Origin of the sequence: Phenylobacterium sp. Root1290 (assembly GCF_001425305.1) — a bacterium.
Lineage (GTDB): Bacteria > Pseudomonadota > Alphaproteobacteria > Caulobacterales > Caulobacteraceae > Phenylobacterium.
In genome coordinates, this window is record NZ_LMEE01000001.1 from 279283 (window position 1) to 335479 (window position 56197).

General features: G+C 65.4%; 58 protein-coding genes and 2 tRNA genes (2 of these 60 running past the window's edge). 53 read left to right on the forward strand and 7 right to left on the reverse strand.

Annotated elements, in window-relative coordinates:
• From ASC79_RS01350 to ASC79_RS01385, 8 genes are all read left to right on the forward strand, one after another.
• Window positions 1-1383, forward strand: the 3' portion of a protein-coding gene (locus ASC79_RS01350) for an amidohydrolase family protein (RefSeq protein WP_056018572.1). 60 nt of this gene lie to the left of the window's left edge; 1383 of the gene's 1443 nt are visible here — the last part of the coding sequence; its start codon lies off the left edge, out of view; it ends in the stop codon at window positions 1381-1383.
• A gap of 207 nt (window positions 1384-1590) precedes the next feature.
• Window positions 1591-3990, forward strand: a complete 2400-nt coding sequence (gene lon / locus ASC79_RS01355) for an endopeptidase La (protein WP_056018574.1) — start codon at window positions 1591-1593, stop codon at window positions 3988-3990.
• 159 nt (window positions 3991-4149) lie between these two features.
• The gene (locus ASC79_RS01360; protein ID WP_056018577.1) at window positions 4150-4422 is read left to right on the forward strand and encodes an HU family DNA-binding protein; all 273 of its coding nucleotides are present in this window, start codon (window positions 4150-4152) and stop codon (window positions 4420-4422) included.
• 69 nt (window positions 4423-4491) lie between these two features.
• Window positions 4492-4568 (forward strand) — tRNA-Val (locus tag ASC79_RS01365).
• Between the two features lie 136 nt (window positions 4569-4704).
• The gene (locus ASC79_RS01370) at window positions 4705-5271 is read left to right on the forward strand and encodes a hypothetical protein (RefSeq protein ID WP_056018579.1); all 567 of its coding nucleotides are present in this window, start codon (window positions 4705-4707) and stop codon (window positions 5269-5271) included.
• A gap of 130 nt (window positions 5272-5401) precedes the next feature.
• A complete protein-coding gene (locus ASC79_RS01375) occupies window positions 5402-5755 on the forward strand; it encodes a hypothetical protein (RefSeq protein WP_056018582.1) in 354 nt (117 codons plus the stop codon).
• Window positions 5756-5766: 11 nt separating this feature from the next.
• Window positions 5767-6486 (forward strand): C39 family peptidase, encoded by a 720-nt coding sequence (locus tag ASC79_RS01380; RefSeq protein WP_056018585.1) that lies wholly within the window; start codon window positions 5767-5769, stop codon window positions 6484-6486.
• Between the two features lie 4 nt (window positions 6487-6490).
• Window positions 6491-7072 (forward strand): hypothetical protein, encoded by a 582-nt coding sequence (locus ASC79_RS01385; RefSeq protein ID WP_056018588.1) that lies wholly within the window; start codon window positions 6491-6493, stop codon window positions 7070-7072.
• A 4-nt stretch (window positions 7073-7076) separates the two neighbouring features.
• Here ASC79_RS01385 and ASC79_RS01390 read toward each other — a convergent pair whose 3' ends face one another.
• Both ASC79_RS01390 and ASC79_RS01395 read right to left on the reverse strand, forming a co-directional pair.
• Window positions 7077-8399 (reverse strand): hypothetical protein, encoded by a 1323-nt coding sequence (locus tag ASC79_RS01390; RefSeq protein ID WP_056018591.1) that lies wholly within the window; start codon window positions 8397-8399, stop codon window positions 7077-7079.
• Window positions 8400-8472: 73 nt separating this feature from the next.
• Window positions 8473-9009 carry a sigma-70 family RNA polymerase sigma factor gene (locus ASC79_RS01395; RefSeq protein ID WP_056018594.1) on the reverse strand — a complete coding sequence of 179 codons (537 nt, stop codon included), beginning with the start codon at window positions 9007-9009 and terminating at the stop codon, window positions 8473-8475.
• Window positions 9010-9479: 470 nt separating this feature from the next.
• On the opposite strand from ASC79_RS01395, the gene ASC79_RS01400 reads away from it, so the two are divergent.
• The 6 genes from ASC79_RS01400 to ASC79_RS01425 all read left to right on the forward strand — a co-directional run bounded on the left by ASC79_RS01400 (window position 9480) and on the right by ASC79_RS01425 (window position 15328).
• Window positions 9480-10394, forward strand: coding sequence for an aldo/keto reductase (locus tag ASC79_RS01400; RefSeq protein ID WP_056018596.1), 915 nt, complete (start codon window positions 9480-9482; stop codon window positions 10392-10394).
• Window positions 10395-10398: 4 nt separating this feature from the next.
• The gene (locus ASC79_RS01405) at window positions 10399-10866 is read left to right on the forward strand and encodes a nucleoside deaminase (protein WP_056018600.1); all 468 of its coding nucleotides are present in this window, start codon (window positions 10399-10401) and stop codon (window positions 10864-10866) included.
• A 120-nt stretch (window positions 10867-10986) separates the two neighbouring features.
• Complete coding sequence (locus ASC79_RS01410) at window positions 10987-12246, forward strand: cytochrome P450 (protein WP_056018603.1); 1260 nt, start codon at window positions 10987-10989, stop codon at window positions 12244-12246.
• Window positions 12247-12330: 84 nt separating this feature from the next.
• On the forward strand, window positions 12331-14250 hold the full coding sequence (locus ASC79_RS01415; protein WP_056018606.1) for an NAD(P)/FAD-dependent oxidoreductase: 1920 nt from the start codon (window positions 12331-12333) through the stop codon (window positions 14248-14250).
• An 11-nt stretch (window positions 14251-14261) separates the two neighbouring features.
• Window positions 14262-14672: a GFA family protein gene (locus tag ASC79_RS01420; RefSeq protein WP_056018609.1), complete on the forward strand. Its 411-nt coding sequence runs from the start codon at window positions 14262-14264 to the stop codon at window positions 14670-14672.
• Between the two features lie 86 nt (window positions 14673-14758).
• On the forward strand, window positions 14759-15328 hold the full coding sequence (locus ASC79_RS01425) for an NADPH-dependent FMN reductase (RefSeq protein ID WP_056018612.1): 570 nt from the start codon (window positions 14759-14761) through the stop codon (window positions 15326-15328).
• On the opposite strand, the gene ASC79_RS01430 is transcribed toward ASC79_RS01425, so the two are convergent.
• The 3 genes from ASC79_RS01430 to ASC79_RS01440 form a co-directional block, all read right to left on the reverse strand.
• Entirely contained in the window at window positions 15325-15942 is a 618-nt protein-coding gene (locus tag ASC79_RS01430; RefSeq protein WP_056018614.1) for a Pr6Pr family membrane protein, read from the reverse strand. The two genes, ASC79_RS01425 and ASC79_RS01430, sit on opposite strands and share 4 nt — an antisense overlap.
• A 100-nt stretch (window positions 15943-16042) precedes the next feature.
• Window positions 16043-16714 carry a PEPxxWA-CTERM sorting domain-containing protein gene (locus ASC79_RS21315; RefSeq protein ID WP_056826571.1) on the reverse strand — a complete coding sequence of 224 codons (672 nt, stop codon included), beginning with the start codon at window positions 16712-16714 and terminating at the stop codon, window positions 16043-16045.
• 186 nt (window positions 16715-16900) lie between these two features.
• Window positions 16901-16977 (reverse strand) — tRNA-Asp (locus ASC79_RS01440).
• Between the two features lie 322 nt (window positions 16978-17299).
• On the opposite strand from ASC79_RS01440, the gene ASC79_RS01445 reads away from it, so the two are divergent.
• The 23 genes from ASC79_RS01445 to ASC79_RS01555 all read left to right on the forward strand — a co-directional run bounded on the left by ASC79_RS01445 (window position 17300) and on the right by ASC79_RS01555 (window position 38616).
• Window positions 17300-17677 carry an NADH-quinone oxidoreductase subunit A gene (locus ASC79_RS01445; protein WP_056018620.1) on the forward strand — a complete coding sequence of 126 codons (378 nt, stop codon included), beginning with the start codon at window positions 17300-17302 and terminating at the stop codon, window positions 17675-17677.
• Complete coding sequence (locus ASC79_RS01450) at window positions 17647-18228, forward strand: NADH-quinone oxidoreductase subunit B family protein (RefSeq protein ID WP_156378300.1); 582 nt, start codon at window positions 17647-17649, stop codon at window positions 18226-18228. Before ASC79_RS01445 ends, ASC79_RS01450 begins: the two co-directional genes overlap by 31 nt.
• Entirely contained in the window at window positions 18225-18836 is a 612-nt protein-coding gene (locus tag ASC79_RS01455; RefSeq protein WP_056018625.1) for an NADH-quinone oxidoreductase subunit C, read from the forward strand. The genes ASC79_RS01450 and ASC79_RS01455 overlap by 4 nt, the downstream gene beginning before the upstream one ends.
• Window positions 18836-20050: an NADH-quinone oxidoreductase subunit D gene (locus ASC79_RS01460; protein ID WP_056018628.1), complete on the forward strand. Its 1215-nt coding sequence runs from the start codon at window positions 18836-18838 to the stop codon at window positions 20048-20050. Before ASC79_RS01455 ends, ASC79_RS01460 begins: the two co-directional genes overlap by 1 nt.
• Window positions 20047-20397: a nuclear transport factor 2 family protein gene (locus ASC79_RS01465; RefSeq protein WP_235528707.1), complete on the forward strand. Its 351-nt coding sequence runs from the start codon at window positions 20047-20049 to the stop codon at window positions 20395-20397. Before ASC79_RS01460 ends, ASC79_RS01465 begins: the two co-directional genes overlap by 4 nt.
• A 7-nt stretch (window positions 20398-20404) precedes the next feature.
• On the forward strand, window positions 20405-21088 hold the full coding sequence (gene nuoE / locus ASC79_RS01470; RefSeq protein WP_056018631.1) for an NADH-quinone oxidoreductase subunit NuoE: 684 nt from the start codon (window positions 20405-20407) through the stop codon (window positions 21086-21088).
• Window positions 21089-21143: 55 nt separating this feature from the next.
• On the forward strand, window positions 21144-22460 hold the full coding sequence (nuoF, locus tag ASC79_RS01475) for an NADH-quinone oxidoreductase subunit NuoF (protein ID WP_056018634.1): 1317 nt from the start codon (window positions 21144-21146) through the stop codon (window positions 22458-22460).
• 6 nt (window positions 22461-22466) lie between these two features.
• A complete protein-coding gene (nuoG, locus tag ASC79_RS01480; protein ID WP_056018637.1) occupies window positions 22467-24509 on the forward strand; it encodes an NADH-quinone oxidoreductase subunit NuoG in 2043 nt (680 codons plus the stop codon).
• A gap of 4 nt (window positions 24510-24513) precedes the next feature.
• Window positions 24514-25599 carry an NADH-quinone oxidoreductase subunit NuoH gene (gene nuoH / locus ASC79_RS01485; RefSeq protein WP_056018641.1) on the forward strand — a complete coding sequence of 362 codons (1086 nt, stop codon included), beginning with the start codon at window positions 24514-24516 and terminating at the stop codon, window positions 25597-25599.
• 8 nt (window positions 25600-25607) lie between these two features.
• Complete coding sequence (locus tag ASC79_RS01490; protein WP_056018643.1) at window positions 25608-25802, forward strand: hypothetical protein; 195 nt, start codon at window positions 25608-25610, stop codon at window positions 25800-25802.
• A 7-nt stretch (window positions 25803-25809) separates the two neighbouring features.
• Window positions 25810-26301, forward strand: a complete 492-nt coding sequence (gene nuoI, locus ASC79_RS01495; RefSeq protein WP_056018646.1) for an NADH-quinone oxidoreductase subunit NuoI — start codon at window positions 25810-25812, stop codon at window positions 26299-26301.
• Between the two features lie 93 nt (window positions 26302-26394).
• On the forward strand, window positions 26395-27003 hold the full coding sequence (locus ASC79_RS01500; protein ID WP_056018649.1) for an NADH-quinone oxidoreductase subunit J: 609 nt from the start codon (window positions 26395-26397) through the stop codon (window positions 27001-27003).
• Window positions 27000-27305, forward strand: a complete 306-nt coding sequence (gene nuoK / locus ASC79_RS01505) for an NADH-quinone oxidoreductase subunit NuoK (RefSeq protein ID WP_056018653.1) — start codon at window positions 27000-27002, stop codon at window positions 27303-27305. The genes ASC79_RS01500 and nuoK overlap by 4 nt, the downstream gene beginning before the upstream one ends.
• An 11-nt stretch (window positions 27306-27316) precedes the next feature.
• The gene (gene nuoL, locus ASC79_RS01510; RefSeq protein ID WP_056018656.1) at window positions 27317-29395 is read left to right on the forward strand and encodes an NADH-quinone oxidoreductase subunit L; all 2079 of its coding nucleotides are present in this window, start codon (window positions 27317-27319) and stop codon (window positions 29393-29395) included.
• A 16-nt stretch (window positions 29396-29411) separates the two neighbouring features.
• On the forward strand, window positions 29412-30899 hold the full coding sequence (locus ASC79_RS01515) for an NADH-quinone oxidoreductase subunit M (protein WP_056018659.1): 1488 nt from the start codon (window positions 29412-29414) through the stop codon (window positions 30897-30899).
• 14 nt (window positions 30900-30913) lie between these two features.
• A complete protein-coding gene (nuoN, locus tag ASC79_RS01520; protein ID WP_056018662.1) occupies window positions 30914-32356 on the forward strand; it encodes an NADH-quinone oxidoreductase subunit NuoN in 1443 nt (480 codons plus the stop codon).
• Window positions 32357-33097, forward strand: coding sequence for a biotin--[acetyl-CoA-carboxylase] ligase (locus ASC79_RS01525; protein ID WP_056018665.1), 741 nt, complete (start codon window positions 32357-32359; stop codon window positions 33095-33097). It begins immediately after the preceding gene.
• Between the two features lie 5 nt (window positions 33098-33102).
• Entirely contained in the window at window positions 33103-33879 is a 777-nt protein-coding gene (locus ASC79_RS01530; protein ID WP_056018669.1) for a type III pantothenate kinase, read from the forward strand.
• A complete protein-coding gene (locus tag ASC79_RS01535; protein WP_056018672.1) occupies window positions 33879-35558 on the forward strand; it encodes a ribonuclease J in 1680 nt (559 codons plus the stop codon). Before ASC79_RS01530 ends, ASC79_RS01535 begins: the two co-directional genes overlap by 1 nt.
• Window positions 35559-35613: 55 nt before the next feature.
• The gene (gene mce / locus ASC79_RS01540) at window positions 35614-36036 is read left to right on the forward strand and encodes a methylmalonyl-CoA epimerase (RefSeq protein WP_056018675.1); all 423 of its coding nucleotides are present in this window, start codon (window positions 35614-35616) and stop codon (window positions 36034-36036) included.
• The gene (locus ASC79_RS01545; protein WP_056018678.1) at window positions 36036-36299 is read left to right on the forward strand and encodes a DUF1467 family protein; all 264 of its coding nucleotides are present in this window, start codon (window positions 36036-36038) and stop codon (window positions 36297-36299) included. The genes mce and ASC79_RS01545 overlap by 1 nt, the downstream gene beginning before the upstream one ends.
• 327 nt (window positions 36300-36626) lie before the next feature.
• Entirely contained in the window at window positions 36627-37928 is a 1302-nt protein-coding gene (locus ASC79_RS01550; RefSeq protein WP_235528708.1) for a lipoprotein-releasing ABC transporter permease subunit, read from the forward strand.
• Window positions 37921-38616 carry an ABC transporter ATP-binding protein gene (locus tag ASC79_RS01555; RefSeq protein ID WP_056018681.1) on the forward strand — a complete coding sequence of 232 codons (696 nt, stop codon included), beginning with the start codon at window positions 37921-37923 and terminating at the stop codon, window positions 38614-38616. Before ASC79_RS01550 ends, ASC79_RS01555 begins: the two co-directional genes overlap by 8 nt.
• Before the next feature lie 3 nt (window positions 38617-38619).
• Here the strand turns inward: ASC79_RS01555 and ASC79_RS01560 are convergent, their stop codons facing one another.
• Window positions 38620-39036, reverse strand: a complete 417-nt coding sequence (locus ASC79_RS01560) for a VOC family protein (protein WP_056018683.1) — start codon at window positions 39034-39036, stop codon at window positions 38620-38622.
• A 99-nt stretch (window positions 39037-39135) separates the two neighbouring features.
• On the opposite strand from ASC79_RS01560, the gene sidA reads away from it, so the two are divergent.
• Complete coding sequence (gene sidA / locus ASC79_RS20635; protein WP_082531887.1) at window positions 39136-39225, forward strand: cell division inhibitor SidA; 90 nt, start codon at window positions 39136-39138, stop codon at window positions 39223-39225.
• 15 nt (window positions 39226-39240) lie between these two features.
• Window positions 39241-42690, forward strand: a complete 3450-nt coding sequence (dnaE, locus tag ASC79_RS01565; RefSeq protein ID WP_056018686.1) for a DNA polymerase III subunit alpha — start codon at window positions 39241-39243, stop codon at window positions 42688-42690.
• A 6-nt stretch (window positions 42691-42696) separates the two neighbouring features.
• On the opposite strand, the gene ASC79_RS20975 is transcribed toward dnaE, so the two are convergent.
• The gene (locus tag ASC79_RS20975; RefSeq protein ID WP_156378301.1) at window positions 42697-43041 is read right to left on the reverse strand and encodes a hypothetical protein; all 345 of its coding nucleotides are present in this window, start codon (window positions 43039-43041) and stop codon (window positions 42697-42699) included.
• A 229-nt stretch (window positions 43042-43270) separates the two neighbouring features.
• Between ASC79_RS20975 and rpsB the strand changes: the two genes are divergently transcribed.
• From rpsB to ASC79_RS01635, 14 genes are all read left to right on the forward strand, one after another.
• Window positions 43271-44098: a 30S ribosomal protein S2 gene (gene rpsB, locus ASC79_RS01570; protein WP_056018688.1), complete on the forward strand. Its 828-nt coding sequence runs from the start codon at window positions 43271-43273 to the stop codon at window positions 44096-44098.
• 98 nt (window positions 44099-44196) lie between these two features.
• Entirely contained in the window at window positions 44197-45132 is a 936-nt protein-coding gene (tsf, locus tag ASC79_RS01575; RefSeq protein WP_056020884.1) for a translation elongation factor Ts, read from the forward strand.
• A gap of 98 nt (window positions 45133-45230) precedes the next feature.
• Window positions 45231-45950 (forward strand): UMP kinase, encoded by a 720-nt coding sequence (gene pyrH / locus ASC79_RS01580; RefSeq protein ID WP_056018690.1) that lies wholly within the window; start codon window positions 45231-45233, stop codon window positions 45948-45950.
• Between the two features lie 40 nt (window positions 45951-45990).
• A complete protein-coding gene (frr, locus tag ASC79_RS01585; RefSeq protein ID WP_056018692.1) occupies window positions 45991-46554 on the forward strand; it encodes a ribosome recycling factor in 564 nt (187 codons plus the stop codon).
• Between the two features lie 33 nt (window positions 46555-46587).
• Window positions 46588-47343 carry an isoprenyl transferase gene (locus ASC79_RS01590; RefSeq protein WP_056018695.1) on the forward strand — a complete coding sequence of 252 codons (756 nt, stop codon included), beginning with the start codon at window positions 46588-46590 and terminating at the stop codon, window positions 47341-47343.
• Window positions 47324-48163, forward strand: coding sequence for a phosphatidate cytidylyltransferase (locus ASC79_RS01595; RefSeq protein ID WP_056018698.1), 840 nt, complete (start codon window positions 47324-47326; stop codon window positions 48161-48163). The genes ASC79_RS01590 and ASC79_RS01595 overlap by 20 nt, the downstream gene beginning before the upstream one ends.
• On the forward strand, window positions 48151-49347 hold the full coding sequence (dxr, locus tag ASC79_RS01600; RefSeq protein WP_056018701.1) for a 1-deoxy-D-xylulose-5-phosphate reductoisomerase: 1197 nt from the start codon (window positions 48151-48153) through the stop codon (window positions 49345-49347). The genes ASC79_RS01595 and dxr overlap by 13 nt, the downstream gene beginning before the upstream one ends.
• A gap of 20 nt (window positions 49348-49367) precedes the next feature.
• Window positions 49368-50585, forward strand: coding sequence for an RIP metalloprotease RseP (gene rseP, locus ASC79_RS01605; protein WP_056018704.1), 1218 nt, complete (start codon window positions 49368-49370; stop codon window positions 50583-50585).
• Window positions 50586-50616: 31 nt separating this feature from the next.
• Window positions 50617-53022 (forward strand): outer membrane protein assembly factor BamA, encoded by a 2406-nt coding sequence (gene bamA, locus ASC79_RS01610; protein WP_056018707.1) that lies wholly within the window; start codon window positions 50617-50619, stop codon window positions 53020-53022.
• Between the two features lie 9 nt (window positions 53023-53031).
• Window positions 53032-53676 carry an OmpH family outer membrane protein gene (locus ASC79_RS01615; RefSeq protein ID WP_056018708.1) on the forward strand — a complete coding sequence of 215 codons (645 nt, stop codon included), beginning with the start codon at window positions 53032-53034 and terminating at the stop codon, window positions 53674-53676.
• A gap of 41 nt (window positions 53677-53717) precedes the next feature.
• A complete protein-coding gene (gene lpxD / locus ASC79_RS01620) occupies window positions 53718-54734 on the forward strand; it encodes a UDP-3-O-(3-hydroxymyristoyl)glucosamine N-acyltransferase (RefSeq protein WP_056018711.1) in 1017 nt (338 codons plus the stop codon).
• Entirely contained in the window at window positions 54731-55198 is a 468-nt protein-coding gene (gene fabZ / locus ASC79_RS01625) for a 3-hydroxyacyl-ACP dehydratase FabZ (protein ID WP_056018714.1), read from the forward strand. Before lpxD ends, fabZ begins: the two co-directional genes overlap by 4 nt.
• A gap of 2 nt (window positions 55199-55200) precedes the next feature.
• A complete protein-coding gene (gene lpxA / locus ASC79_RS01630) occupies window positions 55201-55992 on the forward strand; it encodes an acyl-ACP--UDP-N-acetylglucosamine O-acyltransferase (RefSeq protein ID WP_056020887.1) in 792 nt (263 codons plus the stop codon).
• Window positions 55993-55995: 3 nt separating this feature from the next.
• Window positions 55996-56197: the beginning of an LpxI family protein gene (locus tag ASC79_RS01635; RefSeq protein ID WP_056018716.1), read on the forward strand. It continues 641 nt past the right edge of the window; the window shows 202 of its 843 coding nt (coding positions 1-202); it begins with the start codon at window positions 55996-55998; its stop codon lies off the right edge, out of view.

Here is a 56197-nt window from a genome sequence, read left to right on the forward strand (position 1 = left end):
CACGCGACCGAGGCGGTGGACCTGCTGATCCTCGACGCCACGGTCATCGACGTGGCCACTGGCAAGCTGGACAAGGGCGCGGCCGTAGCAGTCAAGGGCGACACGATCGTCGCTGTCCAGCCCACCGCCAAGGCCAAAGCCGCGTTCACCGCCACGCGGACAGTCGACGCAAAAGGCAAGTTCGTGATGCCCGGGCTCTGGGACAATCACGTCCACTTTGGCGGCGGACCTGAGTTGATCGATGAGAACAAGGCTTTGCTGCCGCTCTACGTGGCGCACGGCGTCACCACCGTCCGAGACGCTTCAGGCGACTTGCCCGAACATGTGCTGGCCTGGAGAGGGGAGGTCGCTTCGGGCGCCCTGATGGGGCCGACGATCTTCTCGTCCGGTCCGAAGATCGAAGGGCTGAAGCCGATCTGGAAGGGGACGCTGGAAGTCGGATCGGAGGCCGAGGCCGACGCCGCGCTGGACAAGCTCCAGGGGCTGAAGGTCGATTTCGTCAAGATCACCGAAAACACCCTGACGCCGCAGCTCTTCGTCTACACCGTGAAGCGGGCCAAGGCGCGGGGGCTGATCACCTCGGCCCACATTCCGGCGGCGATCACCGTGGACACCGCCAGTGAGGCGGGGCTGAGCTCGATCGAGCACATGGGCTATGCGCTGCGCCTGGGTTCGCCGCAGGAGGCGCAGATCGCGGCCGAGGTGGCGGACGGAAAGATCACCGGCGCGCAGGCGACGGCGCAAACGCTGGCCTCCTTCGACGAGGCGACCGCCATGGCCGGCTTCCGACGGCTGGCCGCGCGCGGGACCTATGTCTCGCCGACCTTGAACGGCAGCCGTGCGACCGCCTATCTCGACCAGGACGACCACAAGAACGATCCGTACCTCGCCTATATCGGGAAGGGCCTGCAGGCGACCTACGCCTGGCGAGTGGAGCGGGCGGCCAAGGACGATGCGGCGGCGATCGTGCGTCGCCATGCCGTGTATGAGAAGAACGCCTCGCTAGTTCCCATGCTGCAGAACGCCGGGGTCTCGATCCTGGCGGGGACCGATGCGGGCTTCCTCAACTCGTTCAACTATCCGGGGATCGGGCTGCATGATGAACTGCAGATCTATGTGGATGCAGGCTTGTCGCCGCTGCACGCGCTGCAGGCCTCGGTGATCAATGGGCCGCGTTTCCTGGGCCATGGGGACCGCTATGGCGCCTTGGCCGCTGGGAAGGCGGCCGACATCCTCATACTGGACCGCAACCCTCTGAGCGATATCGCCGCAACGCGATCAATCGGCGGCGTGGTGCTGAAGGGCCAATATTTCGACCGCCAGGCCTTGGATGAAATGCTGAAAAGCGTCGCAAAGTCCGCCGAGCGGTCTGGTGGCGCTTGAGTATCGATCATCACCTTTCCTAGATGGATCGGTGCGCACAATTGCGGCTGCGCTTGAATGATGGGCGGAAGCGTCCACATAAATGAACCAAGAAGCCGCCTTCAAAGGCGGACGGGCCGTCCGACTCAGACGCATCGTCTGAAGTGACCGCGGTCCGGGGGCCGAGCCTGATCCCCCAACAGGCCGGCAGGAGTTTAAGAACGCATCATGTCCGAGATTAAGACCCTTCCCATTCTACCGCTGCGGGACATCGTTGTTTTCCCGCATCAACCGGTGCCGCTCTTCGTGGGCCGGGAGAAATCCGTACGCGCGCTCGAAGAGGCGATGCGGGGCGAAGGCAAGCAGATCCTTCTGGCGACCCAAAAGGACAAGGACGACGACGATCCGTCGCCCGAGGCCATCTATGACGTCGGGGTCGTCGCCACGGTTCTGCAGCTGCTGAAGCTTCCCGACGGCACCGTGAAGGTGCTGGTCGAAGGCAAGGCGCGCGCCGGCATTTCCCGTTTCACCGCGCAAGAAGAGTTCTACGAAGCCGAGATCGCCTTCATCTCTGAAGACGGCGCCGCCTCGCCCGAGGCGGAGGCGCTGTCGCGCGCGGTCGTCGAGCAGTTCGAGAACTACGTCAAACTGAACAAGAAGGTCCCGCCGGAGGCTCTGGCCTCAATGCCGCAGGTCGACGCGCCCGGCGAACTGGCCGACCGCATCGCCTCGCATCTCTCGGTGAAGATCGCCGAGAAGCAGAGCCTGCTTGAGATCTTCAACGTCGTGAAGCGTCTGGAGAAGGTCTACGCCCTGATGGAGGGCGAGATTTCGGTCATGCAGACCGAGAAGAAGATCCGGAACCGCGTGAAGCGGCAGATGGAGAAGACCCAGCGCGAGTACTATCTCAACGAGCAGATGAAGGCGATCCAGCGCGAGCTGGGCGAGCAGGACGATCAGCGCGATGAGCTGCTCGAGCTCGAAAAGCGCATCAAGAAGACCAAGCTCTCCAAGGAGGCCCGCACCAAGGCTGAGGGCGAGCTGAAGAAGCTGCGCAACATGAGTCCGATGTCGGCGGAATCGACCGTCGTGCGGAACTATCTCGACTGGCTGCTCTCGATTCCGTGGGGCAAGTCCAAGGCCAAGACCATCGACCTGGCCAAGGCAGAGGAAGTCCTGAACCGCGATCACTTCGGCCTGGAGAAGGTCAAGGAGCGGATCTTGGAGTACCTGGCCGTGCAGGCGCGCGTCGGTTCGCTGAAGGGGCCGATCCTCTGCCTCGTCGGTCCTCCGGGCGTGGGTAAGACCTCGCTGGGCAAGTCGATCGCGGAGGCGACCGGGCGTGAGTTCGTGCGCGTGTCTCTGGGCGGCGTGCGCGACGAGGCCGAGATCCGCGGTCATCGGCGGACCTATATCGGTTCGATGCCTGGCAAGATCATCCAGTCGATGAAGAAGGCGAAGTCCACCAACGCGTTCTTCCTGCTCGACGAGATCGACAAGATGGGCTCGGACTACCGTGGCGATCCGGCCTCGGCCCTGCTTGAAGTGCTGGATCCGGCGCAGAACTCGACCTTCGGCGACCACTACCTGGAGGTCGACTACGATCTGTCGCCGGTGATGTTCGTCACCACGGCCAACAGCCTGAACATGCCCCAGCCGCTGCTGGACCGCATGGAGATCATCCGCATCCCCGGCTACACCGAGGACGAGAAGGTGGAGATCGCCAAGCGGCACGTCCTGCCCAAGCAGACCAAGGACCATGGCCTGAAGCCGGAAGAGTTCATCGTTCCGGACGAGACCATCCGCGATCTGATCCGCTACTACACCCGGGAAGCCGGCGTCCGTTCGCTGGAGCGGGAACTGGGCAACCTGGCGCGTAAGACGGTTCGGGATCTGGGCCGTGAAGACACCAAGTCGATCACGATCGACGAGGAGCGGCTGGCCAAGTACGCGGGCGTTCGCAAGTACCGCTATGGCGAGACCGACGCGGAAGATCAGGTCGGGATCATCACTGGCCTGGCCTACACCGAGTTCGGCGGCGACATCCTGACCATCGAAGCGGTCAAGATGCCGGGTAAGGGCCGCATGTCCATCACGGGCAACCTGAAGGACGTGATGAAGGAGTCCATCGCGGCGGCGAACTCCTATGTCCGCAGCCGGGCCACCCACTTCGGCATCGAGCCGCCGGTTTTCGAGAAGACCGACGTGCACATCCACGTGCCGGATGGGGCCACGCCCAAGGACGGTCCGTCCGCCGGCGCGGCGATGGCTACGGCGATCGTCTCGGTGCTGACCGGCATTCCGATCCGCAAGGACATCGCCATGACCGGCGAGGTCACATTGCGGGGTCGGGTGACGGCCATCGGCGGCCTGAAGGAGAAGCTGCTTGCGGCCCTGCGCTCCGGCGTCAAGACCGTGCTGATCCCGCAGGAAAACGTGAAGGATCTGGCCGATATCCCCGACAACGTGAAGTCGGCCCTGGAGATCGTACCGGTGTCCAACGTCGATGAAGTCCTGGCCCGGGCGCTGATTCAGCCCCTTGCGCCGATCGAATGGAACCCCGCCGACCAACCGGCGGTATCGGTTGCAGCTGATGACGGCGCTGACGAGGCCATGATCACCCACTAAACGGTGGAAAAAGGCGATGAATCCAGGCGGCGCGGGGGTTTCCCGCGCCGCCTTTGTTTGACGGGCGAGAATCGACCGCCATAATCGCGCAACGCGAAGCAGCCTCGCGCTTCCGCGAGGGGTTCGCGGTTTGAGATAACGGGCTGGGAGAGACAAGAAATGACCAAGGCCGAACTCGTCACGGCGATCGCCGACAAGGCGGGCCTCAACAAGGCGCAGGCGAAGGACGCTCTGGAAGCGTTCATCGACAGCGTCACCGCGTCGCTGAAGGCGGGCCAAGAAGTCCGACTCGTTGGTTTCGGCAGCTTCGTGCCGGTCACCCGTGCGGCCGGTACCGCGCGCAATCCGCGCACTGGCGAGACGGTCAGCCGCCCTGCCTCGAAGACGGCGCGTTTCCGCGTCGGCGAAGGCCTCAAGGGCTCGCTGAACTAAGAACCGTCACAACGGTTACGCTTTAGGGCGGCCCCCTGATGTGGGGGTCGCCCTTTTTCGATTCTATGAGGGCGGCTAGCTCAGCTGGTCAGAGCACCTGGTTTACACCCAGGGGGTCGGGGGTTCGAACCCCTCGCCGCCCACCACCTCAATGCGACCGACAACGGGTCCACCCAATTCGGTCTCACGGTCATGTGATCCGAACTCTCCGACACCCCGACGGTTCTGGGGGCCGGAGGACAAGGCGCCTCCAGTTTCTAGCGACCCTGGGAGGGTGACCTAATGAAGACCAAGCTCCTTACATCGGCTGCGGCGCTCGTGATCGGCCTTGGCATGAGCTCCATGGCTCTCGCGCAAGTCGACAACACAACGACAGACAACGCTTCGACCGCGACGGTGACGCAAAACACGACCGACGCCTCGAACAACTCCACCACCGACGCTTCGAATAACTCCACGACGGACAATTCGAACAATTCGGATAACTCAAACAACTCCGATAATTCGGACAACTCCGACAACTCGAATAACTCGGACAATTCGAACAGCTCGACGACCGACAATTCGAACAACTCGGACAACTCCGACAATTCGGACAATTCGGACAATTCCACCACCTCGACCTACAGCGCAGTGTCCACTCAGACGCTCGCCGGGACGGTCACGGGCGCCCCGGTTTCGACCGGCGCGACGGCTGGTAACGGCGATATCGTGACCGGCAACGCGTCGTTTGACGGCGCGGCGTTCGGCGGCATCCAAACCGCTAACGCCAACACCGGCGTGAACTCGCTGGGCCAAGCGGCCACGTCGCTTTCGGCGAACGCCAACATCAGCTTCGGCGCTCCGTAAGTTTGATCGTTCCAGGGCCGGCGGCTCCGGGCGCCGGCCCTGTTCGCTTCAGGTGAGCAGCGTTGGGGATTAGGAGGGAGCGATGTCCACGAGGAATGCCAGCCGGCTTCTAGGAGCCGCAATCGCTTCGATGGCACTGGCTTCGGCGAGCCTCGCTGCAGCCGAGGACACGCGCGCCGCACAGCCGGCGCCGGCGATCACAACGCCCCATGCGACGCTTGGCGAAGAGGCGGCCGCTCCGATCGACGAGGCTGAACTTGGCGCGATCAGCGCCGGCGAGGGCGTGGTCGTCGAGGCCCTTTCGAACCAGCAGCTCACGGCGAGCAATTCGGGCTCGGTCGACGCCAATCAGGTCGTCAACGGCAACGTGGAATTCTCAGCTGGAGCCTACTCCGGCATCGGGAATTTCGTCGTCAACACCGGCAACAACAACAATCTGCAGGGCGTGATCAGCGTCAACATTGCCACCTTGGGCGGGCCGTAAGGCGCTTTGCCATGCGGTATCGGGAGCGTTACATCCTGCCGACATTGATCGGCGCCTTCCTTGCCGCGACGCCGGCGGCCGGGCAAATCGCTTTCAGCGACGGCGGCGCCCTCTATGCCCTCGATCGCGTCACGACTTTCCGCGACATGCCGTTCCAGACCGTGGTTCGTCAGCAGTACGACTACAGCTGCGGTTCGGCCGCCTTGGCGACGCTGTTACGCTACCACTACGGGGTCGATGTCACCGAGGCCGACATCTTCAAGGCCATGTACGCGGGCGGCGACCAGACCAAGATCCAGAAGGTTGGCTTCTCGCTCCTCGACATGAAGCGTTATCTCGAGGCGAAGGGCTACAAGGCCGACGGCTACCGGATCAACGCAGACGCCCTGACGAGGCGCACATCGCCGTCGATCGCCGTGATCACGGTCGGCGACTACAAGCACTTCGTCGTCATCAAGGGGGCGGGCGCAGGACGGGTCTTGGTCGGCGACCCAGCTCTTGGACTGAAGTCCTATCGCAAGACGGACTTCGAGAAGATCTGGAACGGCATCGTATTTGGCATCAACGATGGTCCGGGCCGCGGGCTCTACAACACCGAACACGAGTGGGCTAGCACCACCACCGCGCCATTGGGACAGCCGCTGACCGATGAATCGCTGGCAGCCTTCACGCTGCAACTGCCGCCGCTCTATCAGGTGGTTTGGGAGAACCGGCCCGCGGCCGGCTTCTAGGACAATGTCCTACGCTTCTTTCTTCGCCGCGCTGTTCCTGAGCTTCGCCGTAACCATTCCAGGCGTTGCGGCCGCCAGTGAAGCGCTGGCCGGCGAATTCGGTGCGGTCGTCGCCGTGCCGCTGACCGATGAGGAACTGGCGGCCGAGCGGGGGGGGCTGCAACTGCCCACCGGGCTGGAGGTCGGCTTTGGCGCCTCGGTTCGCACCTATATCGACGGCGCCCTGGTGCTTGAGACGCAGCTCGTCTGGACCGATCAGGGTGCGATGCAGACCCAGTCGCTCCCCTCCGCGGCGGCGCAGGCCGGCGGGGGAGGGATTGCGTTGCAGGACGGCGCGGCCGTGCTGCCGGGCCTCATCGTGCCGGGTGATGGAGGATCCACTGCCGTGCTGCACGACCTGTCGTCAGGCCGCCTGGCGAATATCGTGGTCAACACAGCAAACAACCGGGACATCCGGCAGGAGATGCGTGTCGATCTGGCGATCCCCGAACTCTCGCAGTTCCAGCAGGCTGCCATTCAGGACCGCGCGAACCTGCGCATGCTCGACGCTGCGAACGTGGCCCTGCGGGACGCCGCGCTCCGATGAGGCGCTAGAATGTGTAGGGCACGCGGACGGTGAGCCGCATGTCCGGGGCGTCGCTGGTGACCCCGAACTCGAAGCTGTTGATCAAGGTGAAGCGCTGGTTGAGGCGGTAGGACAGACTCATCTGCAGCGCGCCGATCGACAGGCTGTTCGAACTCTGCGTCACGCCGTTCAGCTCGGTATCGGTCGGGAAGATGTAGTGATGCGAGTAGCCGAATGAGACTGAGAACTTGGGGTTCAGCGCCAGGCCAAAGCCGATGCTGGCGCTCAGGCCATCGCCTGGGTCCACATTGCCGACGATAAGGTTCTCGCTGATCTGCTTGTTGATGCCCCGCCCAAAGCTGTGCAGGTAGCTGAGCCCGCCGTAGATCACGGCCGGGTCGCTTGGGTAGAGCATGGTTACGCCCAATTCCGTCGCCCAGAACCCGGAGCCGGTCGCCAGGCCCTGGGCCACCGCGAACTTGTCGAACTCGACGTCATAGGGGCCGACGCCGGTGTCTGACTTGACCCTCAGGCCGGCGACGAAGATCGGCCAACCGTCATTCCCGCTGTTCAGTTGGTAGCGGCCCGATACTTCGACATCGCCGATGTCGTTGGCGTCGAGCTCAAGCGTGCGGGTGAGCGCCTGGTCGGCCGCGGCGACGGTGGTAATGCGGTCGTGGCGGTAGACGTAGGGGATGCGGGCCTCGATCTCGAGGCGGTCGGTCAGGCCATACCGCGCAGCGAGGGACCCGATCACGGAGTCGCGGTCGGCATCGCCCGCCTCGATGAGCCCAAGGTTGATCCCCGGCACGATCTCGACGCCGCGGAACGTCAGGCGGTTGGAGCCTGTGCGCACGTATTCGATGGTCGGATCGAACACGAATCGGCCCTCAGGCGTCAGTACGCCCAGCCGTTCGGGGATTGCAGCGACCTCCCGGGCCTTTTGCTCGGTAGTGGTGGGGGAGGGCGCCTCGCCGACCGGCTGTTGCGGTAGTTGGCTCGCGGCCGTGGTGGTGGTCGCCGGCCCAAGCGGCGGATTGAGCCCTCCGGGCTGCTGTTGCGCCAGGGCGCGTCCGGCACGGATGTCGGCCAAGCCGTCGTCCCGGGACGCCCGAAGCGTTTTCAGCTCCGTCTCCTGTCGTTGAATGAGCGCGGACTGTTCCGCCAGCTTGCGTTCCTGCGCGCTCAGCCGGGCGGATTGATCGGCGAGCATCGCCTCGATGCGTTGCAGCTTGTCCGAAATGTCTTCCTGGGCGAAGGCGGGCGTCGCCCCCATGAAGGCGATCACGACGGCCCCAACCAGGGTCAGGCGACAGAGCGGGCGGGTCAGGCCGTTTGTTCTGGTCATCTGCACGGATCCGAACGGTTAGGGCCCCAATAGCCGCGACAGTAACGCCAGGCTGGGCTCGGGAGTTCACGCCCTAGGCGTAGGTCATCTGCGAGTCATCGCGTGTGGAATGCCGTCGGGGCGGGACCAGGTCATAGTCCAGGAGCTCGGCGAGGCGACCGCGAGCGCGGCTGACACGGCTTTTCAATGTGCCGACGGCGCAGCCGCAAACTTCGGCGGCCTCCTCGTAACTTAGGCCGGCGATTACGACGAGCAGCAGCGCGTCGCGGGTATTGGGGGTCAGCCTGTCGAGCGATCGTAGCAGGTCTCCAAACTGGACCTGCCACTCCTGGGACGGCGTGCACGCCAGTTGGGCGGTGAGGCGACCATCGACATCCTGCACGACCAGCTGGCGGCGGGCATGTCCAGAATAGAAGACGTTGCGGAGAATCTTGTAGAGCCAGGCTTTGAGGTTGGTCCCGGGCTGATAGGCGTCGCGAAACCGCCAAGCCCTGACCAAGGTGTCCTGAACGAGGTCATCGGCCTCTGAGCGGGACCGAGTGAGACTCATCGCGTAAGCGCGCATCAGCGGTATCAAAGCCACGACATCGTTTGGGAATCCGTCCGCCATAGGCGCAGCCCTCCTGTGCAGGGGTTCTTGCCCCTGTCTGCCCGTTCCTCCCCCTGTCCGAAGATTGAGCGCCAGCAGCCGTGTCGGCCGGTGCGCCCTGCGTCAGATAACGGCGTTACTACTCGCCTATCGGAGCGTATTCAAGACGTGTGATGGTGTTGTGGGGTTTCGACCTGAGGTAAGCCTTTCGTTTTGTCCAGATCCCGGCGCCAAGTGAGGTTTGTATAGTTCCGCTTGTTAAGGCGAATTAAAGTCGCGTTACATGTCGTGTGCTTAAGCTGTTGTGGAGTATTGCGTATATGTGGTCGATATTTCCGTTCAATTTGATTTTGATGTCTTGTCCATGAGGCGAGCGTTTTCCGGGGGTTAGGGGCGAGGGTTGCGCACATCGCCTGGAAGCAGCTAACCCCAGGGTGGATGCGCCGTATGGCGCGGCGCGGAGTCGTGACCCTTGGATAATCGGCACTGACATGCGCTACCGTGCCCTTGGCGAGACCGGGCTTACCGTTTCGGAGATCGGCTTCGGGTGCGCCAGCTGGTGGGGAAAGAAGGCTTTTGACGAGGCGCAGGCGCTATCGCTCGTTCATGCGGCCCTCGATCACGGCGTGACCTTCTTCGACACCGGAGCAGCCTACTCGGGCGGCGAGGCCGAGCCGCGACTTGGCCGCGCCTTGAGGGGCCGGGCGTTGCACGACGTGATCGTCGCGACGAAGGCGGGGACCTTTCATGACGGTCGCCGAGTCGCGCGTGACTTTCGGCCGTCCGCCATCGTCGCCAGCGTCGAGCGCAGCCTGCGAAATCTCGGGATGGAGGCGCTGCCGCTGCTTCAGCTGCACGGGCCTGCGGTCCCTGAACTGAACGACGAGATGCTGGGCGCCCTGGAGGGCTTGAAGCAGCGCGGGCTGGTTCGGGCGATCGGGGCCAACAGCTTCGATCCGGCCGTGATCGAGCACATCATCGGCCTGCCCAGCTTCGACGTCGTCATGGTCGACTACAACGTCCTGCGTCCTGAGCGCGCTGGGCTGATCGACAGGGCGTCCAGCAGGGGTAAGGGCGTTCTGGCGGGCATGGCGCTGGCCATGGGACATGCGAACGGCCAGGTGCTGCGCCTGCGCGCGCCTAGGGACGTCTGGTACGCGCTGCGGGCGCTGAAGAACCACCGGTCGGACATCGCCAAGGGCGCACTGTTCGGGTTCCTTGGCGATTTGCCTGACATGACCGCGGCCCAGGCTGCGCTCGCCTATGTCCTGGCCGACGAAAACGTATCTTGCGCGGTGGTGGGTACCACGAGGATGGCCCACCTCATCGAGAACCTGGCCGCCTCCGGCAGCACGCTGACGCCTACGGTCCTCGCCCAGATCCGCCAGGCGCAAGGATTGGAGTGACCCCATGTCGACGGACGCGGAGTTTCTGAACCAGGCCGTGAATCTGGCCATGGCCAATGTGATCGAGCAAGGCGGGCGGCCGTTCGGCGCCGTCTTGGTCAAGGATGGCGAGGTCATTGCTTCGGGCGTCAATGAGATCGGCGTCACCGGAGACCCGACCGCCCATGCCGAGTTGTCGGCGATGCGCAAGGCGGCCCAAGTGCTCGGGACGCCGCGGCTGGATGGCTGCGTCGTCTACGCCAGCGGCCAGCCTTGCCCGATGTGCCTGGCGGCCATGCACATGACCGGCGTGAGGGCGGTCCGATACTGCTACTCCAACGCCGACGGCGAGCCCTTCGGTCTCTCCACCGCGCCGGTCTATGCGCAGATGGCCAAACCGCTGGCCGAGCAGGCGATAGATATTCGCCACGACCCCGTCGGCGCGGCGGGCGCACCGCTCTATGCGGCTTGGAAGGCGCGGCAGATCACCTGACAATCGAACTTAGTTTGGATTCAAAGGGTTGTTGTGACGGCCGTCGGATTGGGCTTCCATCCCTCCAACGGCGCCGGCGGTAGCTGCGACCAGGCGTCGATCGCATAGGGAGATCGCGCGATGGCTGACGGCGCCATGAAACTGGCCGACGAGGCGAGGGCCAGGGCCTATTCGCTTCCTCTGGACGAATTTCACCCGGGGGATCCCGACCTCTTCCGCACAGATACGCATTGGCCGTTCTTCGAACGGTTGCGCCGTGAGGACCCGGTCCACTGGTGCAAGGACAGCGAGTTCGGCCCGTATTGGTCGATCACCAAGTTCAACGACATCATGGCCGTCGACACCAACCATGGCGTCTTCTCCTCCGAGGCGGCGCTGGGAGGCATCACCATCCGGGATGCGCGCCCCGATCTGCGCCGACCCAGCTTCATCGCGATGGATCCGCCCAAGCACGACGTCCAGCGCAAGACCGTCAGCCCCGTGGTGTCGCCGGCTAACCTGCAGGTCCTGGAATCCATCATCCGCGAGCGGGCGGGGCGCATCCTCGACAAGCTGCCGGTCGGTGAGACCTTCGACTGGGTCGACCGCGTGTCCATCGAGTTGACGACACAGATGCTGGCGACCCTCTTCGACTATCCGTTCGAGCACCGTCGGCGCCTGACCCGCTGGTCGGACGTGGCGACCACCATCCCGATGCCCGGCGCTCTTTGCGAGACGGAGGAGGCGCGCCAAGCCGAACTGATGGAGTGCCTGGCGAGCTTCACCGAGCTGTGGAACCAGCGGGTCAATGCTCCGCCCACCGGCGACCTGATCTCGATGCTCGCGCATGGCGAGGCGACGCGGAACATGAGCCCCGACGAGTATCTCGGGAACATCATCCTGCTGATCGTCGGCGGCAACGACACCACTCGCAACTCGATCAGCGGCGGACTGCTAGCGCTGAACCAGAACCCCGACGAGTACGCCAAGCTGCGCGCTAACCCCGCGCTGATCCCATCGATGGTGTCGGAGATCATTCGCTGGCAGACGCCGCTTGCGCACATGCGTCGGACGGCGCTGCAGGACATCGAGCTGGGCGGCAAGCAGATCCGCAAGGGCGACAAGGTCGTGATGTGGTACGTCTCTGGCAATCGCGACGACGAGGTCATCGAGAACCCCAACGCCTTCATCATCGACCGCGATCGGGCCCGCCAGCACTTGTCGTTCGGCTTCGGCATCCATCGCTGCGTCGGCAATCGCCTCGCCGAGATGCAGCTGCGCATTGTCTGGGAGGAAATCCTCAAGCGGTTCAAGCATGTGGAGGTCGTCGCAGAACCCACACGCGTGCGCTCCAGCTTCGTGAAGGGCTACGAGACGCTGCCCGTGCGCATTCACGCCTAGCCTGACGCGACGGCGCCCTTTCCCTGGGCCGCGAGAGGCGTAGTCTTCTCGCATAACAACGATAATCCAGGGCGGAGACGTGTCATGGCGGTGGACCTCGGGCCTCTCGACCAGGCGTTGGAAACGGCGCATTTGCCGGCGCTTTCGGCCGCGCTCGTTCACTTGACCGGTGATCCAGGCTGGCTGCGGGATGAGTGGCGTCCAGCCTACACGCCGCTGTCACGTGGCGAGACGGGGGTGCCCGAGGGAGAGCAGGCGAAGATGCGCCAGCTCGCCAAGACAGCGATCACCGACTTCCTGACCGGCAAAAAACCCATGGCGGCGACGCCGTCGCCGGAGATGGTGCGTCGGATGATGAGCTTCGTCGCGGGCGCCGACATTCCCGACGGCTATGGCGAGTTCCTGACTGACGAACTGGCGCTGGACGGTCACTCCTCGAAGGATCCGGTCTGGTCGCCTGAAGTGAAGACCGTGGCCCGGCGGCTGCATGTGCTGGTCGTCGGCGCTGGGATGTCCGGTCTGCTGACCGCCCTGCGGCTCGATCAGGCCGGGGTGCCGTTCCAGGTCGTCGACAAGAACGCCGATGTCGGCGGGACCTGGCTGGAAAACACCTATCCGGGCTGTCGCGTCGACTCTTCCAACCACATGTACTCCTACAGCTTCGAGCCGAACCACTCCTGGCCGCAGCACTTTTCGACCCAGCCGGTGCTGCTGGACTACTTCCGCGGTGTCGCGGCCAAGCACGACCTGAAGAAGCACATCCGGTTCTCGACCACCGTCGAGGAGATGGTCTGGGATGACCGGCGCGGAGTGTGGAAGGTGCGCCTGAACACGCCAGCCGGCGTCGAGCATGTCGAGGCGAACGCCGTTGTGACCGCGGTCGGGCAGCTCAATCGCCCGCGTTATCCGGAGATCACGGGGCGCGAACGCTTTGCCGGCCCGGCGTTCCACTCGGCCGAATGGCGTCAGGACGTAGATCTGACCGGCAAGCGCGTGGCGGTGATCGGGACGGGAGCCAGCGCCTATCAATTCGTGCCCGAGATCGCCGACAAGGTCGGCAGCCTGACTGTCTTTCAGCGCACGCCGCCGTGGGGCTTTCCCGTGCCGCACTATCACGAGGACGTCCCCGAGGGGATGAACTGGCTGATGGAGCACGTGCCGTTCTACGACAAATGGTACCGCTTCTGGATGTTCTGGATGGTGACCGACGGCCTCTTGCCGATGGTCACGGCCGATCCGGGCTGGAACGGTCCGCCGACGGCGGTGAGCGAACTGAACCAGGGCTTCCGCGACATGATCGCCATGGCGATCGCCGCCCAGGCGCCTGACCGGCCTGACTTGGTTGAGAAGGTCATTCCGACCTATCCGGTCGGCGGCAAGCGTTCGCTGCTGGACAACGGCGTCTGGATGGCCGCGCTGCAGCGGCCGAACGTCGAACTGGTAAGCGACGGCATCACCGAGATCACCGAGACGGGCATCGTCACCGCGGACGGGACGTCGCGCGACTTCGACGTCATCATCTATGGCACCGGGTTCTACGCCTCGAAGTTCCTTTGGCCGATGAAGATCAAGGGCCGTGGGGGCGCGGACCTGCATGAGACCTGGGGCGGCGACGCGCGCGCCTATCTGGGCATGACCACGCCCGGCTTCCCCAACCTGTTTATGATCTATGGTCCGAACACGAACATCGTCGTCAACGGCTCGATCATCTTCTTCTCCGAGTGCAGCGTGCGCTACATCGTCGGCTGCCTAAAGCTTCTGGCGGAGACCGGCGCGGTGGCCATGGAGCCGCGGCGCGACGTGCACGACGCCTTCAACGATCGGGTCGATGCGGGCAACAGCCTGATGGCCTGGGGCGCCCCACAGGTGAGCAGCTGGTACAAGAGCGAGAGCGGGCGCGTCAGCCAGAACTGGCCGTTCGCCTTGATCGACTACTGGCGCGCGACTCTCGCGCCTGACCCGAACGATTTCGTGCTGACCAAGAACGCCGAGTTGGTCAGCTAGGGGAGGCGGCGATGAGCGAACTTCAGGGAGGCTGCGCCTGCGGCAAGGTCCGCTACCGGATCAGCCAGCCGCCGATGGGCGTCGGCGTCTGTCACTGCCGGCAATGCCAGTACAGTTCTGGCGGCGGACCCAACTATGTCGCGCTGGTGATGCGCGACGGCTTCGAACTTACGAGTGGTGAGGCGAAGACGTTCGCCAGTCCGGGCGGCAGCGGCCAGGACGTGCTGCGTGCCTTCTGCCCCGATTGCGGCACGCCGCTCTATTCCGACCCGGTGTCCATTCCGTTCCTGGCGGTGAAGCTGGGCGGTCTGGATGATCCGTCCATTCTGTCGCCGGGCATGCACATTTGGACCGTAGAGGCGCCCTCCTGGCACCAGATGACGCCTGGGCTGCCGGCGTTCGAGCGCGGCCCGCCTGGTTAGCTGGCAGCTGTGGGATCGTACCCGGGGACTTTGGTCACGTCGCACGAGTATGCTGCCGGTAGATCGTTGCTCCGGAGATTCCTCGAATGCCCCTGAAGCTCAATGTCATCGTCTGCTCGACCCGTCCGGGGCGCGTGGGCATCTCCATCGGCCGTTGGTTCGAGGAGTACGCCAAGGCTCATGGCGGCTTTGACGTGAGCCTTGAGGACCTGGCGGACTATAACCTTCCGGTCTTCGACGAGCCTCACCACCCGCGCATGCGGAAATATGAGCACGACCACACCAAGGCCTGGAGCGCGAGCGTGGAGAGCGCCGACGCCTTCGTGTTCGTGACGCCCGAGTACAATTTCGGGCCGCCGCCCTCGCTGGTGAACGCGATGAACTACCTGGTGCTGGAGTGGCAGAACAAGGTCGCCGGCTTTGTGAGCTATGGCGGCGCGTCGGGCGGGCTCCGGGCCACGCAGGCCGAGAAGCTGATGATGACCAGCTTCAAGATCATGCCCCTGCCCGAGCAGGTCATGATCCCGATGTTTCCCCAGCATATCGACGACGAAAAGCGCTTCACGCCGAACGACCTTCATCTGGCGTCGGCCAAGACCATGCTCGACGAGTTGGCCCGCTGGGCGGGTGCGCTGAAGACGATGCGGGGAAACTAGGCGCGGCGGCGCAGCAGGCGGTCGAGCAGAACGAAGCCCAGCCCGACCGCCAGGAAGAAGGCGCTCATCACCGCCATGTTCACCACGACCTTGCCCAGGCCGAGGTCCGTCACGTTGAGGAACGGGTAGGGGTAGAAGCCCGTCAGCGGCCCGCGCGCCAGGCTGTAGAGGCCGAACGCCAGGGGGAACAGGAGCCAGGGAGCCGCCGAGCTCGCGCGCAGCGTCCCCTTCGGGGTGAAGATCAGCCAATCCAGCAGGAACAGGGTGGGCGTCACGTAGTGCAGGGTCACGTCGGCGACCCATTGCAGTCCCTCGGGCTTCCAGAGGCCCTGCAGGATGACGATGTAGGTGGCGGCCGTGACGCTCGTATAGAGAACGACCGCCGTGCGTACGGTTGGCGCGCTGAAGAAGCGGCCCAGCGGACTGGCGGGCGCGACCGTGGGCGCCGAGAGCGCCGCCCCCGCCAGCAGATTGCTGAGGATCGTGAAGTAGCTGAAGAAGTTGACCGTGCGTGTCGCGAAGGCCGGGCCTGTCTGGCCCTGGACGATGAGATAATACTGAAGCAGCAGCCCGAACCAGACCACCAGCGCAGCCAGACTGCGGTAGGTTCTCATCTGTCTTCTCCCATCGACAGCGCAGGTGACCGCGTGTCGTGGGGAATGGTCAAGCCTGTGGAGGGCGCGAGGCCGTCTCGGTGACCGCCTCGCCTTGGCGCTAAACCCTGACGGCGGCCCGCGCGGCGCGTCGTGCGGATCGGATCGCCGCGCCGGTCATGCCAAAGCCTATGATCATGATCGCCCACGTGGTGGGTTCGGGAACCCCGGTCAGAGTCGCTGACGAGTTCGCGTAGTCCCAGGTCCCCTTGAAGCCCTGCGTGCCGTAGGTGTTGCCATAGAGGCCTTCGCCCGGCTCGATGCGGAAGTCGGACAGTCGGAACACCGGAACCGTATCGGTCCAGGTCGGCACCATCACGCCGGACACGCCGGTCACCTTGCCGCCGGCGAAGGTGATGGAGGGATCGGCGTAGAAGTTCTCGTCGTCCACGTAGATCGGAAAGCCATCGTACATCTCGTGGCCGGAGTTCCACGTCAGCCCGCCCACGTCGAGCCGCCAGAATTCGTCGCCGCCGGTCGGCAGGCCATAGAGCCCGGCCAGGAAGCCGCCGCCCTGGGCGAAGGCTCGGTCAGCGTTGAAGCGTGCGGTCAGGGTGACGGTGTTTCCGGTGGCGAGATTCGGATCGACGCCGGTGTTGAGGTCCGACGGGCCGTAGCCCAGTTCGCTGACCAGTTCTCCCGTGAGGGTGACATCGTAAAAACGGGCCGCCTCAGCGGACCCGGACCAAAGAAACGCCGCCGCGGCGAGGACCGGCACATGGACTTTAAGCATGGCAATACTCCCTAAGGTGGAGAAAGCGGACGTTAACCACCACCTCAAGTCAAGCTGAGCCGTTCCACATTTCGGTCATATTTGCGGGCGCGTGGCCTGCACGCCTCAAGCATCCGCCGGAGACGAAAGCGGGTCGCGAGCGCGTAGTCGCACTAGCGATTAAGTTTTTGAGATTTCAGGAAGAAGTGGCGCGAATGACGGGACTCGAACCCGCGACCTCCGGCGTGACAGGCCGGCGCTCTAACCAACTGAGCTACATCCGCGTGACGGCGACGTCGCCGCGAGGGGCGTCTGATATGACCCCACATGAATCGTGTCAACGACCAATCTCGCGCAGCTGTGGATAAGCCGCCTCGACCTGCATTTTTCGTCCGAACGGGGCGGGGAGGGACTTAAGTCCTGCGAGTGATTATCAATCGTAATTTCTCCGCAACCGAAGAACTGTGAGCCTGGATCACAGGCGCGCGGCGCGGATTTAACAGACGATGCAGGTTGCGCGCGTTTGCGATACCACCGGTCGCACCACGCCGTTTGAACCCTGAGCGATGCTGGTCTAGAAGGGCGCGCGACTCCTTCGAGGATTCCATGAACGCCTTTCTTTTGCAGTATCTGCCCATCGTGATCTTCCTTGGGATCGCGACCGCCCTGGGCCTCGCTTTCATCGTGGCTTCGGCCACGCTGTCTCCGCAGGCTCCGGATCCCGAGAAGCTGTCCACCTACGAGTGCGGCTTCAACGCCTTCGACGATGCGCGAATGAAATTCGACGTCCGGTTCTACCTGGTCTCGATCCTCTTCATCATCTTCGACCTGGAAGTGGCGTTCCTGTTCCCATGGGCGGTGTCGCTCATGAAGCTGCCGCAGGAGCTCGGACAGTTCGCCTTCTGGTCGATGATGACCTTCCTGGGCGTGCTGACCGTCGGCTTCATCTACGAGTGGAAGAAAGGCGCCCTGGAATGGGAGTGATCGTTCCCGCGGGTTCGGCTGGCCGTTCGACGGTCGAAGGCTACGACCCCAAGCTCCACGACCCGTTCTTCGACGGCGTGTCGAGCGAACTGGCCGACAAGGGCTTCATCACGGCGGCCGCCGACGACCTCATCACCTGGGCGCGCACCGGCTCGCTCATGTGGATGACGTTCGGCCTGGCGTGCTGCGCCGTGGAAATGATGCAGGCGTCGATGCCGCGCTACGACCTGGAGCGCTACGGCTTCGCGCCGCGGGCCTCACCGCGTCAGTCGGACGTGATGATCGTCGCAGGCACGCTCTGCAACAAGATGGCCCCGGCTCTGCGCAAGGTCTACGACCAGATGCCGGAGCCGCGCTACGTCATCTCGATGGGCTCGTGCGCCAACGGCGGCGGCTACTATTACTTCTCCTATTCGGTGGTGCGCGGCTGCGATCGGATCGTTCCGGTCGACATCTATGTGCCCGGCTGCCCGCCTACGGCTGAGGCGCTGGTCTACGGCGTCCTGCAGCTGCAGAAGAAGATCCGCCGGACGGGGACCATCGAGCGATGAGCTGGCCCGTCACCGAAGACGCCCTGCAGGCGCTGGGCAACGAGGTCGTCACCTCAGGGACCGGCGCCATCGCCGGCTTCCATCTGGCCTATGGCGAGCTGACCCTCACCGCGCCGGCGAACCGTATCGTCGAGGCGCTGACCCAGCTGCGCGACCAGTTCGGCTTCCACCAGCTGATCGACCTCTGCGGCGTCGACTATCCGGAGCGCGCCCAGCGTTTCGACGTGGTCTATCATCTGCTGTCGATGACCAAGAACCGTCGCATCCGGATCAAGGTGCAGACGGACGAGGACACCCCGGTTCCGACCGTGACCGGCGTCTATCCGTGCGCCGACTGGTTCGAGCGCGAGGCGTTCGACATGTACGGGATCTTCTTTGAAGGTCACCCGGACCTGCGCCGCATCCTCACGGACTACGGCTTCCACGGCCATCCGCTGCGCAAGGACTTCCCGATGACCGGCTACGTCGAGCTTCGCTACGACGATGAGCTGAAGCGGGTCGTCTACGAGCCGGTGAAGTCGGTCGAATATCGCAACTGGGACTTCCTATCGCCCTGGGAAGGCGCCGAGTACGTGCTGCCGGGCGATGAAAAGGCGGAGGCGAAGTAATGGCCGACGACGCTTCGAACCCGGTCGCGATCCCGGAAACCCCGGTCCGCAAATTCAACATCAACTTCGGCCCGCAGCACCCCGCGGCCCACGGCGTTCTGCGCCTGGTCCTGGAGCTGGACGGTGAAGTCGTCGAGCGGGTCGATCCGCACGTCGGCCTGCTGCATCGCGGCACCGAAAAGCTGATGGAATACCGGACCTACCTCCAGAACATCCCGTACTTCGACCGCCTCGACTACGTGGCGCCGATGAACCAGGAACATGCGTTCTGCCTGGCTATCGAGAAGCTGCTGGGCGTCGACGTGCCGATCCGCGGCTCGATCATCCGCGTGATGTTCTCGGAAATCGGCCGGATCCTGAACCACCTGCTCAACGTCACGACCCAGGCGATGGACGTCGGCGCTCTGACCCCGCCGCTGTGGGGCTTCGAAGAGCGCGAGAAGCTGATGGTGTTCTATGAGCGCGCTTGCGGCGCTCGCCTGCACGCCAACTATTTCCGGCCGGGCGGCGTCCACCAGGACCTGCCCGACGCGCTCGTGCAGGACATCGGCGATTGGGCGGTCGCGTTCGAGCGCCCGCTCAGCGACATCGACAAGCTGATCACTGGCAACCGCATCTTCAAGCAGCGCAACGTCGACATCGGCGTGGTGTCGAGGGAAGAAGCGATCAACTGGGGCTTCTCGGGCGTGATGGTGCGGGGGTCCGGCATCGCCTGGGACCTGCGCCGCAGCCAGCCGTACGAGTGCTACGACGACTTCGAGTTCGACATCCCGCTGGGCGTCAACGGCGACTGCTACGACCGCTATCTCTGCCGTATGGAAGAGATGCGACAGAGCGCGAAGATCATCATCCAGTGCGCTGAACGACTTAAGAAAACGCCCGGCCCCGTCCTCACTGAGGACAACAAGTACGCGCCGCCGCGGCGTGGCGAGATGAAGCGCTCGATGGAAGCGCTGATCCACCACTTCAAGCTCTATACCGAGGGCTTCCGCACGCCTCCGGGCGAGGTCTACGCCTGCGTGGAAGCGCCCAAGGGCGAGTTCGGCGTGTTCGTCGTCTCCGACGGCACCAACAAGCCGTATCGCTGCAAGATCCGCGCTCCTGGCTATCCGCACCTGATGGCTATGGACTGGCTGAACCGCGGCCACATGCTGGCCGACGTCTCCGCCATCCTCGGCTCGCTGGACATCGTGTTCGGGGAGATCGACCGGTGAGCGCGCCCGCCTGTATCAGCCCGTTCGACGTGGCCGAGGCCCAGCTCGAGGCCTACAACGCCCACGACCTGGATGGACATGTCGCCTGCTTCGCCGACGACGTGATCGTCGCTGACCTGAACGGGGCGGTGACGATCTCCGGAATCGCCGCTTACCGCGCGAAGTATCAGCAGGTTTTCGCCGACTTCCCCCAAAATCATGCCGAACTGCTGAACCGCATCGTGGTCGGCAATCGTGTCATCGATCATGAGCGGGTGAAGCGTTCGCAGGACGCCGACCCGTTCGAGGTCGCCGCCATCTACACCGTCTCGGACGCCAAGATCGTCCGCGTCGACTTCGTGAAGTGAGGATCGCTTGAGCGTTCGCCGCCTCTCTCCGAACCAGCCCGCCAGCTTCGAGTTCTCCGCGGAGACCAAGAAGCAGGCGGATTGGTGGATCTCCAAGTTCCCGGCCGGCCGCCAGCAATCGGCGGTCATTCCGATTCTGTGGCTCGTGCAGAAGCAGGAAGGCTGGGTTTCCGAGCCCGCCATCCGGCTGATCGCTGAACTCCTCGGCATGGCCCAGATCAGGGTGCTGGAGGTCGCGACCTTCTACACCATGTTCATGCTTGAGCCGGTCGGCAGCCACGCGCTGGTCCAGGTCTGCGGCACGACGCCCTGCGCGCTGCGCGGCGCCAACGAACTGATGGCTCACTGCAAGAAGCGGCTCGGGCCGAAGGATCACCTGTCGGCCGACGGCAAGTTCTACTGGCAGGAAGTCGAGTGCCTGGGCGCGTGCTCGAACGCGCCGATGGCCGCCATCAACGACTATTACTATGAAGACCTCACGGTCGAGACGCTCGACCAGGTGCTGGATGAGTTCGCGGCCGGCAAGCCGCGTGCGCCGGGTTCGGTGATCGGCCGCAGCGGTTCGGCCCCCGAGGGCGGCGCGCTGACGCTGAGCGACGCCTCGCTTTACGACGGCACCCGCGCCAAGCCGATCAAGTCGCTTCCCAACGCGCCCAAGCCTTCGAAGGGCGCCAAGGAGCCGGCCCAGTGAGCGGAATGATTTTGATCGCGCGGGTCGCCCGCGCGGATAAGGGAGTTTAGGGGCCGTGGTCGGCATACTCCAAGACAAGGACCGCATCTTCACGAACCTCTACGGGCTCCACGATTGGGGTCTGGAAGGGGCGAAGCAGCGCGGCGCCTGGAACGGCACCCGTGAGATGCTGAAGCAGACGCCGGAATGGCTCTGCGACCAGATCAAGGCTTCGGGTCTGCGCGGACGCGGCGGGGCGGGCTTCGGCACCGGCCTCAAGTGGACCTTCATGCCCAAGCAGGAGAGCGAGCGGCCCCACTATCTCGTGGTGAACGCCGACGAGTCCGAGCCGGGCACCTGCAAGGACCGCGAGATCATGCGCAATGATCCGCACCTGCTGATCGAAGGCTGTCTGATCGCCAGCTACGCGATCCGTGCGCACACTTGCTACATCTACATCCGCGGCGAATACGTGCACGAGCGCGAGCGCTTGGAAGCGGCGATCAAGCAGGCCTATGCGGCCAAGCTGATTGGCAAGGGCAACGTCCACGGCTGGGACTTCGACCTGCACGTCACCCACGGGGGCGGCGCCTATATCTGCGGCGACGAGACCGCGCTGATGGAAAGCCTGGAAGGCAAGAAGGGCCAGCCGCGCCTGAAGCCGCCGTTCCCGGCCGGCGCCGGCATCTATGGCTGCCCGACCACCATCAACAACGTCGAGTCGATCTCGGTCGTCGGCACCATCCTGCGCCGCGGCGCCGAGTGGTTCTCGAGCTTCGGCCGTCCCAACAATACCGGCACCAAGCTGATGGCCATCTCGGGCCATGTGAACAAGCCGTGCGTGGTCGAAGAGGCGATGTCGATTCCGCTGAAGCAGCTGCTCGAAGAGCACTGCGGCGGCATCCGCGGCGGCTGGGGCAACCTCAAGGCGGTGATCCCGGGCGGTTCGTCCGTGCGGATGATCCCGGCCCATGAGGCCGAAACCGCGCTGATGGACTTCGACAGCCTTTCTGCGCTGAAGTCGGGCCTCGGCACCGCTGCGGTGATCGTGATGGACCAGTCCACCGACATCGTGAAGGCGATCGCGCGCCTGTCGTACTTCTACAAGCACGAGAGCTGCGGCCAGTGCACGCCGTGCCGCGAAGGCACCGGCTGGATGTGGCGGGTCATGGAACGCATGGTCACCGGCGAAGCCGAAATGCGCGAGATCGACATGCTGCTGGACGTCGCCAGCCAGGTCGAGGGCCACACGATCTGCGGCCTCGGCGATGCGGCCGCCTGGCCGATCCAGGGCCTGTTCCGTCACTTCCGCCATGAGGTGGAGGACCGCATCACCCAATACCGGGCCGGAAGGCCGCATGTGCAGGGCGCCTCCCTGCAAGCGGCGGAGTAAACCCTAATGCCCAAGGCTAAAGTCAACGGCGTCGAGGTCGAGTTCGAACCCGGCATGACGGTTCTGCAGGTCGCGGAACTGGCTGGGGAAGAGATCCCGCGCTTCTGCTACCACGAGCGTCTGAGCATCGCCGGCAACTGCCGCATGTGCCTGGTCGAGGTGAAGCCCGGTCCGCCGAAGCCGCAGGCTTCGTGCGCGCTGCCGGCCGCCGAGAACCAGGAAATCTTCACCAACACGCCGATGGTGAAGAAGGCTCGCGAAGGGGTGATGGAGTTCCTGCTCATCAACCACCCCCTGGACTGCCCGATCTGCGACCAGGGCGGCGAGTGCGACCTGCAGGACCAGGCCATGGGCTATGGCCGGGACGACAGCCGCTACGCCGAGAACAAGCGGGCCGTCGAAGAAAAATACATGGGTCCGCTCATCAAGACGGTGATGACCCGCTGCATCCAGTGCACGCGCTGCGTCCGCTTCATCACCGAAGTGGCCGGCGTGCCGGATATCGGTCTGATCTCTCGCGGCGAAGACGTTGAAATCACGACCTATCTCGACAAGTCGGTCGGGTCGGAACTGTCCGCCAACGTCATCGACCTCTGCCCGGTCGGCGCGCTGACCTCCAAGCCGTACGCCTTCAACGCGCGGCCCTGGGAACTGAAGAAGACCGAGAGCGTCGACGTGATGGACGCCCTGGGTTCGGCGATCCGCGTCGACAGCCGTGGTCCGGCGGTTCTGCGCGTGCTGCCGCGGCTGAACGAAGAGATCAACGAAGAGTGGATCAGCGATAAGACGCGCTACGCCGTCGATGGCCTGTCGCGCCAACGCCTGGACCAACCTTTCATCCGCAAGGACGGGCGGCTCCAGCCCGCGACCTGGGTCCAGGCCTTCGAACTGATCACCGCCAAGGTGAAGGGCGCGAGCGCCGACCGCATCGGCGTGATCGCCGGCGACGTCCAGGACGTTGAATCCATGGCGGCCGCCAAGGACCTGTTCACGGCGCTGGGCTCGGCGAACATCGATTGCCGCCAGGACGGCATGGCGCTGGGCGCCGGCCCGCGCGAAAGCTGGTTGATGAACTCGACCATCGCCGGCATCGAAGAGGCCGACGTGATCCTGCTGGTCGGGACCAATCCGCGTCTCGAAGCCCCGGTGTTCAACGCCCGCCTGCGCAAGCGCTGGTTGGCGGGCGCGCTGCGCGTCGGCGTGATCGGCGAGCAGGCCGACCTGACCTACAAGTACGACTACCTCGGCGCCGGCGCTTCGACCCTGTCGGGCCTCAGCCGCGCCAAGAACGACTTCGTCCAGGCGCTCAAGGGCGCCAAGAAGCCGGCGATCATCGTCGGCGCGGGCGCGCTCGCGCGCGATGACGGCCAGGCGGTGCTCGCCGCCGCCGCCGCCGCCGCCAAGAGCTTTGGCCTGACCTGGAACGTCCTGCACACCGCAGCCTCGCGCGTCGGCGGCCTGGACCTCGGCTTCGTGCCGGGCGAGGGCGGCAAGAGCGCCAAGGAAATGGTGCAGGCCGGAGCGCTGGACGTGCTGTTCCTGCTGGGCGCCGACGAGATCGACGCCAAGGGCAGCGACGCCTTCAAGGTCTATCTCGGCACGCACGGCGACGCCGGCGCGCATTCGGCGGACGTGGTGCTGCCGGGCGCAGCCTATACCGAGAAGGACGGCATCTACGTGAATACCGAAGGCCGCGTGCAACTCGGCTATCGCGCCGTGTTCCCCAAGGGCGAGGCCCGCGAGGACTGGTCGGTGTTCCGCGCGCTCTCGGATCGCCTCGGCGTGACGCTGCCCTACGACACTCTGGCCCAACTGCGGGCCAAGCTCTTCGCCGACCATCCGACCTTCGGCCAGGTGGACTATGCGCCTGGTTCGGCCGGCGCGGCCCCGGACTTCGGTTCGCTGGGCGCGAAGGGCGAGCTTTCCGACGCTCCGTTCGAGAGCGCCGTGAAGGCCTTCCACCTGACCAATCCCATCGCCCGCGCCAGCGTGACGATGGCCGAGTGCGCCGCCGTGGCTTCCGGCGCCGCCAAGATCGCGGCGGAGTAGGGGCATGGACGCTGTCGCCAACAACTTCTGGACCACGCCCGGCGGCTGGACCCTGATCACGGTCGCGCAGATCCTGGCGGTCGTACTGCCGCTGCTGGTCGCGCTGGCCTTCTTCATGCTCGCCGACCGGAAAATCTGGGCCGGCGTGCAGATGCGCAAGGGCCCTAACGTCGTCGGCCCCTTCGGCTTGCTGCAGTCCTTCGCGGACCTGATCAAGTTCGTGCTGAAGGAAATCGTCATCCCTGACGGGGCGGACAAGTTCGTCTTCCTGCTAGCCCCCGTGCTGACCTTCGTCCTGGCCATGGTCGGCTGGGCGGTGATCCCCTTCGCGCCGGGCTGGGTTGTCTCCGACATCAATGTCGGGGTGCTTTACCTGTTCGCGATCAGCTCGCTGGGCGTCTACGGCATCATCATGGGCGGTTGGGCTTCGAACTCGAAGTACCCGTTCCTGGGCTCCCTGCGGTCGGCCGCGCAGATGGTCTCGTACGAAGTGTCGATCGGCTTCGTGATCGTCACCGTCATCCTGCTTTCCGGCACGATGAACCTGCAGAAGATCGTCGAGCTGCAGAGCGGCGGCTTCTGGAACTGGAACGTCTTCGGCGGTCCTGGCCTCGCGAACTTGCCGCTGGCCCTGATCATGGTCCCGATGGCGGTGATCTTCTTCATCTCGGCCCTGGCCGAGACCAACCGTCCGCCCTTCGACCTGCCTGAGGCGGAATCCGAACTCGTGGCCGGCTATCAGGTCGAGTACTCGTCCAGCCCGTTCCTGCTCTTCATGATCGGCGAGCTGGTGAACATCGTGCTGATGTGCGCCCTGATCTCGGTCATGTTCTTCGGCGGCTGGCAGGCTCCGATCGACCTGCCCTGGGTGGCGAGCTGGCCGCCCACGGTGCAGAGCTTCTACGGCCTGATGTGGTTCGTCATGAAGATCTGCTTCTTCTTCTTCCTGATCGGGATGGTGAAGGCGATCGTGCCGCGCTACCGCTACGACCAGCTGATGCGCCTGGGCTGGAAGGTCTTTCTGCCGACCTCGCTGGTCGCGGTGGTCCTTGTCGCCGCCTGGCGCGTTTTCGGTCCGGGGGGCGCATGAGGACGGTCATGGCCAGCATCCTCCTGATCTCCCTTTCTTCCTGCGCCAGCGCGGCAGGCGGCCCTGACGTCACCGGGGGCGTGGCCAGCTATGACGCCCTGAAGTCCGCCAGCGCGGCCTGCTCCGCCAAGGGCGGCGAGCTGGTCCGCAGCGCCGAGGGCTCGGGCAAGCGCATGACCGACTACGCCTGCAAGAGAAAGTAACCGCGAAATGATGCAGCGAATTTCACAAGCAGTCAGGGGCGCGGCCCTGATGGACTTCATCGGGGCCTTCGGCCTGGCGATGAAGTACATGGTCAAGCCGAAGGCGACCGTGCAGTACCCGCACGAGCGTGGCCCGCAGTCGCCGCGCTTCCGCGGCGAGCACGTCCTGCGTCGCTATCCCAACGGGGAAGAGCGCTGCATCGCCTGCAAGCTGTGCGAAGCGATTTGCCCCGCTCAGGCCATCACCATCGAAGCCGAACCGCGTGACGACGGCAGCCGCCGGACGACCCGTTACGACATCGACATGGTCAAGTGCATCTACTGCGGCCTGTGCCAGGAGGCCTGCCCGGTGGACGCCATCGTCGAGGGGCCGAACATCGAGTTCGCCGTCGAGACGCGTGAAGAGCTCTACTACGACAAGGCGCGCTTGCTCGCGAACGGCGATCGCTGGGAACGGCAGATCGCGAAGAACCTGGAACTGGACGCGCCCTACCGGTAGTCACCGGCGCGCATCCTTGAGACGACCACCTTCGCCAGCGCCGGACTTCCCGGTGGGGCGGACAAAGTAACTAAGGGGCTGAGAAAAGCCGTCATGGCCTTGGCGATCGCATTCTACCTGCTGGCGGCGGTGACCGTAGGCGCAGGGTTCGGGGTGGTTTCCTCCCGAAATCCCGTGCACTCGGTGCTGTTCCTGATCCTCAGCTTCTTCTCGGCCGCGGGCCTCTTCGTGACCATGGGCGCGGAGTTCCTCGCGATGCTCCTCGTCGTGGTCTACGTCGGGGCGGTCGCGGTGCTCTTCCTCTTCGTCGTCATGATGCTCGACGTCGACTTCGCCGCCTTGCGGCAGGGCTTCGCTCGCTACATGCCGCTGGGCGGCCTGGTCGCCGGCATCCTGGCGATCGAGATGATCGTGGTCGCGACGGCGGTCGCCACGGGCGGCACGCCCAAGGCCGACACCCCCCAGGTCTACGGCGACGTCTCGAACATCGAAGCGATCGGCCGGGTGCTCTACACCGACTACGTCTACTTCTTCCAAGCCGCGGGGCTGGTGCTGTTGGTGGCCATGATCGGCGCCATCGTCCTGACCCTGCGCCATAAGCCGGGCGTGCGCCGCCAGGTCATCGTCGACCAGGTCGCCCGCACGCCGAAGACCGGCATGCGCGTCGTTCAGATCAAGCCGGGGCAGGGGATCGACCAATGATCGGGCTCACCCACTATCTCGCGGTGGCCGCGATCCTGTTCACCATCGGGGTGTTCGGGATCTTCGTGAACCGCAAGAACATCATCGTCATCCTGATGTCGATCGAGCTGATCCTGCTCGCGGTGAACATCAACCTGGTGGCGTTCTCGGTCTATCTCCACGACGTCGTGGGGCAGATCTACGCCATGTTCGTACTGACCGTGGCGGCCGCCGAGGCCGCTGTGGGTCTCGCCATCCTGGTCACCTTCTTCCGCAATCGCGGCGACATCTCCGTCGACGACGTCTCGATGATGAAGGGCTGACGGACCTGAACATGACACCGCAGTCTCTGATCACCACTGTCGTCTTCGCGCCCCTGATCGGCGCGATCGTGGCGGGCCTGTTCGGCCGCCGCATCGGCAACGTCGCGTCTCAATCCATCACCACCGGCCTGCTGCTGCTCTCGGCCGTCCTGTCGTGGACGATCTTCAGCCAGTGGACCTGGGGCGGCCTCGAGCCGTTCACCATCAAGCTGCTGCCGTTCATCAACATCGGCGACTTCCAGTCGAACTGGTCGATCCGCCTGGACGGCCTGTCGGCCGTGATGCTGGTGGTCGTGACCAGCGTCTCCTCGCTCGTCCACGTCTACTCGTGGGGCTACATGGCCGAGGACGACAGCAAGCCGCGCTTCTTCGCGTACCTGTCGCTGTTCACCTTCGCCATGCTGGCGCTGGTGACCGCCGCCGACTTCATGCAGCTGTTCTTCGGCTGGGAAGGCGTGGGCCTGGCGAGCTACCTGCTGATCGGCTTCTGGTTCAAGAAGCCCACCGCCAACGCCGCGTCGATCAAGGCTTTCGTGGTCAACCGGGTCGGCGACTTCGGCTTCGCGCTGGGCATCATGACCGTCTACTGGATGTTCGGCACGATCCAGTTCGCCGAGCTGTTCCCAAAGATCCCGACCATGGCCAACGAGGGCTGGTGGTTCGCCGGTTCCTACTGGCACGCGGTCGACCTTGCCTGCGCGCTGCTGTTCGTCGGCGCGATGGGCAAGTCGGCGCAGTTCTTCCTGCACACCTGGCTGCCGGACGCGATGGAAGGCCCGACCCCGGTGTCGGCGCTGATCCACGCCGCGACCATGGTCACCGCCGGCGTCTACATGGTCTGCCTGCTGTCGCCGATGTTCGAGTACGCGCCGTACGCCAAGCAGATCGTGACGGTCATCGGCGCAGTCACGGCGCTGTTCGCCGCGACCGTCGGTCTGGCCCAGAACGACATCAAGCGCGTCATCGCCTATTCGACCTGTTCGCAGCTTGGCTACATGTTCTTCGCCGCCGGCGTGGGCGCCTACCAGGCGGCCATGTTCCACCTGTTCACGCACGCCTTCTTCAAGGCGCTGCTGTTCCTGGGCGCCGGCTCGGTCATCCACGGCATGCACCACGAGCAGGACATGCGGAAGATGGGCGCGCTGTGGAAGTACCTGCCGGTCACCTATGCGGTGATGACCATCGGCACCCTGGCGATCACGGGCTTCGGTCTGCCGAACCTGCACCTGGGCTTCGCGGGCTTCTACTCGAAGGACACCATCATCGAGAGCGCCTTCGCGGCCGGACAGCTGTACGGCGGCGTGGCCTACTTCGCCTTCGTGGTCAGCATCTTCGCCGCCGGCCTGACCGCCTTCTACTCGTGGCGCCTGGCGTTCATGACCTTCCACGGCACCGCCAAGTGGGGTCACCACGACGACCATGCGCATGCGCATGGCCACGCCCATGACGATCATGCGTCATCGGCGCAGATCGAAACCCATGACGAGCCGCTGGCCGACCACGATCATGGCCATGGCCACGATCACAAGCCGCACGAGAGCCCTGTCATCATGCTCGTGCCGCTGCTGCTGCTGGCCTTCGGCGCCATCGCCGCCGGCTATGTGTTCGTCGACCACTTCGTGGGCGAGGGCTGGCACGAGTTCTGGCGCGGCGCGATCTTCAACGCCGTGGACAACCACGTGCTGGAGCACGCCCATCACGTCCCGACCTGGGTGAAGTGGGCCCCGCTCGCGGTTTCGGCCGTCGGCTTTGCGAGCGCCTACTACGTCTACATCATGCGCGAGGGCATGGGCGCGGCGCTGGCCGCGCGGAAGGGCCCGCTGTGGACCTTCCTCTACAACAAGTGGTTCTTCGACGAGATCTATGAGGCGACCTTCGTGCGGGCGACCAAGTTCCTGGGCGACCTGTTCTGGAAGGGCGGGGACCAGAAGATCATCGACGGCCTTGGGCCGAACGGTGTCTCGGCTCTGTCCTATGCGATCGGCCGTCGGGCCGGACGTCTGCAGACCGGCTATGTCTATCACTATGCATTCGTGATGCTGCTCGGCGTGGCGGGACTGCTGTCCTACGCGCTCTGGGCCTGGGCGTAAGGGGAGGGTTGAACCTATGACCGGCATTCTCTCCCTGACGACCTTCACGCCGCTCATCGGCGTGGCGGCGATCCTGCTCCTGCGGGCGTTCCGCTCGCACGAGGACGCGCAGACCATCAACGCCGTGAAGTGGATCACCCTGGTGACCACCCTGGCGACCTTCGCGCTCTCGGTGCTGCTGGTGATGCAGTACGACCCGGCCAATCCGGGCTTCCAGTTCGTGGAAGACCATCCTTGGTTCGCAGGCCTGCACTACCGCATGGGCGTGGACGGGATATCCATCCTGTTCGTGCTGCTGACGGCGTTCCTGATGCCGATCTGCATCGCGGCGTCGTGGTTCTCGATCGACAAGCGCGTCCCGGCCTACATGATCGCGTTCCTGGTCCTGGAAACGCTGGTCATCGGCGTGTTCTGCGCGCTGGACCTGGTGCTGTTCTACCTGTTCTTCGAATTCGGCCTGGTGCCGATGTTCCTGATCATCGGGATCTGGGGCGGCAAGAACCGGGTCTACGCGGCCTACAAGTTCTTCCTCTACACCCTGCTCGGCTCGGTGCTGATGCTGGCGGCCATCCTGGTCATGATCAGCGTCGCCGGCACCTCGTCGATCCCAGAGCTCATGAACTACAAGTTCGACGAGCACCTGCAGACCTGGCTTTGGCTGGCCTTCTTCGCCTCGTTCGCGGTGAAGATGCCGATGTGGCCGGTGCACACCTGGCTTCCCGACGCCCACGTCGAGGCGCCGACGGCCGGTTCGGTCATCCTGGCGGGCATCCTGCTGAAGATGGGCGGCTACGGCTTCCTGCGCTTCTCGCTGCCGATGTTCCCGCAGGCCTCGGACCTGTTCACGCCGCTGGTCTTCGCCCTGAGCGTGATCGCCGTCGTCTACACCTCGCTGGTCGCCTTCCGTCAGACCGACATCAAGAAGCTGATCGCCTATTCGTCCGTCGCCCACATGGGCTTCGTGACCATGGGCATCTTCGCAGGCAACGCCATCGGCGTTCAGGGCGCGATCTTCCAGATGCTGAGCCACGGGGTGATCTCCGGCGCGCTCTTCCTCTGCGTCGGCGTGGTCTACGACCGGATGCACACCCGCGAGATCGCCTTCTACGGCGGCCTCGTGAACCGCATGCCCTGGTACGCGGCGACCTTCCTGCTCTTCACCATGGGCAATGTCGGACTGCCGGGCACCTCGGGCTTCATCGGTGAAATCACCACCATGGTCGGGGTCTACGAGATCTCCACCTGGACCGCGGTCGTGGCCGCCACCGGCGTGATCTTCTCGGCCGTCTATGCGCTGACGCTCTACAAGCGCGTCGTGTTCGGCGAGATCACCAACCCGGCCCTGGCCGACATCACCGACCTCGACTGGCGCGAGGTGGCGATCTTCGCGCCGCTGATCGCCATGACCCTGTACCTCGGCGTCTATCCGGCCGCCGTCTTCGATCTGACCCAAGCCTCGGTCGACAATCTTGCCGCGGCTTACCGCGCGGCCATCGGCGGGTGAGGACCTAAAGTCACATGACCTTTTCCCAAGACCTCGCTCTCGCCGCGCCGGAACTGATCCTGGCTATCGGCGCTCTCGGCCTGCTGGTGGTCGGCGCCTTCGCGCCGCGCGCCACGACCGCCCTGATGCTCGCCTCGATCGGCGCGCTGATCCTGGCGGCCTGGGCCGCTGCGGTCGGCCCGATCGGCCGCGGCTTCTCGGGCGGCCTGATCGCCGACAACGCCTCGGCCTTCGCCAAGGTCGCGATCTACCTGGCCAGCGCGGTCGCCATCCTGCTGGGCCAGAAGTGGTTCGAGCGTAAGGCGATCCGCAACTTCGAGTTTCCGATCCTGATCCTCCTGGCCGCACTCGGCATGGGGATGATGGCGTCGGCCGGCGACCTGATCTCGCTCTACATGGGCGTCGAACTTCATTCGCTGGCGCTCTACGTGCTGGCCGCCATGCATCGCGAGGACGCCAAGGCCTCTGAAGCCGGCCTGAAGTACTTCGTGCTGGGCGCGCTGTCCTCGGGCCTGCTGCTGTACGGCGCCTCGCTGATCTACGGCTTCGCCGGCTCGACCAAGTTCGACGAAATCGCCGCGGTCGTCCAAGGCGGCGCCAGCACCGGCGTGCTGTTCGGCCTGGTCTTCCTGATCTGCGGCCTGGCCTTCAAGGTCTCGGCAGCGCCGTTCCACATGTGGACCCCGGATGTCTACGAAGGCGCCCCGACCCCGGTCGTGGCCTTCTTCGCCGGCGCGCCGAAGCTGGCCGCCATGGTGCTGTTCGCCCGCGTGCTGGCCGAAGGCTTCGCCGGCGCGGCCGATCAATGGCGCCAGGTGCTGGTGCTGATCGCCCTGCTGTCGATCTTCGTTGGGGCCTTCGCGGGTCTTGCGCAGACGAACCTGAAGCGGCTCTGGGCGTACTCCTCGATCGCCAATGTCGGCTACGCGGTGCTGGGCCTTGCGTCCGGCAGCAGCGAGGGCATGCAGGCCATGCTGGTCTTCATGGTCCTCTACATGATCGACGTGACGGGCTTCTTCGCCTGCCTCACCGCGCTGTCGCGCAACGGGCGGCCGATGGAGACGATCGGCGACATGGCGGGTCTGTTCAAGGAGCGCCCCGGCATCGCCCTGGCCATGACCGCGTTCTCGCTGTCGGCGCTCGGCCTGCCGCCGTTCTCGGGCTTCTGGGCCAAGTTCTACGTGTTCAAGGCGGCTCTGGGCGTCGGCGAGCCGATGATCGTGATCGCCGCGGTTCTGGGTCTGGTCGGCAGCGTCGTGGCGGCGTTCTACTACCTGCGCCTTATCAAGGTGATGTGGTTCGACACCGCGCCGGGCCAGACCGACGCCCTGCCGCGTGAAGCCCAGGTCGTCGCGATCAGTGCGGCGCTGTTCTCGTTCCCCGTGGTCATGGGCGCGCTGATCTTCCTTGATCCCGCGGCCAAGGCGGCGGCGGCGGCGTTCGGGCTGGCGTCCTAGGTGGGCGGCCACCCCCCGATCGAAGCCTACGAAGAACTGGATTCCACCAACGCCGAGGCGCGCAGGCGCGCCGAGGCGGGGGCGGGCGGTCCGGTGTGGATTACAGCCTTGCGGCAGACCGCCGGCCACGGCCGGCGGGGACGCTCGTGGACGACCTCCACCGGCAATCTCGCGGCGACGCTGCTGCTGACCACGGACAAGCCGGCCGCGGAGGCTGCGCAGCTCTCCTTCGTGGCGGCGCTTGCCGCGGCCGACCTCGCGCAGACCTGCCTGGGGCCAGGCGCAGCGCGTTTGAAGTGGCCCAACGACGTGATGGTCCATGGCCGCAAGGCGGTCGGGATCCTCATCGAATCCGGCAGCCGGCCGGACGGCGCGCTGTGGTTGGCGGTCGGTATCGGCATCAATCTGGCGCATGCGCCGACGGACGTGGAACGCCCCGCGACCTCCTTTGCAGAGCATATGGCGACGCCGCCGCCCGCGCCCCTCGACGCGCTGGAGATCCTGGCCGCGCGCTTTGAACACTGGCGGGCGCTCTGGTCCGCGGAAGGCTTTGCGCCGATCGCCAAGGGGTGGACCGTTCTGGCCCAAGGCCTGGGCGAGACCTGCATCGCGCGCCTGCCCAATCAGACCCACAGCGGCATCGCCGAGGGGCTCGACCTGGACGGCGCGTTGTGGCTTCGGCTGGACGATGGGGCGGTGTTGCGGATCACCGCCGGGGACGTTTTCTTTGGAGAGGCTTGAGACCGATGCTTCTGGCCATTGAGCAAGGCAACACGAACACCCTGTTTGCGGTCCACGACGGCGAGTCCTGGATCGCCCAGTGGCGCGCGGCCACCGACTCCAGCCGGACGGCGGACGAGTACGCGGTCTGGCTGTCGCAATTGCTGCACATGGCCGGCCTGCAGTTCGGCGTGCTGGACGCCTGCATCATCTCCAGCGTCGTGCCGCAGTCGATCTTCAACCTGCGCAACCTGGCCCGCCGCTATCTGCACGTCGAACCGCTGGTCATCGGCGAGAACGCCGACCTCGGGATCGAAGTGCGGATCGACAAGCCCTCCGAGGCGGGCGCCGACCGCCTGGTCAATGCGCTGGGCGCCCACATCGTCTATCGGGGCGACCTGATCGTCATCGACTCCGGGACCGCGACCACCTTCGACGTCATCGCCGCGGACGGCGGGTTCGAGGGGGGTGTCATCGCGCCCGGCATCAACCTATCTATGGAAGCGTTGCACTCGGCGGCGGCGAAACTGCCGCGGGTGGCGATCCAGAAACCGCAGCGCGTGGTCGGCACCGATACGGTGGGCGCCATGCAGTCGGGCGTATTCTGGGGCTATGTGGCCCTCATCGAGGGCCTGATCGCGCGCATCAAGGCTGAACGCGACACCCCGATGACCGTTATCGCCACGGGCGGCGTCGCTTCGCTGTTCCACGGCGCGACCACGGCCATCGACCATTTCGACCCGGACCTTACGATCCGGGGCCTGTTGGAAATTCACCGCCGGAACACGGCGGCAAGGACGTAATGAAAGCAAAAGACCAAGACGAACTCGTCTTCCTGCCGCTGGGCGGCTCGAACGAGATCGGCATGAACTTCAATCTGTACGGCTACGGCCCGGCGCACGCGCGCAAGTGGATCGTGGTCGACCTGGGCGTCACCTTCGGCGACCAGACGACGCCGGGCGTGGAGATCATCCTGCCCGATCCGGAATTCATCCGCGACTACGCCAAGAACATCATCGGCATCGTGCTGACGCACGCGCACGAGGATCACATCGGCGCGGTGTCGTGGCTGTGGCCGCAACTGCGCGCGCCGCTCTATGCGACCCCGTTCACCGCCTTCCTGCTGCGCGAGAAGCTGCGCGAGAACGAGGAGTGCGCCGAGGCCGAGATCACTGAGATCCCGCTGAGCGGGAAGATCCAGCTCGGGCCCTTCGAGGTCGAGCTCATCACCCTGACCCACTCGATCCCCGAGCCGAACGGTCTGGCGATCCGTACGCCCCTGGGTACGGTGCTGCACACCGGCGACTGGAAGATCGACCCCGACCCCGTCCTGGGTTCCGTGACCGACGAGGCTGCGATCCAGAAGCTGGGCGACGAGGGCGTCCTGGCGATGGTCTGCGACTCCACCAACGTGTTCGTGGACGGCGAGTCCGGCTCTGAAGCCGATGTGAAGGAGGCTTTGGCCGGGCTAATCGGCGGCCTGTCGGGCAAGGTGGCGGTGGCGTGCTTCGCCTCCAATGTCGCCCGCATGGACAGCGTGATCCGCGCGGCCGAGGCGGCCGATCGCAGCGTCTGCCTGGTGGGACGCTCGATGCACCGGATGGCGGCGGCGGCGAAGTCCGTCGGTCTGCTGGAAGGCGTGCGCGAATTCCTGTCCGAGCAGCAGGCGGCGGCGCTGCCGGGGAACGACGTTCTCTATCTTTGCACCGGAAGTCAGGGCGAGCCGCGCGCGGCGCTGTCGCGCATCGCCGACGGCTCGCACCCGCACGTGAAGCTGGGGGCTGGGGACGCGTGCGTGTTCTCGTCCCGCGTCATCCCGGGCAACGAGATCCCGATCCGCAACCTGCAGAACCGTCTCGCCGACCGTGGCGTGCGGCTCTACACCGAGCGCGATCACCCGGGGATCCACGTCTCCGGCCACCCTTGCCGGGATGAGCTGGCGCAGATGTACGCCTGGGCGCGGCCGCAGATCGCGGTGCCGACCCACGGCGAGCGCCGACACCTGCTGGAGCATGCGGCCTTCGCCAAGGACCTGCAGGTTCCGCAATCGGTCGCGCCGCGCAACGGCGACATGGTGCGGCTGGCGCCTGGCCGCGCCGAGATCATCGACGAGGTGCCGGCGGGCCGGATCTATGTCGACGCCGGGGTGCTGACGCCGGAGAACGGCGACGCGCTGCGCGAGCGTCGACATGCCGCCTACAACGGCGTGCTGGCGGTGAGCGTCGTGCTGGATGGGCGCGGCAAGATCGCGGCCGGTCCGCAGGTGCGGGCCCTGGGCCTGCCGGCGGACGACGACTACCCGATGGACGAGGTCCTGGATGACCTGGCCAAGGAGGCCAGCCAGGCGCTTGGCCGCCTGCAGGGCGAGCAGCGCGAGTTCGACGAAGAGGTCGAGACCGTGATGTCCCGCGCCGTGAAAAAGGCCAGCCAACGCATCTGGGGCAAGCGGCCGGTCGTGGAGACGACGGTCCTGCGGATCTAGGCGGGCGCCGTAGCGTGATCTCGCGCACGGCTTCGGAGAGGTCTATACGGCTGTCATGATCGGAAGACTGAACCACGTGGGGGTCGCGACTCCCTCCATCGCCGAGTCCGTGAAGCTCTATCGCGACGTGCTGGGCGCGACCAACATCACCGAGACCAAGGCGATGCCGGAGCAGGGCGTCTATGTCTGCTTCGTGGACCTGCCCAACAGCCAGATCGAGCTGATCGAGCCGCTGGGCGACGATTCGCCGCTCATCGGCTTCCTTGCGAAGAACCCGGCCGGGGGGCAACACCACGTCTGTTTCGAAGTGCCCGACATCATCGCCGCGCGCGACGACATGCGGGCCAAGGGCGCGACGGTCCTGGGGACGGGCGAACCGCGGATCGGTGCGCATGGCACGCCGGTCATCTTCGTCCACCCGAAGAACATGGGCGGGGTCCTGGTCGAGCTGATGGAAACCCCCAAGGACGCGCACTGATGACGATTTTCACTGGGATCGCGATCTACTTCACCATCTGGTGGACGGTGCTGTTCTCCGTCCTGCCGCTCGGCGTCACCAGCCACGCCGAGGCCGGGATCGACAAGGGCGACGGCGGTGATCCCGGCGCGCCGGTGGACCCCAAGCTCAAGAAGAAGTTCCTCACGACGACGATCGTCGCGTCGATCCTGTGGGTGATCTTGTTCCTGGTGCTCAAGTTCGAGCTGATCCACCTGCCTGACGTGCCGGCGAGCTGGCGCTAGGTCGGAAGCCGCGAGCGCGGATTGAGCGTTGGGCTGCGTCGCCCGCTCAAGTTTTAGGCGAATGGGCGATTGCGCGATGGCCGACGCGGTCGACGCAGGGGGCGGCATGTAACTTCGGTTACCGCTGGACGCAGACACAGGCGGCCATCTGGCTCGTCCGTGGCGTTTTCCCCGATAACTTGAGGGCCGTCCGGCAACCGGGCGGCCTTCTTTTCGCTTCGCTTACATGGCAAAGCTGGCGAACCGGGCCGAGACGGCCGCAGATGATCGGGACACCTTCCCAGGCATGCACTCTCTGAGTCCTTCGTCCGTCGGAGCGGTCGCCGCGTGAGTACGTCGTCGACCAACGGGACGCTGAACGGCCGCGCGCCGCCTTTCGGCCAATGGGAACGCTCCGTGGCGGCCCGTTATCTGCGCGCCAAGCGCAGCCAGGGCGGAGTCGCGCTGATCTCGATCATCTCCTTCGTCGGCATCATGCTGGCCGTGGCGGTGCTGATCATCGTCATGAGCGTAATGAACGGCTTTAGGGCCGAGCTGCTCTCGCGGATGCTCGGTTTCAGCGGGCATCTCTATGTGACGGGCGGTGTGCTGACCGCCCCCGACCGCGACGCGGCGATCAAGCGCATTTCGGACCTGCCGGGCGTGATCCAGGTCACGCCGGTCGTGGAGGCCCAGGCCATGGCTCTGGGCGCTGGCCAGATCAGCGGCGCCATTGTCCGCGGCATTACCGCCAAGGACCTGAAGGCGACCAAGATCGTCTCCGACAACATCACCCGCGGATCGATGGCCGGGTTCGACGAAGGCGAGTACGGCGGCGACATGATCATGGTCGGCGACCGCCTGGCGCAGGCGCTGGGCGTGCAGCCGGGCGACGAGCTCAGCCTGGTCTCGCCAACCGGCGGGGCGACGGCCTTCGGGGCGACGCCGCTGCGCAAGACCTACACCATCGCCGGGACGTTCACGGTCGGGATGAGCGAATACGACCAAGCGTTCATCTACATGCCGTTAGAACAGGCGCAGCTGTTCTTCGGGCGCGACAACGGCCTCGACTACCTTGAGATCAAGCTGGACAACCCGGACAAGGCGATCGCCATGAAGGGCGACGTCGCGAGGGCGGCCGGGCCCTCGGCGCTGCTCACCGACTGGACCGAGAAGAATTCCGCCTATTGGGGCGCGCTGAAGGTCGAGCGCAACGTCATGCGCCTGATCCTGATGATGCTGGTTGCGATCGCCGCCATGAACATCATTTCGGGCCTGGTCATGCTGGTGAAGAACAAGGGCCGCGACATCGCCATCCTGCGGACCATGGGGGCGGGGCAGGGCTCCATCCTGCGGATCTTCTTCATGTCGGGCGCGGCGGTCGGGGTGCTGGGCACCATCGCCGGCCTGCTGATCGGCTCGCTGTTCTGCGTCTTCATCGGAGAGATCCAGCAGTTCGTGGAATGGGCCACGGGCGCCGAGGTCTTCAATTCCGATATCTACTTCCTGACGCGTATCCCTGCGAAGATCGACTGGCAGGAAGTCTCGGTCATCACGTTCTGGGCCCTGGCGATGTCGTTCCTGGCGACCTTGCCCCCGGCCTGGCGGGCCTCGCGCCTCGATCCGGTGGAAGCGCTTCGCTATGAGTGATCCCGTCCTGTCCATCCGGGGCCTGCGCCGCACCTACAAGAGCGGCGACAAGACCCTGACCGTTCTGAGCGGCGCCGACCTCGACGTGCGCCCGGGCGAGATCGTTGGGCTGATCGGCCCCTCGGGCTCGGGCAAGTCCTCGCTGCTGCATGCCGCCGGTCTGCTGGAACACCCGGACGAGGGCCGCATCGTCATCGAGGGCCGCGACTGTTCCGACCTCAGCGATCGCCAACGCACGCGCGTGCGCCTGGGCACGATCGGCTTTGTCTACCAGGCGCACCACCTGCTCGCCGAGTTCACGGCGCTCGACAACGTCGCGCTGCCGCAGATGATCGCCGGCCGCTCGCGCAAGGCCGCCCGGGAGCGGGCGCGCGATCTGCTGGCGAGCCTGGGTCTGGCCGAGCGGGTCGATCACCAGCCCGCCCAGATGTCGGGCGGGGAACAACAGCGCGTCGCCATCGCCCGGGCGTTGGCCAATTCGCCCAAGCTGCTGCTGGCCGACGAGCCGACCGGCAACCTCGATCCGCATACCTCGACCGCCGTGTTCGACAGCCTCTATGCCCTGGCGCGCAGCGAGGGCGTTGCGGCGCTGGTGGCGACCCATAACCTGGAACTGGCCAAGCACATGGACCGTGTCGTGGCGCTGAAGGACGGGCGCCTGGAAGAGCAGTCCCGCAGCGCGCTCTAGGCCCTAGAAGGTCGTCGAGCCATCCGGATGGATGACGCAGCCCGGATTGTGCGCCAGCTCCCAGACATGCCCGTCCAGATCGGCGAAGTAGCCTGAATATCCGCCCCAGACGGCCTCCTCGGGGGCCTTGAGCGCCGTCGCTCCGGCGGCGAGCGCCCGGGAGAACATGGCGTCCACCTCCTCGCGGGATCGCCCGTTGATCGCGAGCGTGACGCCCGAGAACCGCCCGTCGATCGGGCGCTTTGCGTCCTCCGCCAGATCAGCGCGTCCAAACAACGCCAGGGCCAAGCCGGGCAGTTGGTAGAAGCAGACGCTCTCGTGCTCCTCCTTGGGGTTCCATCCCAGGCCTTGCTCGAAGAACGCACGCGAGCGGGCGAGATCGTCGACGCCAAGCGTGATCAGGGAAAGTCGTTGGTCCATGGAGGCCTCCTTGTACGCGCGAGATTAAACCCGCTTGACGATGAGAACAAAACGGGAAATAAGAACAAGAACAGAACATCCACAGTGAGGACGTCGCAGATGGTTCGCTTGGCTCGGGAATCGCTGGCCTTTGTGTCGGTCGCAGGCTTTGTCTGGATGATGTGCGCGGTGGCCCAACTGGCCGCCTGAATCGGGAGGTGATGGGTGAGCGAAGCGGTGAACGAGGGTTTCGTCCACCTACGGGTTCGCTCCGCCTATTCGCTGCTCGAGGGCGCGATCAAGGCCGACAAGGTCAGCAGTCTGGCCAAGGCGGCGGAAATGCCGGCGGTGGCGCTGACCGACCGGGCCAACCTCTACGGCGCCCTCGAATTCTCGGTCACCAGCAAGGATGCGGGTGTTCAGCCGATCGTCGGCGTCGCCCTGCCGGTGACGGGTATCGGCGGCGCTCAGCCCGAGCGCTGGGCCAAGATCCCGACCATCGTGCTGCTTGCGCAAAGCGAGCAGGGGTATCTCAACCTCAGTGAACTCTCGTCGCTCTGCTATCTGGAGTCGGATGGCAGCGAGGACGTGTCCGCGCCTTGGTCAAAGGTGGTGGAACACTCCGAAGGATTGATCCTGCTGTCTGGCGGGGTCGATGGTCCGGTCGATCCGCTGCTGGCGGCCGGCAAGATACCCGAGGGGAAGGCCGCGCTCGCCGAGATGGCGCGGGTGTTCGGCGACCGGTTCTATATCGAGCTCCAGCGTCATGGGCTGCCAGCGCAAGCGGCGGCGGAAGGCGAGCTCGTCGCCTTCGCCTACGACAATGACATCCCGCTGGTCGCCACCAACGACGTCTACTTCGCCAAGCAGACCATGTACGAGGCGCACGAAGCGCTGCTCTGCATCGCCGACGGCGCGTTCATCAGTCAGGACGAGCGCCGGCGGGTGACGCCGGAGCATTGGTTCAAGCCGGCGGCGGACATGCGCGCGCTGTTCTCGGACCTGCCGGAGGCTTGCGACAACACGCTCGACATCGCCCGGCGCTGCGCCTTCATGGTCAAGAAGCGTGATCCGATCCTGCCGCGCTTCGATACGGCGGGGGGACGCTCGGAGGCTGAGGAATTGGCCTTCCAGGCGCGCGAGGGGCTCAAGGCGCGCATCGCGAGCGGCCAGGCCTCCGCGCTTCCGGTGGAGGATTACGAGGCGCGTCTGGAGCGGGAGATCGGGGTCATCGCCCAGATGGGCTTCCCCGGCTACTTCCTGATCGTTTCGGACTTCATCAAGTGGGCCAAGACCCACGACATCCCTGTCGGCCCCGGGCGGGGCTCGGGCGCCGGCTCGCTGGTCGCCTATGCGCTGACGATCACCGATCTCGATCCGCTTCGCTATGGCCTGCTGTTCGAGCGCTTCCTGAATCCGGAGCGGGTGTCGATGCCCGACTTCGATATCGACTTCTGTCAGGAGCGGCGCGAAGAGGTCATCAGCTACGTCCAGAAGCACTACGGACGTGACCGGGTCGCACAGATCATCACCTTCGGCACCCTGCAGGCGCGCGCCGTGCTGCGCGACGTGGGCCGGGTTCTGCAGCTGCCGCTGGGTCTTGTCGACCGTCTGGCCAAGATGGTGCCGGCCAACCCCGCCAACCCGGTGACCCTGGCCAAGGCGATCGAGATCGAGCCGCGGCTGCGTCAGGCCAAGGACGACGACGAGGCCGTCAAGCAGTTGCTGGAGACGGCGCTACAGCTTGAGGGCCTCTACCGGAACGCCTCGACCCACGCGGCCGGCGTGGTGATCAGCGATCGGCCGTTGACCCAGCTGACCCCGCTCTACCGCGATCCGCGCTCCGAACTGCCCGCCACCCAGTTCAACATGAAGTGGGTCGAGAGCGCCGGTCTGGTGAAGTTCGACTTCCTGGGTCTGAAGACGCTCACGGTGATCGACCGGGCGCTGAAGTTCCTGCGCAAGCGGGGCGTGGACGTCGACTTCGCGACGCTCGGCGTCGATGACGCGCCGGCCTACGAGGTGATGTCCAACGGCGGGACCGTCGGCGTGTTCCAGCTTGAAGGGCAGGGGATGCGCGACACCCTGCGCCAACTGCGTCCCGGATCGCTTGAAGACGTCACCGCCGTGGTGTCGCTGTACCGCCCCGGCCCGATGGACAACATCCCGGCGTTCATCGACTGCAAGTTCGGCCGCAAGCCGATCGACTACATGCACCCGAGCCTGGGGCCGGTGCTGAAGGAGACCTACGGGATCATCGTCTACCAGGAACAGGTGATGCAGATCGCCCAGATCCTGGCGGGCTACTCGCTTGGCGAAGCCGACCTTCTGCGCCGGGCGATGGGCAAGAAGAAGAAAGAGGAGATGGACCTGCAGCGCGCCAGGTTCGTCTCGGGCGCCGAAGCCAAGGGCGTGCCGGCCGAGCAGGCCGGGTCGATCTTCGATCTGGTGGACAAGTTCGCGGGCTATGGCTTCAACAAGAGCCACGCGGCGGCCTACGCCTATGTTTCGTACCAAACGGCCTGGTTGAAGGCGAACACGCCCGTCGAGTTCTTCGCGGCTTCGATGAGCCTCGATATCTCCAACACCGACAAGCTGGCGGTCTTCTACCAGGACGCCAAGCGGTTCGGCGTGAAGGTCCGCAGCCCTGACGTGAACCGGTCGTCCGCAGACTTCGAAGTCGAGGACGGCGAGGTGCTCTATGCGCTGGGCGGTATCCGCAACGTCGGCCAGCAGGCGATGGAGCACGTGGTGGCGGTCCGCAAGGCGGGCGGCCCCTTCAAGGATATCTTCGACTTCGCCTCGCGGGTCGATCCCAAGCAGGTCAACAAGCGGACCTTTGAAACGCTGGCCCGCGCCGGGGCGTTCGAGTCGATCCACGCCGACCGCGCCCAGTTGCTGGCCGCCGCCGAACTGCTGGTCGGCCTTGGTCAGAGCGTGGCGTCGCAGGAGAGCTCGGAGCAGGGCGCCCTGTTCTCCGACGGCACCAACCACCTCGTAGATCAGGTTCGCAAGAAGATGCCCAAGGCCGAGCCTTGGACGCCGGTGCAGCGCTTGGACGAGGAACTGGCCGCAGTCGGCTTCTATCTGTCCGGCCACCCGTTGGACGACATGGTCACGGCCCTGCGGCGACGGCGGACGGATCTGTTGGCCGACGTGATCCCCAAGGCCGAGGCCGGCGCCGAAGCTTTCCGCATGGCCGGCGTGGTCCGCCGCAAGCAGGAGCGGGCCTCGCAGTCCAGCGGGGAGAAGTTCGCGTTCGTGACATTCTCAGACCCGACCGGCGAGTACGAAGTGCTGTTCCCGCCTGAGTCGCTACGCAAGTGCCGCGACCTGTTGGAGCCCGGCAAGGCGGTTGCGCTCAAGGTGCGGGCCAAGGCGCGCGATGGCGAGGTGCGGTTCTTCGGCGACGACGCCGAACCGGTCGACAAGGCGGTGGAAAACGCAGTCGCGGGGCTGCGGGTCCACGTGGCGCCGCGCAGCGCCGAGATCGAGGCCCTGAAGAAACGGCTGGAGAACGTCGCCAATCCGCGCGGGGGCGAGATCATCCTGGTCGCCAACATCGAACGCGGTCGCGAGGTCGAGCTGAAGCTGCCCGGACGGTTCAGCCTGGACGCGTCGGTGCGCGGGGCTCTGAAGACTGCGCCGGGCGTGGTCTTCGTCGAGGACATCTAGGCCAGGTCAGCGCAGGTCGATGTAGCCCGGCGGCTTCGCGGGTTTCTTGTAGGCGTCGATGCCGCCGCGATTGGAGTAGACCGAAGTCCCTTTGTAGGGCTTGAACGGTTCAGGCTGCGCCATGGTCGGCGGTTTTGGCGGCTCTGGGAAGGTCGGCGCCCTGGGCGTCGTATAGCTCGGCACGCTATAGCTCGGCGCAGGCGGCGCGCCATAGACCGGAGGTGTATAGGGGCGGGGACTGGCCGCAGGGGCCCACGGTCCCGGCTGCGGTTTCAGCGTTCCACCGGGCGAGCCGAACGCGCCCTGCGCCAACAGTCCCAGTCCAACGCCGAGCGCTACGATAGGTGTCATGGGCCCCTCCTGCCATTACAGGATGCGGCTGAACGCTGTTCTCCGCAAGCCTTGGCCGTGAGGCCCAGGCGCGGAAGGCTTGCAATTTGTGCGCTCAGCGCATATTTGGCGCGTCATTCCACACGCAGGTGTTTGGCGATGTGCGGGGAGAAATCCCGCCATACCCATTCCGGTCCTCCATCTGGAGGGTTTGCCTGCGGCGGTTAACCGGAAAAAGGACGAAAAGCCGATGGCGCTTCCTGAATTCTCCATGCGTCAGCTCCTGGAAGCTGGCGCCCACTTCGGCCACCAGACGCACCGCTGGAACCCGAAGATGGACCGTTACATCTTCGGTTCGCGGTCGAACATCCACATCATCGACCTCTCGCAGTCGATCCCGCTGCTGCACCAAGCCCTGGTGAAGGTTCGCGAAGTCGCCGCTGGCGGCGGCCGCGTGCTGTTCGTCGGCACCAAGCGTCAGGCGTCGGAGCCGATCGCCACCGCCGCCAAGCGCAGCGCCCAATACTATGTGAACCACCGTTGGCTGGGCGGCACGCTCACCAACTGGCGCACCGTGTCGGGTTCGATCCAGCGCCTGCGCGAGCTGGAAGGCATGCTCGAAGGTCAAAGCCAAGGCCAAGGCCGCGGCAAGAAAGAACTGCTGCAGATGACCCGCGAGCGCGACAAGCTCGAGCTCAGCCTGGGCGGCATCAAGGACATGGGCGGCATTCCCGACCTGATGTTCGTGATCGACACCAACAAGGAGTCGATCGCCATCCAGGAAGCCCGCAAGCTGAACATCCCGGTCATCGCGATCCTGGACACCAACTGCGATCCGGACGGCATCACCTACCCGATCCCGGGCAACGATGACGCCGCTCGCGCCATCCAGCTGTACTGCGACCTGATGGCCGACGCCGTTCTGGACGGCCTGGCCGCTGGTCAATCGGCCGCTGGCGTGGACCTGGGCGCTTCGGTTGCGCCGGTTGAGCCGACCCTGGCTCGAGAGCTTACGCCGGAGCCCGAAGCGGCGCCGGCCGCCGAGGCTCCGGCCGCGGACCAGGAACAAGCCGGCTAAGACGCATTCGTGCGTCTTACTCAGCTTGACGAAAAACGATCATGGCCGGGCCCTATCAGGGTCCGGTCAAACCCATTCTGACTGATAAGGAGCTGACCATGGCGGAGATCACCGCTGCGCTGGTCAAGGACCTGCGCGAAAAGTCCGGCGCTGGCATGATGGACTGCAAGAAGGCCTTGCAGGAAAACAACGGCGACATGGAAGCGGCCGTCGATTGGCTGCGCACCAAGGGCCTCTCGAAGGCCGCCAAGAAGTCGGATCGCGCGGCCGCTGAAGGCCTCGTGGCCGGCAAGCTGAGCGACGACGGCAAGACCGGCGTCCTGGTTGAGCTGAACGCCGAAACCGACTTCGTCTCGAAGAACGAGCTGTTCCAGAACGCCGCCCGCGATTTCGCGGTCGTCGGCCTGGAGATCGAAGGCGTGGACGCCATCACCGCGGCCAAGACGGCCAAGGGTGAAGTCGTCAGCGACGTGATCACCAACCTGATCGCGACGATCGGCGAGAACATGCGTCTGCGTCGTTCGGCCCGCATCTCGGTCAGCGAAGGCGCCGTGGCCCTCTACCTGCACAACGCGCAGGGCGAAGGCGTGGGCCGTCTTGGCGTGCTGGTGGCTCTGGAAGGCGCCGGCGACCAGGCGGTGCTGAAGGAAGTCGGCCGCAAGATCGCTCTGCACGTCGCCGGCACCCCGACCCCGCCGCTGGCCCTGACCGAGAGCGATCTCGATCCGGCCGCCGTCGAGAAGGAAAAGAAGTTCCTGACCGACCAGGCGCTGGAATCGGGCAAGCCGATCGGCGTCGTGGAGAAGATGATCGAAGGCCGGATCCGCAAGTGGCAGGAAGAAGTGGTGCTGCTGAAGCAACCCTTCGTCATGAACCCGGATCAGACCATCGAGCAGCTGATCGCCGAGACCGCCAAGGAAACCGGTTCGCCGGTCGCCGTGAAGGGCTTCGTGCGCTTCGCCCTGGGCGAAGGCGTGGAAAAGAAGCAGGACGACTTCGCCGCCGAAGTGGCGTCGATGACCGGCCAAGCCTAATTCCACTCGATTAAGCCTATCGGGGGCGCCGTGTGTTCGACGCACACGGCGCCCTTGGTTTATGTAGTACCCAGCCAGATTCTCGACGGAACCCGCCGATGCCCGAAGCTCCGCCCCGCTACAAGAAGATCCTCTTGAAGATGTCGGGCGAGGTCCTGATGGGCGACTCGCTCTTCGGTATCGACACCAAGACGATCGAGGCGGTGGCCGAAGACATCAAGGAAGTGGTCGATCACGGGATCGAACTCTGTCTGGTGATCGGCGGCGGCAACATCTTCCGCGGCGTGTCGCTGGCCGGGAAGGGCATGGACCGAGCCAACGCCGACTACATGGGCATGCTGGCGACGGTGATGAACGCCTTGGCGCTGCAAGGCGCGCTGGAGAAGATCGGCGTCTACACCCGCGTCCAGTCCGCCATTCCGATGGAAGCGGTGTGCGAGCCCTACATCCGCCGCCGTGCGCTGCGGCATCTCGAAAAGGGCCGGGTGGTGATCTTCGCCGCCGGCCTGGGCGCGCCGTTCTTCACCACCGACACGCCCGCCGCGCTGCGGACGGCCGAGATGGGTTGCGACGCCCTGTTCAAGGGCACCAGCGTCGACGGGGTCTATACGGCGGACCCGAAGAAGGATCCCAGCGCTCAGCGCTATGAGACCCTCAGCTATCAGGAAGTGCTGGCCAAGGATCTGCGCGTCATGGACGCCTCGGCCATTGCGCTGATGCGTGACAATCAAATCCCGATCGTGGTCTTTTCGATCCGCGAGCGGGGCAACTTCTTCAAAGTGCTGAAGGGGCAGGGCGTCTTCACGACGATCGCCTGACCGTTCACCGAATTAGACCAACATCTTAGGAGAAATTCCTATGGCTGCGGAAAAGCCGGTTCTCAGCAAGTACAAGGACCGAATGGACAAGGCGATCTTGGCCTTGAAGGACGAGTTCGCGAGCCTGCGGACCGGGCGCGCCTCGGCCGGCCTGCTGGACCAGGTGATGGTCGACGCCTACGGCTCGAGCGTGCCGCTGAACACCGTCGGCTCGGTCAGCGTGCCTGAGCCTCGCTCGATCAGCGTCAACATCTGGGATCGCGGCCTGGTGGTCTCGGTCGAGAAGGCCATCCGCAACGCCGGCCTGGGCCTGAACCCCGTGGTCGACGGCCAGAGCCTGCGCGTGCCGATCCCCCCGCTGACGGAGGAACGCCGCAAGGATCTGGCGAAGATCGCCGGGAAGTACGCCGAGCAGCAGAAGATCGCGATCCGCAACGTTCGCCGCGACGCCAACGACGACCTGAAGAAGGCCGAGAAGGACAGCTCCATCACGCAGGACGAGCAGCGCCGCATGGAGACCGAGGTTCAGAAGTTTACCGACGAGGCGATCAAGCGCGTCGACGAAGCCTTGAAAACCAAGGAACAAGAGATCATGCAGGTTTAATCGTCCAGGCGGATCGAGGACGAACGGGAACCCATGACCACGATCGAGCAACAGCAGCCCGCGCCGGACGCGCCACTGCACGTGGCGATCGTCATGGACGGCAATGGCCGTTGGGCGAAGCGCCGCGGCTTGCCGCGCCAGGTCGGCCACCCCAAGGGGGTGGACGCGATCCGGCGCGTGGTGGAAGCCGCCCCGGTCCAGGGCGTCCGCTGGCTGACGCTGTATGCGTTCTCGACCGAGAACTGGCGCCGCCCGGCTGGCGAGGTCGCCGAGGTCATGCGGCTGCTGAAGCTCTATGTGAACTCCGATCTCGACAAGTTGGCGCGCGAGGGCGTGAAGGTCAGCATCCTGGGGCGTCGCGCAGGTCTGCCGCCCGATGTCGCCGAGATCGTCGAGCGGGCTGAACGCCAGACGGCGCACAACGACAAATTCTTCCTGCAGGTGGCCTTCAACTACGGCGGCCGGGCCGACCTGATGGACGCAGCGAGCGCCCTGGTCGCCGAGGCCGCGGCCGGTCGTCTGCGGCCGGAAGACGTCACCGAAGATCTGCTGCAGAGCAAGCTGTCGACGGCCGGCATTCCCGATCCGGACCTTGTGATCCGCACCAGCGGCGAACAGCGGCTCTCGAACTTCCTGCTGTGGGAAACGGCCTATTCCGAGTTCGTCTTCCAGGATGTGCTCTGGCCCGACTACAACGCCGATTACCTGCGTGCAGCGATCGAAGAATTCCAAAAGCGCGAGCGGCGCTACGGCGGCGCCGTGGCCGATAATGTCCTTGCCGCAGGCTAGGCGTTTCGACTGGGCCAATCTGGGCGTACGCGTCGCCTCGGCCACGGTCCTGGTGCCCGCGGTGCTGGGCGCTGTTTGGTTCTCGGATCTTCCCGACCTGCGCTGGATGTTCCTCGTCCTGGTCGCGGTCGCGGTCGCCTTGCTGGCGATCGAGTGGGGCGCCATGACGGCCCCGACCGCGCCGGTGCGGGTGTCTACCGCTCTGACCGTCGCGATCCTGGCGGCCGCCTTCCTGGCGCATCAGAAGCACATGCCCCTGGCGTGGGGCGCCGCGGCGCTTGGCGCGGTGGCCGCCGCGCTGGTGGCGCGGGGCGTGGCAGAGAGGCCGACGAACGCCGCGTTCGGGGTCATCTACCTGGCCATTCCCGTCGTCTGCCTGGTCTGGCTGCGGGGCATGCCGGAGGGGCGTCAGTGGACGATCCTGCTGTTCGCGGTCGCTTGGGCGGCGGACATTGCGGCCTTCGCGGTCGGCAGCGCCCTGAAGGGGCCGAAGCTGTGGCCGAAGTTCTCGCCCAACAAGACCTGGTCGGGCTTCATCGGCGGCCTCGTGGCCGCGGCGGCGACAGGCGCCAGCATGGCCGCCTTCAGCGCCATCGTGTTGAGCGTGCCGGCTGGCGCGCTCATCGGCCTCCTGGGCGGCCTGGCGACCATGGCCGGCGACCTCTGGGAGTCGATGCTCAAGCGTCGGTTCGGTGTGAAGGATTCCGGGGACCTGATCCCCGGCCACGGCGGTTTGTTAGATCGAGTGGACGGTCTGATGTTCGCCGTGGTCGTCCTGGCCGCGGCGCGACTGATCAATCATTGGGGATGGGCGCATTGACTTTGCCTCGCCGCGTCAGCGTTCTGGGTTCGACCGGCTCGGTCGGCGTTTCGACTCTGGACCTGTTGGACAAAGCCGGCGCTGAGGTTGAGGTCACGGCCCTGACGGCGGGCCGCAACGTCGAGCGCCTGGCCGAGCAGGCCCTGCGTTGGCGGCCCAAGCTGGCGGTGATTGAGGACGAGACCAAGCTGGCCGAACTGCGCCAGCGGCTGGACGGTTCGGGCATCGCGGCGGCTGCGGGCCACAACGCTGTGGTCGAAGCGGCAAGCGCCGACGCCCAGTGGGTGATGTCCTCGATCGTCGGCTTCGCGGGCCTCGCGCCCACATTGGCCGCCGCCCAGGCCGGGGCGGTGATCGGCCTGGCCAACAAGGAAAGCCTGGTCTGCGCCGGGCCATCGCTGCTGCGAGCGGCGAAGCTGGCGGGCGGCGTGGTGATCCCTGTCGATTCCGAGCACTCGGCGATCTTCCAGGTTCTGGACCCGATGAACGCCCAGCGTGTCGACCGGTTGATCCTGACGTCCTCCGGCGGACCGTTCCGGACCTGGTCGGCCGAGCAGATGGCCCACGCCACGCCGGAGCAGGCCGTGGCGCACCCGAACTTCAGCATGGGCGCGAAGATCTCGGTCGACTCCGCGACGATGATGAACAAAGGCCTGGAGATCATCGAGGCCGCCTACTTGTTCGGCATGACGAACGAGCGGGTCGAAGTGCTGATCCATCACCAGCAGATCATCCATAGCCTCGTGGAGTACAGCGACGGCTCGACGCTCGCCCAGCTGGGACCGCCCGATATGCGCACGCCGATCGCCTGCGCGTTCGCCTGGCCAGATCGGTTGCCGTGGCCGGCCCCGCGGCTGGATCTGGCCGCCATCGGCCAATTGACCTTCGAAGAACCGGACCTGCGCCGTTTTCCCGCCTTGAAGATCGCCAAAGAAGCTTTGGCGGCCGGTGGGGCCGCGCCTGCGGTGATGAACGCCGCCAACGAGGTCGCAGTGGCCGCTTTCCTTGACCGCAAGATAGGCTTTCTCGATATTGCCGCCACGGTGGCCGAGACCCTCGAACGCGTTGAGACTCAAGGCCTTGTCGCGGGGGCGGCGGTTGGCGACACGCTCGAGAACGCACGGCATACCGATACGCTGGCGCGACGCGTCGCCGGCGAGGTTGTCGGCGGCCTAGGGCGCTAGGCGCGGAGGAGTAACAGCACATGCTCGATTTCATCCTCACCGCCCTGACCTTCGTCATCCCCTTCGTCCTGGTGCTCGGCCTAGTCGTGACGATTCACGAACTGGGTCACTTCCTGGCCGCGAAGATGTTCGGCGTGGCCATCGACCGTTTCTCGATCGGTTTCGGCAAGGCGATCGCCGCCTGGACGGATAGGTCGGGCGTCGAGTGGCGTGTCGGCTGGATCCCGCTGGGCGGCTATGTGCGCTTCACCGGCGACGAGAACGCCTCCAGCGTCCCGGACTCCGAAGACCTGGACACGATGCGCCAGACGATCGAGCGGCGTGAGGGTCACGAGGCCCTCTCGCGCTACTTCCATTTCAAGCCGCTGTGGCAGCGGGCCATCGTGGTGGCCGCCGGTCCGATCGCCAACTTTGTGCTCGCAGTGGCGCTGTTCGCTTCGCTGCTGCTGGCCTTCGGGCAATATGTGCTGCCGGCGAAGATCGCTTCGGTGCAGCCGGGAAGCCCCGCCGAACAGGCTGGGTTCCGCGCCGGCGACCTGATTCTCGAGGCCGATGGCCGTCGGATCCGTAGCTTCGACGAGGTCGCTGAGGTCGTGCAGGTCCGCGCCAATGTCCCGACGGCCTTTGTCGTCGAGCGGGCAGGGCGCGAGGTCGAGATCAACGCCACGCCAGAGTGGGTAGAGCGGACGGACTCGCTCGCCGGCACGCGTCGCCAGGGCATGCTGGGCCTGACGCCGGCCCAGACCCGCGATGACGTCGTCCATGTGCGCTACAACCCGATCGAGGCGGTGGCCGGCGGCGTGCAACGCACGTGGCGCACGCTTGAGACCACGGTCTACTACCTGGGGCGGATGGTCACGGGTCAGGTTTCCCCCGATCAGTTGAGCGGGCCTCTCGGAATCGCCCGAATCTCCGGCAAGGTTGCCCAGGCCGGAGCGGAGGGCGCGCCCGATGTCGGGGGGATGATCCTCGGCAGCGGCGTTAATCTGCTCCAGCTGGCTGCGTTCGTTTCGGTGAGCATCGGCTTCATGAATCTTCTCCCGATCCCTGTTCTGGATGGGGGGCACCTGCTGTTCTACGCCTATGAGGCGGTGGCGCGTCGTCCGCTCGCGGCGAGGGTGCAGGCAGCGGGCTACCGGGTGGGGCTTGCGCTGCTCCTGGGATTGATGTTGTTCGCGACCTGGAACGATCTGCAGCAACTGCGTGTGTTCAAAATCCTTGGCGGCGTTTTCTCCTGAAACCCGCGCTTTTCCATTGACGGCTGATACGATGCAAAGACCCCGCGCTAGCCGCGCCGCGCTCGCCTCCGGCCTTGCCTTGCTGATGGGCTCGACGGCCATCGTCATCCCTAGCGCCGCGTTGGCGCAGGAACAGGCGACGCAGCCCCAGCCGCAACCTGCGCCGCCGCAGGATGCCGGGCAGCAGTCCGGCGTGGTCCAGCGGATCATCGTGCGGGGCAATGAGCGGATCGAGCAATCGACCGTGCTGTCCTATCTGCCGATCCAGCCGGGCGAGACGCTCGATCCGGCCAAGGCCGACCTGGCGCTGAAGACCCTGTTCCGCACCGACCTCTTCGCCGACGTGAAGATCGAGCTGCAGGGCTCGGACATGATCGTCACGGTCGTCGAGAACCCGATCATCAACAAGGTGGTCTTCGAAGGGAACTCTGGCCTCAAGGAAGACAAGCTGCGTGACGAGGTGAGCGTGCGTCCGCGCGGCATCTTCACCCGGGCCAAGGTGCAGCAGGACGTCCAGCGCATCGTCGAACTCTATCGCCGCTCGGGCCGCATTTCGGCGACCGTGACGCCGAAGATCGTGGAACTGCCCCAGAAGCGCGTCGACCTGATCTTTGAGATCAACGAAGGCCCCAAGAGCGGGGTCCTGCGGGTCAACTTCCTGGGGAACAGCGAGTTCTCGGACAACGACCTGCGCGACGTCGTCGTGACCGAGCAGTCGAGCTGGTACAAGTTCTTCTCGAACAACGCCAACTACGACCCCGACCGCCTCGAGTACGACAAGGAGCAGCTGCGCAAGCACTACCGCAACCGCGGCTTCTACGATTTCCGTGTCGTCTCGGCGATCGCCGAGCTGGCCCCCGACAAGAACGGCTTCGTCATCACCTACACCCTCGACGAGGGCAAGGAGTACCGGTTCGGCAAGGTCACGGTCGAAACCGAGCTGCAGAAGCTCGACAAGAATGTGCTCCAGCAACTGGTGCCGATCCGCTCGGGCGAAATCTATCAGGACGAGAAGATCGAGGCGGCGACCGACTCGCTGACCTTCGCCGCCGGTGCGGCGGGCTTCGCGGCCGTGGACGTACGTCCGCGCTATACGCCCAATCGCGAGACCGGCCTCGTCGACGTCGTGTTCCAGGTCCGCGAAGGGCCGCGGGTCTACGTCGAACGCATCGACGTGACCGGCAACACCCGCACGCTCGACTACGTGATCCGTCGCGAACTCAACCTCGTCGAGGGCGACGCCTACAACCGCGCCCTGGTCGACCGTTCGCGCAACAACATCCGCGCGCTGGGCTTCTTCAAGGACGTCACGATCGACGAGGCGCCCGGTTCGGCGCCCGACCGCACGACGCTGCAGGTGAAGGTCGAGGAGCAACCCACCGGGGAGCTTTCGTTCAGCGCCGGCTACTCGTCGGTCGACCAACTGATCCTCGACCTCGGCGTCACCGAGCGGAACTTCCGCGGCCGCGGTCAGAGCCTGCGCGCGCGGGTCTCGGTCGGTTCGCTCCGCCAGCAGATCGACTTCGGCTTCACCGAGCCGCGCTTCCTGGGCCGCGACCTCGGCGCGGGCGTCGACCTCTACTCGTACCGCTACGACCTGACCGAATACTCTGCCTATAAGACGGTGACGGTTGGCGGGAACATCCGCATGGCGTTCCCGCTGACGCTGAACTCGCGGATGTCGACGCGCTACACCCTGCGTCAGGAAGACGTGCAGATCGACGACGCGTACTGCGATCCGACGGCGCCGCTGGTGTCGCTGTCGCTCTGCGCCCAGCGCGGCAAGTACCTGACCTCGCTGATCGGCTACACCTACCTGTATGATCGCCGGAACGACCCGATCAATCCGACCCGCGGCTTCCGCTTCGACGTGAGCCAGGACCTTGCCGGCCTCGGCGGCGACGTGAACTACATCAGCACCGAAGTGACCGGCGGCTGGTACCACGGCTTCAACAAGGACTTCATCCTGAGCGTCACCGGCCAGGGCGGCTATATCGCCGGCTGGAACGGCGATACCGTCCGGGTGAACAGCCGCTTCTACAAGGGCGGCAACAACTTCCGGGGCTTCGAGACCGCCGGCATCGGCCCGCGCGACACCAACTTCGGACGTTCCGACGCCCTGGGCGGTCGCGCCTACGCCATCGGTTCGGCTGAACTGACGATCCCGACCGGCCTGCCCGAGCAGTACGGCATCAAGGCCGCGCTGTTCACCGACGTGGGCACGCTCGGCCTGCTGGACGACAAGGACAAGCTGAAGGCCGACGGCACGGTCGATCCGCTGATCTATGACGACATGTCCCTGCGCGCCACGGCGGGTCTCTCGGTGTTCTGGCGCTCGCCGATGGGCCCGATCCGATTCGACTTCAGCCAAGTTTTGGCCAAAGAAGACTACGACAAGACCGAAACGTTCCGGTTCTCCACCTCAACCAGGTTCTAGATTCACCTCATGACGATCAAAGCCCTTGTCGCGGCGACCTGTGTCGCCGCCATCACCGCTTCCGCTTCCAGCGCGGCCTTCGCGCAAGCGGCGGCGCCCGCCGCTCCGGCGGCGCCTGCGGTGACCCACGGCCCGGCTCTGCCCGGCGTCTGCACCGTCTCGGTGGAAGGTGCGATTGCGACCTCGACGGTCGGAAAGTACGTCCAGACGCGCCTCCAGCAGATCGCGAGCCAAGTTCAGGCCGAACTCTCGGCGGAAGAGACCGCCATCCAGAACGAAGCCAAGACCCTCGAAGGTCAGCGGACCACCCTCGACCAGAACACGTTCGAGACCCGCGCCTCCGCCCTGCAAGTGAAGGCCAACGCCTTCCAGCGCAAGGAACAGCAACGTGGCCGCGAACTGCAAGCCACGCAGCAAAAGGCGCTGGGCCGCGTCTATCAGGAGCTGACCCCGATCGTCAGCCAGGTCTACCAGCAGCGTCAGTGCAGCCTGCTGATCAACCGTGAAAGCGTCGTGCTCTCGAACCCGGCCATGGACATCAGCCAACCGGTCGTGACCGCGTTGAACGCGAAGATCACTCAGTTCACGTTCGATCGTGAGCGCCTCGACCAAGCTGCTGCTCCGGCCGCTGCGGCGCCTGCGACCCGCAAGTAGGGCGCGACTCGCGATAAAGGCGGGTCGAGCTGAGGAATCCCATGCCCGACCCCCGATTTTTTGAAGACCTCGGCCCTGTCACGCTCGCCGAACTGGCCAGCCTGACAGGCGCCGAACTTTCTGATGCGGACCAAGGCCAGCGCCAGGTCCGCGGCGTGGCCGTGTTGGCCAGCGCCCAGGCCGACACCGTCACCTTCCTGACCGACAAGAAGTACGCCGCGGATCTCGCCGCCGTGCAGGCGGCGGCCGTGTTCGTGACGGCCCGCGACAAGGATCTCGCGCCGGCAGGCTGCGTCGCCCTGGTGACGCCTACGCCGCAGGCCGCCTACGCCGCCGCCGCCAATCGGCTGCATCGCCCGCGGCGCCATGCCGGGCCGCAGGCCGTGGCGGCCGACGCCGTCCTGGAAGAGGGCGTCCAACTGGCCCCCGGCGCCGTCGTCGGACCTGGCGCGCGTATCGGCGCGCGGACCGAAATCGGCGCCAACACGGTCATCGGACCAGGCGTCGCCATCGGCCGCGATTGCGTCATCGGCGCCAACGTCACGCTCGGCTTTGCGCTGCTGGGCGACCGCGTGCGGGTTCTGGCCGGCGCGGTGATCGGCGAGCCTGGATTTGGGGCCGCCGGCGGCGCTCAGGGCGTCGTCGACATCCCGCAACTGGGCCGCGTCATCCTGCAGGACGGGGTGACCATCGGGGCCAATACCTGCATCGATCGCGGCGCTTTCGACGACACCGTGATCGGCGAGAACACCAAGATCGACAACCTCGTGCAGATCGCCCACAACGTGCGTGTGGGACGGAACTGCGTCATGGCTGCGCATACCGGCATCTCGGGCAGCGTCTTGATCGGCGACGGCGCCGCGTTCGGCGGACGGGCCGGCGTGGCCGACCACGTGACCATCGGCGACGGAGCCCAGGTGGCGGCCGCCGCGGGCGTGTTCCGCGACATCCCGGCGGGCGAGACCTGGGGCGGGGTGCCCGGACAACCAATTCGACGCTGGATGCGGGAGGTGGCATGGCTTTCACGCTCCGCCAACCGCAAGGGGACCGACAAATGAGCAACGACGCGGCGGCGGCCGAGGTCTCCATCGACATTTCCGAGATCCTGGAACGGATCCCGCACCGTTATCCGTTCCTGCTGGTCGACCGCGCCGAAGCCTATCGGCCCAACGAGTCGATCATCGGCATCAAGTGCGTGACCATCAACGAGCCGTTCTTCCAGGGCCACTTCCCTGACTATGCGGTGATGCCGGGGGTGCTGATCGTCGAGGCCATGGCCCAGACGGGCGCAGTCCTGATGTCGAAGACGCTCAACGTCGATCGCGCCGGCAAGACGATTCTCTTCACTTCGGTCGACAACTGCCGTTTCCGTCAGCCGGTTCGGCCGGGCGATGTCCTGCGCATGCATGTGAAGGTGCTGCGCGTCCGTGGGGGGCTCTTCAAGTTCGAAGGCAAGGCCATGGTCGGCGAGAAGACCGCTGCTGAAGCGGAGTTCGCCGCCATGCTGGTGGAGACCCCATGAGCATCGAAGTTCACCCCAGTTCCGTCGTCGATCCCAAGGCGCAGCTTTCGGACGGCGTCGTGATCGGTCCGTTCTGCACGGTCGGCCCCAATGTGAAGCTCGGCGCGCGGACCAAGCTGTTCTCGCACGTCGTCGTCGACGGCTTCACCTCGCTTGGCGAAGACAACACCGTCTATCCCTTCGCGATGCTCGGCGGTCCGCCGCAGCACACCGCCTACAAGGGCGAGGACACTCAGCTCGTCATCGGCGACCGCAATGTCATCCGCGAACATGCGACCATGAATACCGGCACGGTCGGCGGCGGCGGCATGACGAAGGTCGGTTCCGACGGCTTCTACATGATCGAGAGCCACGTCGGGCACGACTGCATCGTCGGTGATCAGGTGATCCTGACCAAACAGGCGACACTGGGCGGTCACTGCGACATCGCTGACTTTGTCATCGTCGGCGGTCTCGCCGCGGTCCACCAGCGCACGCGCGTCGGACGTCACGCCATGGTCGGGGGCCTGGCCGCCGTCGTGAAGGACGTCATTCCCTACGGCTCGGTGTGGGGCAACCACGCCCACCTCGAGGGCCTGAATCTGCTGGGCCTCAAGCGCCGAGGCTTCAGCCGCGAGACGATCAACACCATGCGCGCAGCGTATCGGATGCTGTTCGCCGACGAGGGCACGTTCCAGGAACGCCTGGACGACACGGTCGAGACCTATTCGGACTCGCCGGAAGTGATGGAAATCGTCGACTTCATCCGCGCCGACGCCAGCCGGCCGCTTTGCCTGCCGGAGCGGGAGGTCTAGGGCGTGCAGAAGCTCGGACTGATTGCGGGCGGCGGGAATCTGCCGGTCGAGATCGCTCAGCACTGCGAACGCGCTGGCCGGCCGTTCTTCATCATTCGCCTCAAGGGCTTCGCAGGCGAGGAGATCGCCCGTTTCCCCGGCGCCGACATCGGCATCGCCGAGCTCGGCAAGTGTTTCAAGGCCCTCAAGCGGGCCGGCTGCAAGG

Bases quoted from the DNA above. Each gene is read 5' to 3' on its own strand.
- lon (WP_056018574.1), top strand. From the start codon at position 1,591: ATGTCCGAGATTAAGACCCTTCCCATTCTACCGCTGCGGGACATCGTT.
- ASC79_RS01360 (WP_056018577.1), top strand. From the start codon at position 4,150: ATGACCAAGGCCGAACTCGTCACGGCGATCGCCGACAAGGCGGGCCTC.
- ASC79_RS01370 (WP_056018579.1), top strand. From the start codon at position 4,705: ATGAAGACCAAGCTCCTTACATCGGCTGCGGCGCTCGTGATCGGCCTT.
- ASC79_RS01375 (WP_056018582.1), top strand. From the start codon at position 5,402: ATGGCACTGGCTTCGGCGAGCCTCGCTGCAGCCGAGGACACGCGCGCC.
- ASC79_RS01380 (WP_056018585.1), top strand. From the start codon at position 5,767: ATGCGGTATCGGGAGCGTTACATCCTGCCGACATTGATCGGCGCCTTC.
- ASC79_RS01385 (WP_056018588.1), top strand. From the start codon at position 6,491: ATGTCCTACGCTTCTTTCTTCGCCGCGCTGTTCCTGAGCTTCGCCGTA.
- ASC79_RS01390 (WP_056018591.1), bottom strand. From the start codon at position 8,399: ATGACCAGAACAAACGGCCTGACCCGCCCGCTCTGTCGCCTGACCCTG.
- ASC79_RS01395 (WP_056018594.1), bottom strand. From the start codon at position 9,009: ATGGCGGACGGATTCCCAAACGATGTCGTGGCTTTGATACCGCTGATG.
- ASC79_RS01400 (WP_056018596.1), top strand. From the start codon at position 9,480: ATGCGCTACCGTGCCCTTGGCGAGACCGGGCTTACCGTTTCGGAGATC.
- ASC79_RS01405 (WP_056018600.1), top strand. From the start codon at position 10,399: ATGTCGACGGACGCGGAGTTTCTGAACCAGGCCGTGAATCTGGCCATG.
- ASC79_RS01410 (WP_056018603.1), top strand. From the start codon at position 10,987: ATGGCTGACGGCGCCATGAAACTGGCCGACGAGGCGAGGGCCAGGGCC.
- ASC79_RS01415 (WP_056018606.1), top strand. From the start codon at position 12,331: ATGGCGGTGGACCTCGGGCCTCTCGACCAGGCGTTGGAAACGGCGCAT.
- ASC79_RS01420 (WP_056018609.1), top strand. From the start codon at position 14,262: ATGAGCGAACTTCAGGGAGGCTGCGCCTGCGGCAAGGTCCGCTACCGG.
- ASC79_RS01425 (WP_056018612.1), top strand. From the start codon at position 14,759: ATGCCCCTGAAGCTCAATGTCATCGTCTGCTCGACCCGTCCGGGGCGC.
- ASC79_RS01430 (WP_056018614.1), bottom strand. From the start codon at position 15,942: ATGAGAACCTACCGCAGTCTGGCTGCGCTGGTGGTCTGGTTCGGGCTG.
- ASC79_RS21315 (WP_056826571.1), bottom strand. From the start codon at position 16,714: ATGCTTAAAGTCCATGTGCCGGTCCTCGCCGCGGCGGCGTTTCTTTGG.
- ASC79_RS01445 (WP_056018620.1), top strand. From the start codon at position 17,300: ATGAACGCCTTTCTTTTGCAGTATCTGCCCATCGTGATCTTCCTTGGG.
- ASC79_RS01455 (WP_056018625.1), top strand. From the start codon at position 18,225: ATGAGCTGGCCCGTCACCGAAGACGCCCTGCAGGCGCTGGGCAACGAG.
- ASC79_RS01460 (WP_056018628.1), top strand. From the start codon at position 18,836: ATGGCCGACGACGCTTCGAACCCGGTCGCGATCCCGGAAACCCCGGTC.
- nuoG (WP_056018637.1), top strand. From the start codon at position 22,467: ATGCCCAAGGCTAAAGTCAACGGCGTCGAGGTCGAGTTCGAACCCGGC.
- nuoH (WP_056018641.1), top strand. From the start codon at position 24,514: ATGGACGCTGTCGCCAACAACTTCTGGACCACGCCCGGCGGCTGGACC.
- ASC79_RS01490 (WP_056018643.1), top strand. From the start codon at position 25,608: ATGGCCAGCATCCTCCTGATCTCCCTTTCTTCCTGCGCCAGCGCGGCA.
- nuoI (WP_056018646.1), top strand. From the start codon at position 25,810: ATGATGCAGCGAATTTCACAAGCAGTCAGGGGCGCGGCCCTGATGGAC.
- ASC79_RS01500 (WP_056018649.1), top strand. From the start codon at position 26,395: ATGGCCTTGGCGATCGCATTCTACCTGCTGGCGGCGGTGACCGTAGGC.
- nuoK (WP_056018653.1), top strand. From the start codon at position 27,000: ATGATCGGGCTCACCCACTATCTCGCGGTGGCCGCGATCCTGTTCACC.
- nuoL (WP_056018656.1), top strand. From the start codon at position 27,317: ATGACACCGCAGTCTCTGATCACCACTGTCGTCTTCGCGCCCCTGATC.
- ASC79_RS01515 (WP_056018659.1), top strand. From the start codon at position 29,412: ATGACCGGCATTCTCTCCCTGACGACCTTCACGCCGCTCATCGGCGTG.
- nuoN (WP_056018662.1), top strand. From the start codon at position 30,914: ATGACCTTTTCCCAAGACCTCGCTCTCGCCGCGCCGGAACTGATCCTG.
- ASC79_RS01530 (WP_056018669.1), top strand. From the start codon at position 33,103: ATGCTTCTGGCCATTGAGCAAGGCAACACGAACACCCTGTTTGCGGTC.
- ASC79_RS01535 (WP_056018672.1), top strand. From the start codon at position 33,879: ATGAAAGCAAAAGACCAAGACGAACTCGTCTTCCTGCCGCTGGGCGGC.
- mce (WP_056018675.1), top strand. From the start codon at position 35,614: ATGATCGGAAGACTGAACCACGTGGGGGTCGCGACTCCCTCCATCGCC.
- ASC79_RS01545 (WP_056018678.1), top strand. From the start codon at position 36,036: ATGACGATTTTCACTGGGATCGCGATCTACTTCACCATCTGGTGGACG.
- ASC79_RS01555 (WP_056018681.1), top strand. From the start codon at position 37,921: ATGAGTGATCCCGTCCTGTCCATCCGGGGCCTGCGCCGCACCTACAAG.
- ASC79_RS01560 (WP_056018683.1), bottom strand. From the start codon at position 39,036: ATGGACCAACGACTTTCCCTGATCACGCTTGGCGTCGACGATCTCGCC.
- sidA (WP_082531887.1), top strand. From the start codon at position 39,136: ATGGTTCGCTTGGCTCGGGAATCGCTGGCCTTTGTGTCGGTCGCAGGC.
- ASC79_RS20975 (WP_156378301.1), bottom strand. From the start codon at position 43,041: ATGACACCTATCGTAGCGCTCGGCGTTGGACTGGGACTGTTGGCGCAG.
- rpsB (WP_056018688.1), top strand. From the start codon at position 43,271: ATGGCGCTTCCTGAATTCTCCATGCGTCAGCTCCTGGAAGCTGGCGCC.
- tsf (WP_056020884.1), top strand. From the start codon at position 44,197: ATGGCGGAGATCACCGCTGCGCTGGTCAAGGACCTGCGCGAAAAGTCC.
- pyrH (WP_056018690.1), top strand. From the start codon at position 45,231: ATGCCCGAAGCTCCGCCCCGCTACAAGAAGATCCTCTTGAAGATGTCG.
- frr (WP_056018692.1), top strand. From the start codon at position 45,991: ATGGCTGCGGAAAAGCCGGTTCTCAGCAAGTACAAGGACCGAATGGAC.
- ASC79_RS01590 (WP_056018695.1), top strand. From the start codon at position 46,588: ATGACCACGATCGAGCAACAGCAGCCCGCGCCGGACGCGCCACTGCAC.
- ASC79_RS01595 (WP_056018698.1), top strand. From the start codon at position 47,324: ATGTCCTTGCCGCAGGCTAGGCGTTTCGACTGGGCCAATCTGGGCGTA.
- dxr (WP_056018701.1), top strand. From the start codon at position 48,151: ATGGGCGCATTGACTTTGCCTCGCCGCGTCAGCGTTCTGGGTTCGACC.
- rseP (WP_056018704.1), top strand. From the start codon at position 49,368: ATGCTCGATTTCATCCTCACCGCCCTGACCTTCGTCATCCCCTTCGTC.
- bamA (WP_056018707.1), top strand. From the start codon at position 50,617: ATGCAAAGACCCCGCGCTAGCCGCGCCGCGCTCGCCTCCGGCCTTGCC.
- ASC79_RS01615 (WP_056018708.1), top strand. From the start codon at position 53,032: ATGACGATCAAAGCCCTTGTCGCGGCGACCTGTGTCGCCGCCATCACC.
- lpxD (WP_056018711.1), top strand. From the start codon at position 53,718: ATGCCCGACCCCCGATTTTTTGAAGACCTCGGCCCTGTCACGCTCGCC.
- fabZ (WP_056018714.1), top strand. From the start codon at position 54,731: ATGAGCAACGACGCGGCGGCGGCCGAGGTCTCCATCGACATTTCCGAG.